Annotated in this window: 50 protein-coding genes (1 of these 50 running past the window's edge); 27 read left to right on the top strand and 23 right to left on the bottom strand. The window is 72.6% G+C overall.

Annotation, left to right across the window (positions count from 1 at the left end; translation table 11 throughout):
• Positions 1-516 precede the first annotated feature (516 nt).
• The gene (locus tag ACFYW3_RS24780; protein ID WP_351762974.1) at positions 517-1,299 is read left to right on the top strand and encodes a response regulator transcription factor; all 783 of its coding nucleotides are present in this window, start codon (positions 517-519) and stop codon (positions 1,297-1,299) included.
• A 152-nt stretch (positions 1,300-1,451) separates the two neighbouring features.
• Complete coding sequence (locus ACFYW3_RS24775; protein ID WP_351762971.1) at positions 1,452-2,102, top strand: ScbR family autoregulator-binding transcription factor; 651 nt, start codon at positions 1,452-1,454, stop codon at positions 2,100-2,102.
• On the opposite strand, the gene ACFYW3_RS24770 is transcribed toward ACFYW3_RS24775, so the two are convergent.
• Positions 2,093-2,818, bottom strand: coding sequence for a TetR family transcriptional regulator (locus tag ACFYW3_RS24770; protein WP_389387362.1), 726 nt, complete (start codon positions 2,816-2,818; stop codon positions 2,093-2,095). The genes ACFYW3_RS24775 and ACFYW3_RS24770 overlap by 10 nt on opposite strands.
• Before the next feature lie 284 nt (positions 2,819-3,102).
• Between ACFYW3_RS24770 and ACFYW3_RS24765 the strand changes: the two genes are divergently transcribed.
• On the top strand, positions 3,103-4,248 hold the full coding sequence (locus tag ACFYW3_RS24765) for a sensor histidine kinase (RefSeq protein WP_389387361.1): 1,146 nt from the start codon (positions 3,103-3,105) through the stop codon (positions 4,246-4,248).
• A gap of 134 nt (positions 4,249-4,382) precedes the next feature.
• Here the strand turns inward: ACFYW3_RS24765 and ACFYW3_RS24760 are convergent, their stop codons facing one another.
• Positions 4,383-5,060, bottom strand: a complete 678-nt coding sequence (locus ACFYW3_RS24760) for an SGNH/GDSL hydrolase family protein (RefSeq protein WP_389387360.1) — start codon at positions 5,058-5,060, stop codon at positions 4,383-4,385.
• 375 nt (positions 5,061-5,435) lie between these two features.
• Between ACFYW3_RS24760 and ACFYW3_RS24755 the strand changes: the two genes are divergently transcribed.
• On the top strand, positions 5,436-6,113 hold the full coding sequence (locus tag ACFYW3_RS24755; RefSeq protein WP_351762961.1) for a TetR family transcriptional regulator C-terminal domain-containing protein: 678 nt from the start codon (positions 5,436-5,438) through the stop codon (positions 6,111-6,113).
• Positions 6,114-6,225: 112 nt separating this feature from the next.
• On the opposite strand, the gene ACFYW3_RS24750 is transcribed toward ACFYW3_RS24755, so the two are convergent.
• From ACFYW3_RS24750 to ACFYW3_RS24740, 3 genes are all read right to left on the bottom strand, one after another.
• Entirely contained in the window at positions 6,226-7,680 is a 1,455-nt protein-coding gene (locus ACFYW3_RS24750) for an MFS transporter (protein ID WP_351762958.1), read from the bottom strand.
• A gap of 445 nt (positions 7,681-8,125) precedes the next feature.
• The gene (locus ACFYW3_RS24745; protein ID WP_389387359.1) at positions 8,126-8,413 is read right to left on the bottom strand and encodes a hypothetical protein; all 288 of its coding nucleotides are present in this window, start codon (positions 8,411-8,413) and stop codon (positions 8,126-8,128) included.
• Positions 8,410-8,649 (bottom strand): hypothetical protein, encoded by a 240-nt coding sequence (locus tag ACFYW3_RS24740; protein WP_351762952.1) that lies wholly within the window; start codon positions 8,647-8,649, stop codon positions 8,410-8,412. Before ACFYW3_RS24740 ends, ACFYW3_RS24745 begins: the two co-directional genes overlap by 4 nt.
• A 272-nt stretch (positions 8,650-8,921) precedes the next feature.
• On the opposite strand from ACFYW3_RS24740, the gene ACFYW3_RS24735 reads away from it, so the two are divergent.
• Both ACFYW3_RS24735 and ACFYW3_RS24730 read left to right on the top strand, forming a co-directional pair.
• A complete protein-coding gene (locus ACFYW3_RS24735) occupies positions 8,922-9,458 on the top strand; it encodes a hypothetical protein (RefSeq protein ID WP_389387358.1) in 537 nt (178 codons plus the stop codon).
• 44 nt (positions 9,459-9,502) lie between these two features.
• The gene (locus tag ACFYW3_RS24730) at positions 9,503-9,772 is read left to right on the top strand and encodes a hypothetical protein (protein WP_389387357.1); all 270 of its coding nucleotides are present in this window, start codon (positions 9,503-9,505) and stop codon (positions 9,770-9,772) included.
• A gap of 49 nt (positions 9,773-9,821) precedes the next feature.
• On the opposite strand, the gene rox is transcribed toward ACFYW3_RS24730, so the two are convergent.
• Together rox and ACFYW3_RS24720 are read right to left on the bottom strand one after the other, a co-directional pair.
• Positions 9,822-11,306 carry a rifampin monooxygenase gene (gene rox / locus ACFYW3_RS24725; RefSeq protein ID WP_389387427.1) on the bottom strand — a complete coding sequence of 495 codons (1,485 nt, stop codon included), beginning with the start codon at positions 11,304-11,306 and terminating at the stop codon, positions 9,822-9,824.
• 612 nt (positions 11,307-11,918) lie between these two features.
• Entirely contained in the window at positions 11,919-12,122 is a 204-nt protein-coding gene (locus ACFYW3_RS24720) for a hypothetical protein (RefSeq protein WP_351762945.1), read from the bottom strand.
• Between the two features lie 162 nt (positions 12,123-12,284).
• On the opposite strand from ACFYW3_RS24720, the gene ACFYW3_RS24715 reads away from it, so the two are divergent.
• Together ACFYW3_RS24715 and ACFYW3_RS24710 are read left to right on the top strand one after the other, a co-directional pair.
• Entirely contained in the window at positions 12,285-12,911 is a 627-nt protein-coding gene (locus ACFYW3_RS24715) for a histidine phosphatase family protein (RefSeq protein ID WP_351762942.1), read from the top strand.
• 13 nt (positions 12,912-12,924) lie between these two features.
• Positions 12,925-13,908: an endonuclease/exonuclease/phosphatase family protein gene (locus tag ACFYW3_RS24710; RefSeq protein WP_389387356.1), complete on the top strand. Its 984-nt coding sequence runs from the start codon at positions 12,925-12,927 to the stop codon at positions 13,906-13,908.
• A 59-nt stretch (positions 13,909-13,967) separates the two neighbouring features.
• Here ACFYW3_RS24710 and ACFYW3_RS24705 read toward each other — a convergent pair whose 3' ends face one another.
• Complete coding sequence (locus tag ACFYW3_RS24705) at positions 13,968-15,041, bottom strand: serine hydrolase domain-containing protein (RefSeq protein WP_351762983.1); 1,074 nt, start codon at positions 15,039-15,041, stop codon at positions 13,968-13,970.
• 219 nt (positions 15,042-15,260) lie between these two features.
• A complete protein-coding gene (locus ACFYW3_RS24700; RefSeq protein WP_389387355.1) occupies positions 15,261-15,932 on the bottom strand; it encodes a DUF4097 family beta strand repeat-containing protein in 672 nt (223 codons plus the stop codon).
• A 220-nt stretch (positions 15,933-16,152) separates the two neighbouring features.
• On the opposite strand from ACFYW3_RS24700, the gene ACFYW3_RS24695 reads away from it, so the two are divergent.
• Positions 16,153-16,887, top strand: a complete 735-nt coding sequence (locus tag ACFYW3_RS24695; RefSeq protein ID WP_389387354.1) for a helix-turn-helix domain-containing protein — start codon at positions 16,153-16,155, stop codon at positions 16,885-16,887.
• Positions 16,888-16,965: 78 nt separating this feature from the next.
• Here ACFYW3_RS24695 and ACFYW3_RS24690 read toward each other — a convergent pair whose 3' ends face one another.
• The 4 genes from ACFYW3_RS24690 to ACFYW3_RS24675 form a co-directional block, all read right to left on the bottom strand.
• Positions 16,966-18,231, bottom strand: coding sequence for a cation:proton antiporter (locus ACFYW3_RS24690; RefSeq protein WP_389387353.1), 1,266 nt, complete (start codon positions 18,229-18,231; stop codon positions 16,966-16,968).
• A gap of 107 nt (positions 18,232-18,338) precedes the next feature.
• A complete protein-coding gene (locus tag ACFYW3_RS24685; RefSeq protein ID WP_053680529.1) occupies positions 18,339-18,524 on the bottom strand; it encodes a hypothetical protein in 186 nt (61 codons plus the stop codon).
• Positions 18,525-18,567: 43 nt separating this feature from the next.
• Entirely contained in the window at positions 18,568-19,518 is a 951-nt protein-coding gene (locus tag ACFYW3_RS24680; RefSeq protein ID WP_389387352.1) for a class I SAM-dependent methyltransferase, read from the bottom strand.
• Entirely contained in the window at positions 19,515-20,858 is a 1,344-nt protein-coding gene (locus tag ACFYW3_RS24675; RefSeq protein ID WP_389387351.1) for a cytochrome P450, read from the bottom strand. The genes ACFYW3_RS24680 and ACFYW3_RS24675 overlap by 4 nt, the downstream gene beginning before the upstream one ends.
• Before the next feature lie 390 nt (positions 20,859-21,248).
• On the opposite strand from ACFYW3_RS24675, the gene ACFYW3_RS24670 reads away from it, so the two are divergent.
• The 10 genes from ACFYW3_RS24670 (at position 21,249) to ACFYW3_RS24625 (ending at position 31,183) form a co-directional block, all read left to right on the top strand.
• The gene (locus tag ACFYW3_RS24670; RefSeq protein WP_053680536.1) at positions 21,249-21,629 is read left to right on the top strand and encodes a hypothetical protein; all 381 of its coding nucleotides are present in this window, start codon (positions 21,249-21,251) and stop codon (positions 21,627-21,629) included.
• 39 nt (positions 21,630-21,668) lie between these two features.
• The gene (locus ACFYW3_RS24665) at positions 21,669-22,616 is read left to right on the top strand and encodes an ABC transporter ATP-binding protein (RefSeq protein ID WP_389387350.1); all 948 of its coding nucleotides are present in this window, start codon (positions 21,669-21,671) and stop codon (positions 22,614-22,616) included.
• Positions 22,613-23,518, top strand: a complete 906-nt coding sequence (locus ACFYW3_RS24660; protein ID WP_389387349.1) for an ABC transporter permease — start codon at positions 22,613-22,615, stop codon at positions 23,516-23,518. The genes ACFYW3_RS24665 and ACFYW3_RS24660 overlap by 4 nt, the downstream gene beginning before the upstream one ends.
• A gap of 72 nt (positions 23,519-23,590) precedes the next feature.
• Entirely contained in the window at positions 23,591-24,853 is a 1,263-nt protein-coding gene (locus ACFYW3_RS24655; protein WP_389387348.1) for a cytochrome P450, read from the top strand.
• Positions 24,846-26,099 carry a flavin monoamine oxidase family protein gene (locus ACFYW3_RS24650; protein WP_389387347.1) on the top strand — a complete coding sequence of 418 codons (1,254 nt, stop codon included), beginning with the start codon at positions 24,846-24,848 and terminating at the stop codon, positions 26,097-26,099. The genes ACFYW3_RS24655 and ACFYW3_RS24650 overlap by 8 nt, the downstream gene beginning before the upstream one ends.
• A complete protein-coding gene (locus tag ACFYW3_RS24645; protein ID WP_389387346.1) occupies positions 26,090-27,016 on the top strand; it encodes a Rieske 2Fe-2S domain-containing protein in 927 nt (308 codons plus the stop codon). Before ACFYW3_RS24650 ends, ACFYW3_RS24645 begins: the two co-directional genes overlap by 10 nt.
• Positions 27,013-27,921, top strand: a complete 909-nt coding sequence (locus ACFYW3_RS24640) for an alpha/beta fold hydrolase (protein ID WP_389387345.1) — start codon at positions 27,013-27,015, stop codon at positions 27,919-27,921. Before ACFYW3_RS24645 ends, ACFYW3_RS24640 begins: the two co-directional genes overlap by 4 nt.
• 96 nt (positions 27,922-28,017) lie before the next feature.
• Positions 28,018-28,893, top strand: coding sequence for a hypothetical protein (locus ACFYW3_RS24635; protein WP_351763106.1), 876 nt, complete (start codon positions 28,018-28,020; stop codon positions 28,891-28,893).
• Positions 28,839-29,507: a VOC family protein gene (locus ACFYW3_RS24630; RefSeq protein WP_389387344.1), complete on the top strand. Its 669-nt coding sequence runs from the start codon at positions 28,839-28,841 to the stop codon at positions 29,505-29,507. The genes ACFYW3_RS24635 and ACFYW3_RS24630 overlap by 55 nt, the downstream gene beginning before the upstream one ends.
• Before the next feature lie 257 nt (positions 29,508-29,764).
• Positions 29,765-31,183: an NAD(P)/FAD-dependent oxidoreductase gene (locus ACFYW3_RS24625; RefSeq protein WP_389387343.1), complete on the top strand. Its 1,419-nt coding sequence runs from the start codon at positions 29,765-29,767 to the stop codon at positions 31,181-31,183.
• Between the two features lie 155 nt (positions 31,184-31,338).
• On the opposite strand, the gene ACFYW3_RS24620 is transcribed toward ACFYW3_RS24625, so the two are convergent.
• Entirely contained in the window at positions 31,339-33,897 is a 2,559-nt protein-coding gene (locus tag ACFYW3_RS24620) for an AAA family ATPase (RefSeq protein WP_389387342.1), read from the bottom strand.
• Positions 33,898-34,173: 276 nt separating this feature from the next.
• On the opposite strand from ACFYW3_RS24620, the gene ACFYW3_RS24615 reads away from it, so the two are divergent.
• The 6 genes from ACFYW3_RS24615 to ACFYW3_RS24590 all read left to right on the top strand — a co-directional run bounded on the left by ACFYW3_RS24615 (position 34,174) and on the right by ACFYW3_RS24590 (position 44,878).
• Complete coding sequence (locus ACFYW3_RS24615; RefSeq protein ID WP_389387341.1) at positions 34,174-36,426, top strand: TOMM precursor leader peptide-binding protein; 2,253 nt, start codon at positions 34,174-34,176, stop codon at positions 36,424-36,426.
• Between the two features lie 286 nt (positions 36,427-36,712).
• Entirely contained in the window at positions 36,713-38,269 is a 1,557-nt protein-coding gene (locus ACFYW3_RS24610) for a SagB family peptide dehydrogenase (protein WP_389387340.1), read from the top strand.
• A gap of 23 nt (positions 38,270-38,292) precedes the next feature.
• Positions 38,293-39,105 (top strand): HlyD family efflux transporter periplasmic adaptor subunit, encoded by an 813-nt coding sequence (locus tag ACFYW3_RS24605; RefSeq protein ID WP_351755349.1) that lies wholly within the window; start codon positions 38,293-38,295, stop codon positions 39,103-39,105.
• Between the two features lie 57 nt (positions 39,106-39,162).
• Positions 39,163-41,490, top strand: a complete 2,328-nt coding sequence (locus ACFYW3_RS24600; RefSeq protein ID WP_389387339.1) for an NHLP family bacteriocin export ABC transporter peptidase/permease/ATPase subunit — start codon at positions 39,163-39,165, stop codon at positions 41,488-41,490.
• The gene (locus ACFYW3_RS24595) at positions 41,487-44,492 is read left to right on the top strand and encodes an NHLP bacteriocin export ABC transporter permease/ATPase subunit (protein ID WP_351755343.1); all 3,006 of its coding nucleotides are present in this window, start codon (positions 41,487-41,489) and stop codon (positions 44,490-44,492) included. The genes ACFYW3_RS24600 and ACFYW3_RS24595 overlap by 4 nt, the downstream gene beginning before the upstream one ends.
• 200 nt (positions 44,493-44,692) lie before the next feature.
• Positions 44,693-44,878 (top strand): hypothetical protein, encoded by a 186-nt coding sequence (locus tag ACFYW3_RS24590; protein ID WP_351755340.1) that lies wholly within the window; start codon positions 44,693-44,695, stop codon positions 44,876-44,878.
• 163 nt (positions 44,879-45,041) lie between these two features.
• On the opposite strand, the gene ACFYW3_RS24585 is transcribed toward ACFYW3_RS24590, so the two are convergent.
• From ACFYW3_RS24585 to ACFYW3_RS24560, 6 genes are all read right to left on the bottom strand, one after another.
• Positions 45,042-46,118: a saccharopine dehydrogenase gene (locus ACFYW3_RS24585; protein ID WP_389387338.1), complete on the bottom strand. Its 1,077-nt coding sequence runs from the start codon at positions 46,116-46,118 to the stop codon at positions 45,042-45,044.
• Positions 46,119-46,371: 253 nt separating this feature from the next.
• Positions 46,372-47,484 (bottom strand): cytochrome P450, encoded by a 1,113-nt coding sequence (locus tag ACFYW3_RS24580; RefSeq protein WP_389387337.1) that lies wholly within the window; start codon positions 47,482-47,484, stop codon positions 46,372-46,374.
• A gap of 1 nt (position 47,485) precedes the next feature.
• The gene (locus tag ACFYW3_RS24575; RefSeq protein ID WP_351755331.1) at positions 47,486-48,457 is read right to left on the bottom strand and encodes an isocitrate lyase/phosphoenolpyruvate mutase family protein; all 972 of its coding nucleotides are present in this window, start codon (positions 48,455-48,457) and stop codon (positions 47,486-47,488) included.
• A 177-nt stretch (positions 48,458-48,634) separates the two neighbouring features.
• Complete coding sequence (locus ACFYW3_RS24570; RefSeq protein ID WP_351755328.1) at positions 48,635-48,982, bottom strand: DoxX family protein; 348 nt, start codon at positions 48,980-48,982, stop codon at positions 48,635-48,637.
• A gap of 95 nt (positions 48,983-49,077) precedes the next feature.
• On the bottom strand, positions 49,078-49,998 hold the full coding sequence (locus ACFYW3_RS24565) for a DMT family transporter (RefSeq protein WP_351755326.1): 921 nt from the start codon (positions 49,996-49,998) through the stop codon (positions 49,078-49,080).
• 78 nt (positions 49,999-50,076) lie between these two features.
• Entirely contained in the window at positions 50,077-50,919 is an 843-nt protein-coding gene (locus ACFYW3_RS24560) for an alpha/beta fold hydrolase (protein WP_389387336.1), read from the bottom strand.
• A 168-nt stretch (positions 50,920-51,087) separates the two neighbouring features.
• Here ACFYW3_RS24560 and ACFYW3_RS24555 point away from each other — a divergent pair, with 168 nt between their 5' ends.
• Positions 51,088-51,495: a MarR family transcriptional regulator gene (locus ACFYW3_RS24555; protein ID WP_389387426.1), complete on the top strand. Its 408-nt coding sequence runs from the start codon at positions 51,088-51,090 to the stop codon at positions 51,493-51,495.
• Between the two features lie 148 nt (positions 51,496-51,643).
• Here the strand turns inward: ACFYW3_RS24555 and ACFYW3_RS24550 are convergent, their stop codons facing one another.
• From ACFYW3_RS24550 to gdhA, 3 genes are all read right to left on the bottom strand, one after another.
• Positions 51,644-52,516, bottom strand: a complete 873-nt coding sequence (locus ACFYW3_RS24550) for a thioesterase II family protein (RefSeq protein ID WP_389387335.1) — start codon at positions 52,514-52,516, stop codon at positions 51,644-51,646.
• An 80-nt stretch (positions 52,517-52,596) separates the two neighbouring features.
• Positions 52,597-53,955 (bottom strand): AMP-binding protein, encoded by a 1,359-nt coding sequence (locus ACFYW3_RS24545; RefSeq protein WP_351755319.1) that lies wholly within the window; start codon positions 53,953-53,955, stop codon positions 52,597-52,599.
• Positions 53,956-54,134: 179 nt separating this feature from the next.
• On the bottom strand, positions 54,135-55,490 hold the full coding sequence (gene gdhA, locus ACFYW3_RS24540; protein ID WP_351755316.1) for an NADP-specific glutamate dehydrogenase: 1,356 nt from the start codon (positions 55,488-55,490) through the stop codon (positions 54,135-54,137).
• Positions 55,491-55,642: 152 nt separating this feature from the next.
• Between gdhA and ACFYW3_RS24535 the strand changes: the two genes are divergently transcribed.
• Positions 55,643-55,831 carry the beginning of a DUF1772 domain-containing protein gene (locus ACFYW3_RS24535; protein ID WP_351755313.1) on the top strand. The gene runs 348 nt beyond the window's last position, so only the first 189 of its 537 coding nucleotides appear in the window; it begins with the start codon at positions 55,643-55,645; its stop codon lies off the right edge, out of view.

The raw sequence follows: 55,831 nt of genomic DNA, 5'->3' as shown, positions 1-55,831 counted from the left end.
GGTCGGCGAGCCAAACACCAGCAGCCACCCCCCGTGGCTGACGCTCTGTTGCGGCCTCAAGATACAGACAGGTCGGTTCGGTAGGTCAAGTAAAGGCTTGGTCTGCAAACCGCCCAAAGCCCGTGCAGGACACACCTTCTTCACCCCCCTCGCCCCCAGACTCTCGCAGAGCATTCCGGACGGAGGTGGATACGTCCTGACGTGCGCGTTTCGGCCACCCCACGACCGGCCAACCGGCTGGAAACACGGGCGGCCCAGCCTCGTTAAACATACAACGCTGCCCGATTTCCTAGGGGTTACGGAGAGGTGCACGGGAGGCCTTCGTTGACCCCTCAGACCCCGAAACACCTGCCGATACCAGTCAAAACCCGCTAACCAGAAGTCATTTGACGAAACGTCAAAGGCGACATCGAAGCGCGTGAGGCGCGTTGACAATCAGACAAGTCTGTTTGGTATCTTCGACAAGCGCGAGCATTCAGCAGGCCGTGATGCGACGCCGTGCCTCAGGAGGAACAGATGAACCGGCAGGCCTTAGAGCTACTCGAACCCCGCACAGAGCGGCATCACCCCTTGATCCACCAGCCGCACCGCCCCGCACCCGCTCCGCAGGCCGCCCCGGCCCTCGCCGAGCGCGCCCCCCTGCGCCTCCTGGTCGTGGAGAACGAGGCGCGCGCCGCCGACACGCTCGTCCAGGGCCTGCTCAGGCAGGGGTACCTGGCCGAGAGCGTGGCCACCGGCGGGGAGGCCCTGCAATCGCACCCGCGGGTCGACCTGGTCCTGCTCGACCTCGACCTGCCGGACCTGGACGGCCTGGAGGTCTGCCGGGGCATCCGGGCCGTCAGCGACACCCCGATCATCGCCGTCACCGCCCGCGGCAGCGAGCTGGACCGGGTACTGGGCCTCCAGGCCGGCTCCGACGACTACATGGTCAAGCCGTACGGATTCCGCGAACTCCTGGCCCGCATCGAGGCGGTGATGCGCCGGGCGCGGCCCCGGGAGACGACCGCCCGGGCCATCGACCACGGCCCCCTGCACATCGACGCGACGACCCGCGAGACCACCCTGCACGGGCGGCCGGTGGACCTCACCCTCAAGGAGTTCGACCTGCTGCACGCCCTGGCCTCACAGCCCGGCGCCGTTCTCTCCCGACGCCAGCTGATGACCCAGGTGTGGGAAGACGCCTGGTCGCACCGGGGTCGCACCATCGACACGCACGTCAGCAGCCTTCGCGGCAAGCTCGGTTCGAGCAACTGGATCATCACGGTCCGCGGAGTCGGCTTCCGCCTCGGGCACCCCTGACGCGTCCGGGCGGCCCCGGCCGGGGCTCCCGGGGGGCGCCTCGCCGGGGAGAGCCGTTCCGGTTCGACGGTGCCCGTTGCTCGTTCCTCGCCCGTCTGGCAATAGGATGCAGACAAGTCGGTTCGATATCCAGGCGAGTGCGAGGGTCCGGGATGGGACAGCAGGAACGCGGAACGCGGTCGCGGCGCTCGATTCTCGAGGCTGCGGCGCGGGTCTTCGACGTACGCGGATTCGACGCCGCGAGCACCAACGAGATCCTGGCGAGCACCGGGCTGACCAGAGGGGCGCTCTATCACCACTTCCCCTCGAAGGAGGCCATCGCCGTCGCCCTGATGGCCGCGCACAGCGAGGCGCTGGTGGTGCCGGAGCAACCGGTGAAGCTGCAGGCCATCATCGACCTGACGCTGGAGTTCGCCTGCCGGCTGCAGCGCGACCCCGTACTGCGCGCCAGCGTTCGGCTGGCGGTGGAGCAGACCTCCTTCCCCCGCCCTCCGATCACCCCCTACGAGCAGTCGAGCGCGGCCATCCTCGGTCTGCTCGAACAGGCCCGGGACCAGGGCGAGACGCTGCCGGGGCTGGACCTGCCGGAGGCGACGGACATCATCGTCGGGACGTTCACCGGCATGCAGGTGATGTCGCAGGTGTACACCGACCGGCGTGACCTCATCGAACGCGTCAGCACGCTGTGGCGGTTCCTGCTGCCCGGCATCGCCGGCGCGGGCATGATCGGCAGGCTGCGCGTCACTCCGCCGCCGGCTGCCGGATCAGATCCGGCGAGCCCGCGGATCCCCGCTCAGTCCTGACCCGCACCGCCCGCACTGCCCGCACCGCCCGTACTACCCGCGTCGTCCGCACCGCCCGTACCGTCCGCGCGGACGGCGCGGGCGGCGCGGGCGGAAGCGGGGGTGTCCACCTCCGCGGTGCCGGTCGCCTCCGCCCCGTCCCTCTCCTCGAACAGGGGCAGCACCATGGCCCAGATCCGCCGCGCCGTCCGCGGGTCCCACCACCGGACGTCGGTGTAGCCCAGCGATTCCAGACCCGCGGTCACCACGACGGCGAGGTCCGCCAGGTTTTCCGGACGCGCGTCGGACGATCCGCCCGTCCCGCTCGCACCACCGTCACGGGCCCCCTCCACGACCTTCGCGTGGACCCGGTCCAACAACTCGTCGCGCAACCACGGCGGTTCCTCGGAGCCTTCGGCACTCAACCGCATGCCCGCGCGCACCAACCGGTCCTCGCCCATCGCCGCGCCGAGGGCCGCGCTGAACCGGGCCGGGGCGCCGGCCGCGGAACCCTCGAAACTGTCCTCCGCCAGGGCGGCCGTCCGCGCGTGCGCCTGTGCGTACACCTCGGCCACCAACTCCGCGGTGGAGGAGAAGTGGTGGTACAGCGCGCCCCGGCTCACGCCCGCGATGCGACAGATGTTCACCAGGCCGGCGTCGGCGAGCCGGCCGTTCGCGATGAGCTCCGTCGCCGCCCGGACGAGGGCCTGGCGAGTCAGCTCTGACCGCTTCTGCATCGCGCTGTGCCTGCCTCTTCCTCGACGTGACCATTCAGAGGGGCAGAGCGCCCGGACCGGCGTCACCACCCAAGCGGAACAATACAACCCTGCCTGTTTCCACTGACACCCCCTAGGCGAATCACCCGGCTCATTCCACCAAGAATCCGTCAGTTTTAGAGCACAGAACCTGACTTGACGGATTTCCCGGCCACGACTTGCATTTCGTGAGGCCTTGACAATCAGACAGGTCTGTTTGTTATGTTCGGGCCGTCGTCAGCGGTCCCGAACGTCGAGGAGTTCCGATGCACAGTTCGACCGCCACCCTCGCGGGAAGCCGCTTCAGCGAGGCCCTGAACGAAGGACTGCTGCGCGCCGCCCCGCGTCTGAACCGACCGCGCACCGCGCAGGCGGTTGCGGTCTTACGCCGTGACCCGACCACGCCCGGGTCAGCGCACCCCGCGGGGACGGCCGCCCCGGTGCTGGCGGCCTGGGAGACCGAGGCCGTCCTGGAGCGGTTCGCGATCCGGCTGCCCTCCGTACTGGCGCCCGCCGAGGCGGATCTGCCCGAACTCCGCGCCACCTTGGAGTCGTTCGCCCGTACCGTCCTGTGGCGCGCGGGACATCCGGACCTCCCGGGAAGCGCCGAGGAGGCCGTCCCGCCCGCGGCCGCCGCACACCGGCTGGTCGGCGCCGCCTCGTTGCTCCTGGAGTGCGCCCTGCTGCACGTCATGGAGCACGGAGCGGCCCACACCGGCACCGGACTGCTGCGCGCGGTGGCCGTCGTACGGAGCCTCGGCGAGGCCATGTCCGGTGCGGGCGCGAACTTCTGGCAGGGCGACGGAGGCTGGAGCGACAGCCGCCGACTGGCCCGGCAGTTGCACGACGAGCTCGGCGGCGCACTCGCCGCGGCCCGCCGCAGCGTCACCCTGGCCGCGCGCGAGCCGGAGGCCGCCTCGTCCCATCTGGCCGCCGCGGAGAAGGCGTTGGACGAGGCCGGACAGGAGAACCGGGCCCTGGTCGACGGGTTGCGCAGGCGCTCGCGGCTGCCCGCGCTCCGTGAGGCCCTCGACTCCTTCCTCGCGGGCGCCCGACCCGCGGCGAGCGTGAGCGTGCGGGTGACGGGCGACGAGACGCTGCTCCCCGAGCGGTTCCGGCAGGAGCTGTTCCTGGTCCTGCGCGAGGCGCTGCGCAACGCCTTCGCGCATGCCGACGCCGATCGTGTCGAGGTGGGCGTGCGCACCACGCGCCGCTGGCTGTACGCCAAGGTGGAGGACTTCGGCCCCGGTTCGGGCCAGGGGGCCGAGGTGACGGCCGCGCCCGGGCCGGCGTACGGACTGTGCTCGATGACCGAGCGCGTGGAGGAGCTGGGTGGCCGGCTGCGGATCTCCGCCGGTGAACAGGGGGGCACGCTCGTGGAGATCCACCTGCCGCTGGCCCCCCGCGTCTGAGGGCTGTCCCGCAATCCCTGGTGGATCAGCGCACGGCGTCGGACGCGAAACCTCGGCGCCGCGCTCCCCGAAAGGGGTCTCTCGGGTCCCTCGGGCCTCTCGGGTCTCTCGGGTCCCTCGGGTGGGTCGTTCCCTCAGGCGCGCCCGGTCCGGCCGAGGACGTGGCTCAGGCCCTTGACCATCTCCGCCGCCATCACCGCCTGTCCCGAGGTGGAGAAGTGGATGCGGTCCTCGCTCAGCAGGTCGTCCCGGTCATTGACGGGGTGGTGCCACATGTCGACGACGACGGCCTCGTGCTCGGCGGCCAGGCCGCGGGTGATGTCGTTGATCCTGGCGACCCGCTCGCTCCAGTCCGGGAAGACGGGAATGACGTACGCCCTGCCCAGGGTGAACGTCGTCAACTGGGCGCCGGTCCCCGACGCCAGCTCGTACATGCGGCGCAGCTTCCGCTCGATCTCGGTGAAGTCCGGCGTGCGTCGCACGAGGTCGTTAGCGCCGCACGGCAGGTGCAGCAGGTCCGGTGCGAACTCGATCGCGTGGTCGATCTGCTTGTCGAGGGTCTGCGCGGTCGTCGCTCCGTCCTCGGCGATGTTCAGGTACGCCAGGTCCGGTCGCACACGGCGCAGGACGTCGGCGAGCCGGTCGGACCAGCCCTTGTCCACATAGCCGGGGCCGGCATCGCCGGTGCCCGCCGACAGGCTGTCCCCGATCACCGCGAACCGGTGCCACGGGGCGTCGAAAAGCAGCGCGGCGGCCTCTAACGGCTGCAGGCAGAAGGGGTCGGACTCCTCGGTGAGGCGCATCGAAGTCATGAGAAAAGAATACGGACGATCGTATGCAGAAACAAGGGTCGGCCGTCTCCTCGAACGCCACCCCGCCGCCCCCGCCTTCCACGCCGCCCACGCGGCGCCGGCGGTCCAGGGCCATGGGGAGCCCTGGACGCGCCCGGCAACCTGCCGTATACCGTGGCGGTCAACGTTCAGCCTCAATGCCCGCGTCGGACCCTGGTGACCACCCGGAGAGGCATCGCGGTCCCTGCCCGGTCGGCGACTCCCCGCCCCCGGGACATCACCCCATGGATCATGCGCCCCCAGGAGTTGACTCCTGCAGTCGCGGGCATCACGGACGAGCGGTCAGAACCACTTCTTGCCCGCACTTCGGCCGGTAAATGCTGTACGATCGACCGTATGGGTAGTGTAGAAGAGCCGGCCACCTCGTCTCCGACCGGCTCCGGGTCGCCTGCGCTCCTGCCCCAGGAACAGCCCGAGGTGACGGACAAGCGCCTCCTGCGGGGCGCCCGTACACGCAAGATCGTGCTCCGCCAGGCTGTCGACATCGCCTCGCTGGAGGGTCTCGGGAGTATCAGTTTCGGTCGTCTCGCGCTCGACACGGGACTGAGCAAAGCGGGCATCCAGACCCTGTTCAAGACAAAGGAAATCCTGCAACTCTCGGCCGTCGAGTTCGCGCGCGGGCTCTTCATCGACGCCGTCATCCGGCCGGCGAAGTCGGCGCCCCACGGTGTCGCCCGGCTGCGCGCCCTGCTCGACCATTGGATCGTCTACGCGGAGACCTCGCTTTTCGCCGGCGGGTGCTTCCGGGCCGCGAACCTCGCGGAGTTCGACAGCCACCCCGGTCCGGTCCGTGACGCGCTCTTCCGCGATCAGCGGGATTGGCTCGAAGTCATCGCGGTCGAATTGCGCCACGCGATGGAATCCGGCGAGATCGAGGAACTCGACGTGGAGCTCGCCGTCTTCCAGATCGACGCCCTGCTGTGTGCCGCGAACACCGCCTTCCAGAGCGGTGACGTGGAGGCGGTGGGCAAGGCCCGCCGCATCATCGAGGGTCTGCTCGTCCCTCCGCGCTGAACATTCGCCCCGCCCCTGGGGGCGCACGCCTCCCGCTCGACACACGCCGATGCGGCGGACCGATCGGTCCGCCGCATCGGCGTCGTCGCGTTCCCCTTCGACGGTCGGCGTGTCAGCCGCTCGACCGTGCCTTCTTGTTCGGCAGCAGGAAGACCAGTACGGCCGCCAGGACCGCGATGGCGAACGTGGTCAGCGAGGACATGGCGAACGCGTGCCCGGCGGCCTCCGTCCGCCCGTCGGTCTCGGGGCGGAACGAGTTGAAGAAGATCGCCCCGATCACGGCGACGCCCAGCGCGCCGCCGATCTGCTGGGCGGTCGACAGGACCCCGGACGCCATGCCCACGGTCTCCGGGGCGATCCTGCTCAAGACCGTGTTCAGCAGGGGCGTGATGAGCAGTCCGCCGCCGACGCTCTGCAGCATCAGGGTGGGGATGATCAGCCCCGGGGTCAGCCTCGGTCCGGAGAGCAGGACGATCGCGGTCGTTAGGTATCCGGAGGCGAGCACGACCGCTCCGATTTCCAGGACCCGCCCACCGTACTTCGGCACGAGCCGACCCGCGATCTTGCTGAAGACGAAGAAGGTCACCGCGGCCGGGGTGTAGACCAGGCCCGCGCCGAGCGCGGACATGCCGAGCCCTTCCTGCATCGCGATGGACAGCGCGAGGTAGTAGGAGGTCAGCAGCGCGTACACGGCCAGGACCAGGACGATCCCGAGCGAGAACGAGCGCTGCGCGAACAGGCTCAGCCTCACCAGCGGATCCCCGCCGCGCTTGTCGATGGCGCGTTCCAGGCTGACGAACAGACCGAGAGCCACGACACCGGCGACGAAACAGGCCCAGGTCCACCACGGCCAACCCGCCTCACGGCCCTGGATGAGCGGGAACGTGAGCAGCAGCAGGGCGGCGCTCAGGGCGAGCACGCCGGGGATGTCCAGCTTGCGGGTGCCCGTCGCGCGGGACTCCGGTACGTACTTCACCGCGCAGAGGATCGTGACGATGCCGATCGGCACGTTGACCCAGAACACCGACCGCCAGCCGGTCCCGAACAGGTCGGCGCCGATCAGCAGACCGCCGACGAGCTGCCCGCTCATGGTCGCCAGGCCGATCACGATGCCCAGGGTGCCGAAGACCCGGTGCCGCGCCTTCTCCGCGACGACGAGCGTGATGACCGCGAAGACCTGGGGCACCATCAGTGCCGCGCCCAGGCCCTGGACGATGCGGGCCCCGATGAGGGTACCGGGGTCCTGCGCCACGGCGCAGGCCAGCGACGCCAGGGTGAAGACCGCGGTGCCCGTGATGAAGATCCGCTTGCGTCCGTAGAGGTCGGCGAGCCGGCCGCCCGTGATCATCAGTACCGCGTAGCTGAGCTGGTAGCCCGCGAGGATCCACTGCAACTGGCCGACCGAGGCGCCCAGATCGGCCTGGATCGCGGGGCCCGCCACCACGACGATGAACGAGTCGAGGATCGCCATGAACAGGCCGACCATGACGACGGACACGGCGGGCCACGGCACTGCGGGAACGGCCTCCGGCTCCACCGCGACGGCTTCTGCTTTGGCATTCGTCACGAATGCGTCCCCTTCTCGTCTTTCCACTCCGCGCCGGACATCACGGCCCGGCGGGACGCGGTCGAGACCGCCCGGACCGATACCTGCGGGATGAGTGTACGCACGACCGTATTTTTACTTCAATCGTTAATCCGGGGCCCCAACGGCCTCCGGCGGCACCCCGTGCGCGCTGCGTTGGAAGACGTCGACGTGCGCGGCGATGCCTCGGGGTCGCCCGGGCCGGGCTGCCGGTCAGGGTGCGGGCCACCTCTCGGCGGGAGGGCAGCGGGGCGCGCCCGGCATCCGGCTCGGTGTCCGCACCGGCCTCCGCACCGGCCGCCGGCTCGGCGGTCGCAGGGGGAAGGGATGACCCCGGTGGCCGCGAGGGTCGGGAACGGACAGGCGGGTCGGCGGGTTCTACCGCGAAGAAGTGTCCGTGCCGCCCCGCTCCAGGCGCCCCACCCCGCTACATCGGGGGCGCCGACCAGACCTCGGGCCCTCCGCCGCGCCATTCCACGAACCCCGGGTCGGCGAGGTCGGCGTCCTGCGCGTCCTCCATTCCCGCGGCGGCCAGGAAGATCGCGATGTCCTCGTACCGGTAGGCGGTGCCCAGGCTCCGCCCGTCGCAGTGCACCCGGCGCCAGCCGCGGCGATCCGGCGGGTGCACGACCAGGCGCGGCGCGGCCGAGCCGCCCTCGTCGAACGGCTCGTTCGGATGCTCCGACCGATCGGGGCCCTGACAGGAGTCCCTCATGCCGCCGTCACCCAGCCGCGCGCTCTCGCCAACCGGCGGAGTTCCACCCTGCCGGCCGGAGAGCGGTTCGGTTCCGCCCAGTAGGCGTGCGCCTCGATCCTGCAGGACAGGACGATCAGGCGACGTCGCGGCACGGCCGTACCGGCCTCGGCGGGCTGCCGGGCCAGCTCCCGGTAGGTGCGGAGCCACTGGACCTGGAGTTCCACCAGGTCGTCGGGGAAGGGAGTGCATGCCATCCCCTAATTCAATCACGTGTTCGATTTCCGGCGCGAACCGCGCACCACGTGCCGCGCACCGCGCACCGCGCACCGCGTGCGACTCGACCTCACAGTCAGGCTGGGCACGTAGGCGGGTCGCCCCACGGCGGGCCACTCAGGGGGGCGTGCGCCCGGCACGCGATCGCGCCGACTTCGAGTGGCCCGCTTCGCGGCCTGCCCGCACCTTCGCCCGGCGGGCCGGTCAGCGGCACGGCCGGGCCCGACTTCATGTGGTCCCTTAGACTCCGCCGATGATCGAGATCCTCGAAAATCTGGACCTGCTGTCCCGGCCGAACCTCGACCTCGCCAGTGTCGAGGTGAACGGCATCGCCCTGGGGGCGCCCGCCACCACCGTTCCACGACAGCGCATTGTGGGCGGCCTGTCCTCCATCATCGCCCGATATCGCGGTGGGACCGACATCGAAAGCGAGTACTACGACGCCGAGGGACGAAGTCTGACGCTGGACCAAGTCATCGAGGACATCGTCCGTTCGGACGGATTCCTCTACGGCGCCGACGAGATCAACTACAAAGTACGCGCTGGAGCAGTGGTCGGCTTCGCGATCAGCGGCCCGCACCTTTCCCACTTCGCACACCTGACCTCGTACGAGGAGTTTCTGACTGTGTTCGGCCGGCCTGACCGAATACACGAAAATAGGGCGTACGGCGACCTCCTGAGCTACGAGACCTACTACTGGGGCGCCCGGAAGCATGTGACGTGGGACCCGTGGGAGGACCGGGTGAGCTTTGTCAACCTGGGCGATTTCGAGGGGAACAGCGGCCCCTGACCGGACAACTTGCCGCCGGTCACGAACGTACCGTCGTCCAGCAGGTGCAGCAGGTCGATGGCCGCCGGCTCGGCAACTTCGAAAAGGTACGAATGCGGGAAGGGGACGTGTTCGAGTTCGACGGGCGGTTCGTGCCCTTCGTCAACCAAGCGCCGATCGACGTCGTTCCGCACGAAGCGAATGAGGCAACCAACCAGGTCAGCTTCCTTGGTGGGGCCGAGATCCTGCCCGGTGAGGTAGGCCTTGGAGAACGAAATCAGGCGATCGGCGCACTGTCCCTGTCTCTGTACGAGCTGACGCACAAGGTCCTCTGACGGCTCGCCATCGGCGGCCCGGACCGTGTTCCAGGCGGCCGTCCTGCGCTCAGCCGGTCGTCGCGGCGCCGAACCACCGGGGCAGCGTGCCAAGCAGGTCACTCTGTTCGTCGCCGACCCACGCCACGTGGCCGTCCGGACGGAGCAGCACGGCGGGCACGTCCAGTTCCTCACAGGCGTCGACGACGTGGTCGATCCGGTCCGCCCAGCCTTCGGCGGAGAGCTGGCCGGTCCGGTCGAGCAGGAGCCCTCGGCCGTCGCGCATCAGCTCGTAGAGGCGGCGACCGCGCTTCAGCCCGACGTCCCGCATCCGCCGGCCGAGCAACTCGTGCCCCTCGCCGAGGTCGTAGCGGACGTCGACCGCGGTGATCATCCCGGTCACATACCGGTTCACCTCCTCGAAATCCATCAGCTTCGAGAACAGCCTGCGCACCGCGGTCGCCCCCGGATCGGCCCCGAGCAGGGTCATTTGCGCGCGGGTGTTGTCCAGTACGTCGGCGCCCACCGGATGCCGTTCGGCGTGGTAGCTGTCCAACAGACCTGCCGGCGCCCAGCCGTTGACGGTGGCGGCCAGCTTCCAGCCGAGGTTGAACGCGTCCTGCACGCCGAGGTTGAGTCCCTGCCCGCCGGTCGGCGGGTGGATGTGCGCCGCGTCGCCTGCGAGCAGCACCCGGCCCACCCGGTAGTGCTCGGCCTGCCGGGTGGCGTCGCCGAAGCGGGAGAGCCAACGCGGCGAGTGCGCCCCGAAGTCGGTGCCCGCGCAGGCCAGCATCCGCTCCTTGAACTCGTCGAGCGTGGGCGCGGTGGCCCGGTCCTCGGCCACCCCTTCGGCGGGCACCAGGACGCGGTACACCCCCTGGTTCCCGTCCACGTCCGGGATCGCGCCGAACCGCAGTTGCGTCCCGCGGACTTCCTCGACCACGGCGGCGATCGTCGCCGGATCCTCGGTCAGCTCCATGTCCCCCAGCAGCGTCTCGACCGTGGCGGGCTCGCCGGGGAAGCCGACGCCCAGCAGTTTGCGCACCGTGCTGCGGCCACCGTCGCAGCCGACGACGTGGCGCGAGCGCAGGTGCGTACCGTCCGCCAGTTCAACGGTCACCCCGTTCTCGTCCTGACTCAGCCCCACCAGTTCGCACCCTCGCCGGATCTCGGTACCGAGTTCGAGGGCGCGCTCGTCGAGGAGCCGTTCGGTGACGGGCTGCGGGGTGGCGAGGCCGTAGGGGTGAGCGGTGTCCAACCGGTCCGGCCACGGCTTGACGACCCCGCCGAAGAGCCCGCCCACCTGGAACTTCTCACTGACCGCGAGGAACCGGTCCAGCAGGCCCCGCTGGTCCATCAACTCGACGCTGCGCGCGTGCAGGCCACGGCCTCGGGACTGCCCGGTCGGCTCGGTCAACCGCTCCAGCACGACCACGCGCACGCCGGCCAACCGCAACTCGCAGGCCAGCGTCAAGCCGGTCGGTCCGCCACCGACCACGATCACGTCCACGTCCACGTCCACGTCCACGTCCACGTCCACGTCCACGTCCATCATCACCACGCCGCCCGTTCCACGATTCGATGTCGGCCGGTCGCCCCGCACGGTCCGGCGGCGGGGTGTGCGCTCCGCGAGACCCACACGTCGACGAGGCGTGCGGACGCGCACATCCGTGTTGTCCGTGTTGTCTGCGGATTCCGGCTTCGATCGGAGATTCTGCGGCACGACCGGTGCCTTGCCGCAAGGCCCCCTGTGCGCTATATCTTGAACATGGCAAGGAGTATCGACTCCTTGCCTTCGCTGTTTCCGGAGCCCGGGAAAGCAGCAGCCCGCGGCCCGGAACCCGGGTCCTCAGGACGCGCGGGACGTGTTCGCCGCGCCGGTCCGGGTCTCGCGGCTCCGCAGGACCGATGCGAGGACCGCCCTCTGGAACGGGGGCAGCGACGGTGCCACGCGGCGGCTCAGTTCCGACAACCGGCAAGACGTCTTCTTCTCAGTCATGCGCCGCGCCTACCCCGCGCGAAGCCTCCGACGCCCCGGCGGGGTGGAGTGGGGTCTCCCCCGCGGGGCTGCCGGTGAGGACCCGTGCCCGGACACACCGCACACACCTCGGCGGTTCACCCCGCGTCTGTCGTGGGGTGAACCGCCGAGGTGTTCGCGCGGGGCGCGTCAGCGTCTGCGGCCCCAACCCGACCGGCGGCCGGCGCCGCCGCCCGTGCGGGCGCTCGAACCGACGCCCCCGAAGTGCAGGGCCAGTACCGCCAGCCCCAACAGCATGATGTTGACCGATGACAGGACGTCATTCGTGTCGATACCCGCCGCGTTGATGACGAACGCGATGAAGAACAGTACCGCCGCAGCGATGGCCAGCATGGGGACCTCCCTCTCGAACAACCGTGCCGACCGTGTGCCCCGCATCCCCCGGCACACACCGCCCGGGAGGTCAGGAGCGCGGGACGGCCCAGGTGGAACCGCAGTGGCGGGGCGCGGCGTCCTCCACACATCCGGAAGATCATGAACATGAGGACCCCGCCCATGACCGCGACAGCCGCCGCCCGCTACCTCTACCTCGCCCGACACGCTGAGGCGTCGCCGGACGAGAGCGAGTTGACGGACACCGGTCGCCTACAGGCCTCGCTGCTGGGTGAACGGCTCGCGGGCGCCCCGCTCTCCGTCGTCCATCACGGCCCGCTGCCGAGGGCCGCGCGGACCGCCGCCCTGATCGGCGAGCGGCTCGACGGGGTCCCCGTACGGGAGTCGGACCTGGCCGGGGACTACGTCCCGTACCTGCCGCGGCGCGAGGAACTGCCGGCGGACTCGGCCGACGCGATGCTGGAGCGGCAGGCGGCCTTCCCCGCCGAGGAGCGGGAGGGGGGTCCGGAGCGGGCCCGGGCGGCGCTCGCGCGCTTCGCCCGCCCGGTGGCGGGCGACGAGCCCCGGCACGAGTTGGTCGTCACCCACGCCTTCCTGATCGGCTGGTTCGTACGGGCTGCCCTGGACGCGCCGAAGTGGCGGTGGATGGGACTGGGCCCCGCCCATGCCGCGCTGACGGTGATCCGGTACGCGCCGGACCGACCGGCGTCCGTGCTGCTCTACAACGACACGGGGCACCTGCCGGCGCGAGCCCGGTGGACGGGCTTCCCCGCCGAACTGCGGATCTGAGGGGCGGCGGAAGGTGGACCGCGCGCGCATCGAGGCGTCGCGTCTGATCGGCACCTCACCGGTGCTCACCGTGTCGGCGGTGCTGCTCGCCGCCCTGTTGACGCTGCACCGCCTCGTGCCCGACCTGCCGGGGCGGCCGGGGAGTCTGCTGGAGACGTTCCTGCCGTGGCTCGGGGTGTCGGTCCCGCTGCTGGTGGGGGCCGCGGTGCTGCGCCGGTCGGCCGTCGCCTCGTTCGCGGTGTTGTTGCCGGTCGCCGCCTGGCTCGCGCTGTTCGGCGCTCTGCCGCTGCCCGGTGCGGGCGGTGCGCCCGGCGCTCCCGGCGCTCCCGGTACGGACGACGGTCGTGCTCTCGTGGCCGTGCAGCACAACGTCGCCGACGACAACCCGGATCCGGCGGGCACGGCGAGGGCGCTGGCCGCGGCGGACGCGGACCTGATCGCTTTGGAGGAGCTGACACCGGCCGCGTTGCCCTCGTACGAGGCCGTCCTGGCCGCCGGGTATCCGGACCACACCGTCCACGGCACGGTCGGGCTCTGGTCGAGGTACCCGCTGGTGGACGTACGCCCCGTGGACATCAGGCCCACGGGGGTGGGGCCGGAATGGAACCGCGGGCTGCGCGCGACCGCCAGGACCCCGCGGGGGGACGTAGCCGTGTACGTGGCCCACCTGCCGTCCCTGCGGATCGGCGCCCACGGCTTCGGTTCGGCGCGACGGGACGAGAGCGCGGTGCGACTCGGCGCGGCGGTCGCGGCCGAGCCGTCGCGGCGGGTACTGCTGCTCGGGGACCTGAACGGCACGGTGGACGACCGGGGGCTGGCCCCGCTCACCTCGCGGCTGACGGCGCCGGGTTCGGGTTTCGCGTTCAGTTGGCCCGCGCGCTTCCCGCTGGCCCGGATCGACCAGGTCCTGGCCCGGGCGGCGACCGTCACCCGGGTCTGGTCGCTGCCACGGACCGGAAGCGACCACCTGCCCGTCGCCGCACGCGTCACGCTCTGACCCCGGAGTCCGACACACCCGCGCACCCGCGCGAGGCCTGCGAGGGTGCCGGGTCCTGTCTACCGAGCCGGGTCCGCCGGCTTCGCCTCGCCGGCGCCGAACACCTCCTTGACCAGCCTTTGCGTCGCCTGGTGGAACGGGGCTGCCATGGACAGCGCGGCGTCGTCGACGTAGTTCAGCGCGGCGGTCAGGGTCCTGCTGCCGTCGGGCGTGCTGTACATGAGGGCCGCGTGGCCCGCCATGCCGCCGTTGTGGGTGATGACGGTGCCGCCGCCTTCGCCCGTGTCCTGGACGAACACCCCCAGGCCGTAGCCGACCTTGGGATGCGGCGCGAACATCTCGGCCAGCAGCGGGGCCGGCAGGAGCTTGCCTCCCACGAGCGCGGAGATGAATGTGTGCAGGTCCCGGGTGGTCGAGATCATGTCTCCACCGGTGGAGATCCATGAGGGGTTCTGGCGGGTGACGTCGACCGTCTCCTGCCGGCCGGCGTCCTCGCAACGGTAGTAGGCGTGGGTGTGCGGCTCGGGAATCTCCGGGTCGGTTTCCGGCAGCACGGTCCCCGACAGCCCGAGCGGCCCCAGGATCAGGCGCCGCATCTCCTCGGCGAGCGAGCGGCCGGTGACCTTCTCGATCAGCAGCCTGGCCAGCACGTAGTTGGTGTTGGCGTAGCTCCAGTCCGTCCCCGGCTCGAAGCGCGCCGGCTTGGACAGGGCCAGCCGGACCAGCTCTTGCGGCCGGTAGGTCTTGAACCGGTTGTCCACCCACTCCCGGCCCGCGATCGTGGCGGGGATCCCCGCCACGAACGTCCCGTCGTCGTAGTACTCGCCGGTGAAGTTGAAGACCCCGCTGGTGTGTTGAAGCAGCATCCGCACCGTGATCCTGCGGTCCAGCCCGAACTCGGGCAGGTACTCGTCCGCCGGGGTGTCCAGCCCGATCCTGCCCTCGGCCACCAGTCGCAGCACCAGGGTCGCGGTGAAGGTCTTGGTGTTGCTGCCGATCCGGACGTGCCCGTCCGTCGGTGGCTTCGCGCTCTCGCCGAGCTTGCGCACCCCGGCGCTGCCGACCCACTCGCCCCGCTCATCGTGCACGCGCATCGTCACACCGGTGAAGCCGGACTCGACCATCTCCTCCATGATCTGGCTCAACTCGGGTCGATCCGAGAGGACTTGGTGGCCCTGGTGGCCCTGGTGGTCTTCGTGGTCCTGGTGGTCCTGGTGGCCCTGGTGGTCTTCGTGGCCCTGGTCGGTGGGGGTGAGGGACATGTGGTGTGCTCCTTGTGGACTGTCTCGATTGCCGACTGCCTCGATTGCCGGCTGGAGGACGTGATCGCCGAGCCCGGCGGGGTGGCCCGCTTACACGCTGCGGGCGGTGATGTCGCCGTGGGCGGTGGTCGCGTGGATGCTCAGACCGGCGGTGGCGCCTTCGGTGTTCAGAAGTGCGTTGTGGATCCGGCCGTGACCGGTGCCCGCGTCCAGGGAGGCGGAGACCCCGCGCGCCGCGCCGACCGTGATGTCGCCGGCCTCCGTGCGCAGGTCGACCGTGCCGCGTACGGCCTCGGTGATGCGCAGGTCGCCCTTGCGGGTGCTGATCTCCGCCGGGCCGCCGAGCCGGCCGACCGAGATGTCCCCGGCGAGGAGGGTGAGGCGGGCGCCCGCGGTCTCGTCGAGTTTGACCGTGCCCCGCGCGCCCTCGAAGGTCACCTCACCGAGGCGGCCCACGCCCCGGAACTCGACGGCGGCCGTCTTCGCCTCGACGTGGGAACCGGCGGGCACCTGGACCGTGACCTCGACGGAACCGGAAGCGCCGAGCACCTGGTTCCCCGCCTCCGGGACCGTGATCCGCAGGACCCCGTCGACGTACTCGACCGCGGTCCGCTCCGCCGCCTTCACATCACGACCCTTCGAGGCACTCACGGGGAGAACCTCGACGGCCGTGTCGGCGCGCTCGGCGGCGATGAACCGAACATGACCGGCGGGAACGTCCAGGACGACCGAGACCGGGGCGGGGGTGTCGAACTTCAGCATGGTGACTTCCTTCGCATCGTTGTTTCCGATGAGGGAAAAGCTACGTTGCGTTTGAGGATCGGGCAATCACTTCGTTGCACATGAGGCGCATCATTGCTGGTGAAGGCCGTTAATTCGTTGCATTGGCCTTAAAATCAATGCAACACACAAGCCCGTTTCGTTGCAATGGAATAAGAGTGAACGCTATGCTGGGGCATCACACACCACGAAGGAGACCGCGATGCCGGGAGGCAGACTCACCCAGCAGGAACGCCGGCAGATCGCACTGGGGGTGGCCGACGGGCTCGCCTACGCGGAGATCGCCAGGAGCCTCGACCGGCCGACCTCGACGATCACGCGTGAGGTGATGCGCAACGGCGGCCCCGCCGCCTACCGCGCCGACCTCGCCCACCGCGCCACCGAACAGCGCGCCCACCGACGCAAGCGCACCACGCCCCGGGATCCCGGCACGTCCCCGCAGGCGAACGGACGCGACACCGAGGCCGTCCGTGAGTACGAGGAGGTGTTCGCCACCGTCTTCATGCAGTCGGGCCTGCCCAAGATGACGGCCCGGGTGCTGGCCGCCCTCTACACCACCGACGCCGGCAGCCTCGGCGCCTCCGAACTCGCCGGGCGCCTCCAGGTCAGCCCGGCGACCGTCTCCAAGGCGATCGCGTTCCTCGACGATCAGGGCCTCATCCGCCGGGAACGCGACGAACGGCGCCGCGAGCGCTACATCGTCGACGACGACGTCCTCTACCAGTCGACGATGGCGAGCGCCCGCGCCACCGCCCACCTCCGCGATGTCGCCCGGCAGGGCGTCGACGTCCTCGGCCCCGGCACCCCGGCCGCGGCCCGCCTCGAGAACATCGCCCGCTTCGTCGACTTCATCTCCGAGAGCATCGCCCGCGCCGCGGACCAGGCCCGCGCTGTCCTCCACACCAAACCCGAACCGACATCGGAGAACGCCACCTGAGCCACGTGCGTATCGAGGCCGGTGACGGCAACGTGAAGGACCCGAAGGGAACCCGGCCAGGATGACGGTGGGTGGCGGTCAGCGGTTCGCGGTCGCGGGCCGTGGGGTGTCCGGTGCCGGGGCCGACGGGCCCGCGAGTTTCAGCAGCGGGCCGGTCATCAGGGTGGTGACCAGGGCGACGACGGTGAGTATCGCGAGCAGTGGACCATCGATGATGCCCGCCTCGTGGCCGATCTGGAGGACGACCAGCTCGGTCAGTCCGCGGGTGTTCAGCAGCACGCCCAGAGTGAACGACTCCCGCCAGGGCAGGCCCGCGTACCGCGCGGCCAGCCCCGCGCCGCCGATCTTTCCGAGGACGGCCACGGCCAGCAGGGCCGGCAGGACCAACCCCCCACCCGAGGAGAGTTCCAGGGCCGACAGATTCACTCCGAGCCCGAAGCCCAGGAAGAAGAAGGGCAGCAGTACGGTCTTGGACGTGGTGGCCAGCGGCTCGGCGGCGGCGACGGCGAACGGGTCGCCGGCCGGCCACACCAGGCCCACCAGGAACGCACCGATGAGTTGGTGCACGCCGAGGGCGGCGGTCAGCGCCGCGGAGGCGGCGATCGCGATGACGAGCAGGACCCGGAGGGTGGCGGGGTCGGTGGTCCCGCCCTTGCGCGCGAACCACCCGGCCGCCGCCCGGCGCACCGGCCCCAGGTAGACGGCGACCACGACCACCGCGACGAGCGCGCGTACGGCCGCGTCCCGGTGGTCCGAGCCCTGGGACAGCGCGACGATCGCCGAAAGCGCCAGCCAACTGCCGCCGTCACCGACGGCCGCGGCGAACAGGCTCAGCCGGCCGGGCCGGGTGCGGGAGAGGCCCAGATCCTCCAGCATGCGGGCCAGCACCGGGAACGCCGTGATGCTGATCGCGCATCCGATGAACAGGACGAAGACGGACTCCGGCAGGCCCGCGGGCGTGTAGCGGTCCGCGAGCGGCAGGGCGGCCAGGGCGCCACCGGCGAACGGGACCAACAGGGAGGCCTGGCTGACCAGCAGGCCCTGCCGGGCGGTGCCCCGCACCCGCATCGAGCAGAGCTCCTGCCCGGTGAAGAACATGAACACCGCCAGGCCGATCTGCGCGAGCCCGGAGAACATGGGCAGCACGGCCTGCGGGAACAGCCACACCATCGCCTCGGGGGCGAGCGCGCCCAGGAGCGAGGGGCCGAGGGCGATGCCCGCGACCACCTCGCCCATCACGCGCGGCTGGCCGACCCGGACGGCGAGGCCGCCCGCGACCCGCGACAGGGCGAGGACCACGGCCGCGCCGAGGAAGAAGTGGCCGACGGAGTCGAGAGCAAACATGCGGTTCCGTTCTGCCGGACCAGGCCGGTCCGGCCCTTCGCGGTGCGGCGGTGCCGGGTGCTGTCAGTGGCGGAGCCGGGTGCCGTCAGTGGCGGAGCCGGGTGCCGTCAGTGGCGGGGGCGGCGGCTGAGTGCCATGCCGGCGAACAGGAAGACCGCGCCCAGGACGCCGGCGATGACGGCCGCCGTGGTGTGGGCGGGCTGGTCGCCGGCGTGCAGGACGGCCGTCACGACGCCCATCACGCCGCTGATGTAGCAGAAGATCGTCAGGAAGATCTTGAGGCTCGGATTCATGGGGGGTGGGTCCAATCGGATAGGGGCGGTTGTTCGGGCCGGTTCAGTGGGGGGCGGTGCCCGTGGCGGTGAAGCCGAGCAGCATCACGTACGCGTCCGGGTCGGCGCGGAAGCGGTTCCAGCGGTCGGTGGCCAGCGCGAACTCGCCCAGGCTCACCACGCCGGCGGCCACGAGCGGCTGGAGACGGCCGGGGCCCAGGTGCGGGGCGAAGGCCTCGACGGGGTGGTCGTCATTGGTGGTGGCGAACGGGCGCAGGGCCACGTCCTCGTAGCCCGCGCCGCGCAGCAGCCGGGTCAGGCGGCGTCCGACGGTCCGGTCCCCGCCCGCCGAGGTCTGGGCCCGGGCCAGCTTGCCGTGGATCCCGGCCAGTTCGGGGTAGGCGGGCTCGGCCAGGCCCCAGCAGGAGGCGTCGACCTCGGTCACGGCGATCCGCCCGCCGGGTCGCAGCACGCGCAGCGCCTCGGCGAGCACGGCCCGCGGGTCGGCCAGGTGCTGGAGTACGTAGCGCAGCAGTACGAAGCCGGCCGAGTCGTCGGGGAGCGGCAGGGCCGCGCCGTCGGCCACGAGGAGTTCGGCTCCGCAGCCGGCGGCGTGGGCCAGCAGGTGGCCGTCGATGTCGACGGCGGTGTGGGCGAGGTCGGGCAGGGCGGCGCGCAGCCTGCGGGTGACCGCCCCGGAGCCGGCGCCGATCTCGACGAACGGGCCGGCGTGCGCGTCCAGGCCCGCCTCGCGCAGGATGCGCAGCTCGGCGCCGAACGACAGCTCGGCCTGGGCCTCCAGGCGGGCCAGTTCGCCGGTGAGCCCGCCGGCCGTGGTGGCGGCGGGGTCGTACGAGCCGCCGACCGGGCGGACGCCGGCGGATCCGGCCGCCCGGCCCGCCGGATCCGCCGGGGCCGGGACCGGGTCCGGGGCCGTGTCCGGGGCCGGGGCCGAGGTGGCCGACAGGCCCGACGGGCCCGACGGAGCGGAGGGCATCAGGGGGGACGTGGTCATCGGGGCCTCGCAGTCATCCGCATGCCGTGCTTGGGTCGCAGGGTCACCAGGGCTTCCGGCTCCACCGGGAAGCCCGGCTCCAGTTCGAGGCGGGTCCCGCGCATCAGGACGGCCAGCACCAGCGTGGCCTCGATCAGGGCCAGGTGTTGGCCGACGCAGATGCGCTCGCCCCCGCCGAAGGGCAGGTAGAGGTGGCTGGGCAGGTCGGCGTCCTCGAAGCGGTCGGGTACGTACGCGTCGGGCCGGTCCCAGTAGTCGGGGTGCCGGTGCAGCACCCACTGGCTGACGCACACCAGCGTCCCGGCGGGGATCTCGTAACCGCCGACGGTGTCGGGGCCCTTGGCGCGCCGGGAGATCAGCCACACCGGCGGGTAGAGGCGCATGGCCTCCTCGATGGCGCGCCGGCAGTGCACCAGGTCCGGCAGGTCGGCCGCGGTGGGCGTGCGGTCCCCGAGGACCGCGTCGAGCTCCGCCCGGACCTTCTCCGCCTCCTCCGGGTGCCGGTCGAGCAGGTACAGGGTCCACGTCAGGGCCTTGGCCGTGGTCTCGTGGCCCGCCATGACCAGGGTGAGCACCTGGTCGCGCAGTTCCTCGTCGTCCAGCTCGCCGATCATCGCGTCGAGCAGGGACGCGGACCCGTGCGCGGGGGGCTGCCCGCCGGCGACCGCCCGTCGGGAGGCGATGACGGTGCGGGCGATCAACTGGAGGAACATGCGCGCCTGTACGTATCCCTTGCGGCGCAGCGCCGTGTCCGCGGGGTCCGGGTCGGGGGTCGGTACGTAGTGCCCCATGAACCGGTTGGCGGCGTCGACGGCGCGCCCGAAGCCCTCGCCGGCCGCGCCCAGGTCCACGCCGAGTACGGCGCGGGTGAGGATCGCCAGGGTCAGCGAGGTCAGGTGGTGTTCGACGGGGAGGGCACTGCCGTCCCGGACGGCCGGCTGCCAGCGCGCCAGGAGCGCTTCGGTCTCCTCGGTGATGATGCTGTCGAAGGTGGCGACCTCGGTGCGCCGGAAGGCCGGGGCGCACTGCTTGCGCTGGCGGGCCCAGTCGGCTCCGTTGCTGGTCAGCAGCCCGTTTCCGAGAAGGGGCCGCAACATCGCGTCGTCGGGGGTGTCGGCCTTGGTGTAGTTGGCGGTGTTGTCCTTCAGTATGTGCCTGGCCAGCTCGGGCCGGTGCAGCATGACCACCCGCTCGCCGTCGCCGACATGGCTGGTGATGTCGCCGTGGCGACGGTTCATCTCGGTCACGAAGGCCAGCGGGTCGGCACGCATGAGTGCCATGTCCACAGGGGTGTCCGGCCCCGGTGGGACGGTGCCCGCCGGTGCGGTGGTGGCTGTCACGTGAACCTCCGTGGATGGCTTGATCCGATGTACGTACGCCCCCTACGCAAGCCGGCTCCGCGTTGCGTACCGGCTGTCGGTAATTCGGTAATCGCCGCGGGAATTACCCCGGTTGTGCTCACGCAGGGCGCCGTGTGGCGCCCTGCGTGAGAGCATTCCTACGCAGGCGGGGCAACCGAGCCTGCGGGCGCGGGTGGTTCGGCCACAGTAACTCCCGGAAAGAATAGGCTCAATGCTTATCGGGAGCGGCCGGATACTCATTGTCCGGGGGTCTTCGGATTACGTTTCCTTGCGTCTTGGCCGGGCGGTTGCCGCCGTGTGAATCTTGCTTCGTCGCCGGCTGGGCGGCCGCATCGAATCCGCAGCAATCGCAAGGAATGGAGAGTCCACATGGCACTCGACCCGCAGCAGCGCGCTGAGTTCGTGAACTCCTACACCCGGGTTCTCATCAGCGCCTGGTCCGACGAGGCGTTCTCCGCCAAGCTCTCCTCGGAGCCGCGGACCGCGCTCGCCGAAGCCGGCCTGGAGCTCCCGGCCGATGCCGAGGTCGTCATCGTCACCCAGGCCCCCGACGGCCACGAGCAGGGCAACCTGGACGTCCAGGTCGACCTGTGGGAGAGGGGCCTGGAGACCGGCCGCTACGAGTTCCACATCCCCGCGACCCCGACGGTCGACGCCGCCGAGCTCAGCGAGGGTGACCTGTCCGACGTCGCCGCCGGCGTGCTCGACGCCTGCAACTACTGCTGCTGCCCCTGCTGCTGCTGCACCTGACAGGTGCTCGCACCCATTCCCACTTCGCTGGAGCGTCCCATGCCCCCTGCGCCGACGGCACATCCCGTTTCCGTACGCGGACTTTCCAAGCGGTACGGTGACGTCCAAGCCGTTCGCGACATCAGCCTCGATATTCATCGTGGCGAAGTGTTCGCCCTGCTCGGGCCCAATGGCGCCGGAAAAACCACGACCGTCGACATTCTGACGGGAGTGCAGAGGCGCACCGGTGGAGACGTGCGGGTCCTCGGCCATGATCCGGCCGAGGACCCGCGGGAATGGCGGGCGAGAATAGGAGTGGTGCCCCAGACGGCGGGCTCCTATTCCGATCTGACCGTGAAAGAAGTCGTCACGCATTTCGCCGCCATGTATCCGGCCCCGCTGCCGGTCGGCGAGGTGCTGGGGATGGTGGGGCTCGGCTCCCTCCACTCCCGCCAGGCCTCCGCGTTGTCCGGCGGCCAACAACGCCGTCTGGACGTCGCGGTCGGCGTCGTCGGCGATCCCGAACTGATCTTCCTGGACGAGCCGACCACCGGCCTGGACCCGGTGGCCCGCCGTGAGGCGTGGGAGCTCGTCCGGTACTTCGCCGACCGCGGCCGTACGACCGTCCTGACCACGCACTACCTCGACGAGGCGGAGGAACTGGCCCAGCGGGCCGGCGTCGTGGTGGGCGGCCGGCTCGTCGAGTACGGGCCGCTGGCCTCGTTCGGCGGCCGTGACCGGACGCCCTCCACCGTCTCGTTCCGCCGCGGCGAAGCACTGGCCGGCGTCGCGCTGCCCGCGCTGCCGCCCGGCACCGAGGTGGTGCCGTCCGAACCGGGGACCGTGACGCTGCGCACCGCCGCGCCCTCGCACGCGCTGAGCCTGCTGCTGCCCTGGGCACGCGAGGCGGGCTCGCTGGAACTCGCGGACCTGCGCGTGCACCGGCCCACCCTCGAAGAGATCTACCTGAGTCTGATCGACAGGGAGAGCAGGGAGACCGCCGCATGACCGCGACCGCGCCCGAGACCAGTGCCGAGACGCCGGACTTATCCGGTGAAGGGGACCCCGACCGGCCGGCCGGAGCCGTGCCCGCGCGCCCTGCCGCGCGCGGCGCGCGAGGGTACGCGCGCGCCTGCGCGGCGCGTTCGTCGGTCGAACTGAAGGCGTTCTTCCGCAACAAGCAGTCCCTGGTGTTCACCCTGTTCTTCCCGGTGATCCTGCTCGTCGTCTTCGGCTCGATCTTCGAGGGGAAGGTCGAGGGCACCGACACGGACTTCCGCCAGGTGTTCATGGCCGGGGTGATCGCGGCGGGCGTCATGAGCACCTCGTTCTCCGGCCTGGCCATCAACGTGGCCATCGAGCGGGACACCGGCACCATCCGCCGCCTCGCCCTGACCCCGATGCCCAAGTCGGCGTACTTCGTGGGCAAGCTCGTGCGCGTGGTGGTCACCACCGTGCTGGAGACGATCCTGCTCATCGGCATCGCCGTGGCCGCGTTCGGGCTGCCCCTTCCGCAGACCGCCGAGCGGTGGAGCACCCTCGCGTGGTGCCTCGCGCTGGGCACCGCGGCCTGCGCGCTGGCCGGCACCGCCTACAGCGCGCTGATCCCCAACAGCCGTTCCGCCGCGGCCGTGGTGACGCCCGTCTTCATGGTCCTGCAGTTCATCTCGGGCGTGTTCTACCCGTTCGATCAACTGCCGGCGTGGATGCAGAACACCGCCGCCCTGTTCCCCGTGAAGTGGATGGCGCAGGGCTTCCGTTCGGTGTTCCTGCCGGACACCTTCACCGCCGTGGAGCCGGCCGGCTCCTGGGAACTGGGCCGGATCGCCCTGGTCCTGGCCCTGTGGGCGGTCGGCGGCCTGCTGGCGACCGGACTGACGTTCGACTGGCGCGGCCCGCGGGTGCGTTGAGCGGGCACCCGCGGGGACAGTGGCCGGGCGGGAGCCGGGCGAGAAAAGTGCCGTGATGAGGAGAACACGTACATGACCGAGGCTCCCGGGCTGCCCGCCCACCTGGCCCACCCCTTCAGCCCCGCCGGGCGGGTCGACCCGTACCCGGCGTACGCATGGCTGCGGGCTCGCGAACCCGTGCACCGCGACCCCGTGACCGGCATGTGGCTGGTCACCGGGCATGCCGACTGCGCGGCCCTCCTCAAGGACCCGGCGTTCTCCGCGGCCTCGGGGCAGCGCGAGCGGTCCCGGGACGACGACCTGCCGGTGTCCATGCTGACCACGGACGGCTTCGACCACACCCGGCTGCGCGCCCCGGGCGCCCTGCTGCTGGGCCCGGCCGCGCTGGCGTCCGTGGCCGACGCGATCGCCGCCGACGCCGACGCGCTCCTCGACCGGGCCGTGGAACGCGGCGAGCCCGTCGACGCCGTGGAGGAATTGGGCGCGCCGCTGGCCACCGCCGTGCTGGCACGGCTGTTCGGCCTGCCCGAAGACGGGCGGGAGGCCCTCTCCGCACTGGCCCGTGCCGCGTCCGTCAACCTCGATCCGCTCGCCCCGCCGCACGTCGCGCGCCTGGGCCGCGCCGCCATGGGCGAGCTGACCCGGTTCCTCGACGCCCACACCGACCGGGTAGACCCGCACTGCCCGCTGGGCCGGCTCGCCGCCGACACCCGGCTGACCCGGCAGGAGATGCTCGGCGTCCTCGGCCTGGCCGTCGTGGGGGGCTGGCAGCCGCTGGCCGAGGCCGTCGGCAACGCCCTGTACTGGCTGCTGCCGCGCCCCGAGGTGCGCGCCGCCCTGCGCTCCGCCGGGCAGGACGCGGCCGAGACGGCCGTCGACGAGCTGCTGCGCCTCGAAGCGCCGATCCCCTTCACCGCCCGCGTCACCGTCCACGACGCCGAGCTTCCCGGCGGGCGCGTCCCGGCCGGGCAGCGGGTCCTCGCGGTGCTCGCCGCCGCCAACCGGGACCCCGCCGTCTTCGCCGACCCCGACGGCCTGGTGTGGGACCGGCGGCCCAACCCGCACCTCGCCTTCGGCGGCGGCCCGCACTTCTGTCTGGCCGCCCGCCTGGTCAAGCAGTCCGGCGCGGTGCTGCTCGCCAGGATCGTCCGCCGCTTCCCCGAGGCCGTCATCGCCGGCCCGGACCCGCGCTGGGCGCCGTCCCTGATCCCGCGCCGCCTCACCGCCCTCCCCGTCGACCTGGGCCCGGACGTACGGGACACGGACGTACAGGATGCGGGCGTACGGGACACGGGCGTACGGGACACGGCCGGGCTGGAGGGCGCACATGCCTGAGGTGGTGGTGATCGGAGCCGGGGTCGCCGGGCTGGCCTGTGCCCAGCGTCTGGCGCGGGCCGGCGTCGACGCCCTCGTCCTGGAGGCCCGGCCCCGAATCGGCGGCCGCGTCCGCACCTTCCGCCCGGCCGACGGCGGCCCGGCACTCGAACTCGGCGCGCAGGTCGTACACGGCGACCGGAACCCGGCCCACACCGTCCTCGGCCCGCTGCCCGCCGCGCCCCGCCCGTCGGCGGCGTACGTCGTGACCGGGCGCGTCGCCCGCCCCATGGGCGTCCTCGCCCGCGGCGCGAACCCGCCGTGGCTGCTGGAGGGCAGGCTCGCCGGCTACGCCCCGGTCCCCGGCGGCCCCGACGGCGGGCTCAGCGTCGGCGGCTGGCTGGCGGCGACCGGCGCCGCGCCCGCCGAGGCGGCCACGGCCCGCGAGTGGCTGCGCCAGACCTGGGCCGCGGACCCCGACCGGCTCGACGCCGCCGGGGTGGCGGCCGCCGTGCGCCAGGACGGCGGCGGCCACGGTGAGTTCACCGTGCCCGGCGGTCTGGATCTGCTGCCCCACACCCTCGCCGAAGGGCTGGACGTGCGTACCGGCACCCCCGTCCACCGGATCGCGGCCGACCCCGAGGGCGGCGTGCGCATCGTCACCGCCGAGGGCGAACTCACCGCGGACCGGGCGGTCCTCGCCGTACCGCCCGCCGTGGTCGCCGGCGGCCTGCTCACCGTCGACGGGCTCGGCTCGGAGAAGACCGCCGCCGCGAGGGCGCTCGTACCCGGCGACGGCTTCTGCGCCGTGGTGACCCTGGCCGGCCCGGCTCCCGAAACGGCCGCCGTGTTCGACGCGGACGGCGTCGGCGGGTTCGTCTCCTGCCGGCAGGGCCGCCCCGAGGTGTTGATCGTCGCCAAGTCCGACGCGGCCGCGTGCGTCCGGGAGGCGGCGGGGTCCGCGGTCCACCTCGCCGGGCTGCTGGCCGTGGCGCTGCCGTGGACCAGGGGCGTGGGGGTCGTGGACGTCGAGACGGCCGACTGGGCCACCGACCCGTACAGCGGCGGGGCGTTCTGCGCGCCGGGACCCGGCACGGACCGGGCCGCCCGGGACTGGGCCCGTCCCCTGGACGGGCCGGGCGGGCGGCTGTTCTTCGCGGGGGAGGCCGCCGTGACCGGGCGGGCACTGCCGTGGCTGCAGGGCGCGTACGCCGATGGTCGGCGCGCCGCACAGGAAGTTCTGGAGGCGGGGAAGCGATGTCCTTGAACGTCCATTCGGGGTGGTACCTGGCCGCCTTCGCGTCCGAACTGGACGGCGAGGTGGTTCCGTTGGACATCGGCGGGCGCCGTCTGGTGGCCGTGCGCACGCAGGACCGCCTGCGCGTCCTCGACGCCGACTGCCCGCACCGCGGCGCCCACCTCGGCCACGGCGGCCGGGTGGAGGGCGGCTGCCTGGTGTGCCCCTTCCACGGGCGGCGCATCGGGCTGGGGCAGCCCTCGGGTGAGGGCCCCCGGCCCTGGGTGCGCGAGCACGAGGTCGTCGAGTGCGGCGACGCGGTCTTCGTGCGCCTCACCGACGGGCCGGACGACGACCGCGGGCTGCGCACCGTACTGAAGGAGCTGGCCGACTCGATGCCGCTGGTCAAGGCGGTGGAGCGGCCGGTGGCCGCGGCCGCGGACCTCATCGTCGAGAACGCCTTCGACACCGACCACTTCACGGCGCTGCACAAGGTCCACCGGATCCGCGGCATGAGGCATTCCACCGGTGTGCACGGCGAGTTGGTGATGGACGGGGAGTTCCCGATGTCGGCCTCGCCGTGGGCCGGCCGCGGTGCGGCGGCGCAGCCGTACGTTCCGCGCTTCCACGCGCGCGCGTACAGCCCCGGTGTCGTCGTCACCGAGTTCGGGCCCGCCGACGAGGTGCACGTCATCGTCACCGGCGCCGTGCCCGACGGGCGCGGGGGCTGTGTCGCCCGGGTCGCCGTCGGCGTGCGCGAGGGCCGCGAGAACCAGCTGCCCATGCTGGTCGCCGGCAGCGAGCGGGCCCTCGCCGAGGACATCACCGTCTGGGAGCACCTCAACCCGCGGGTGACGCCCCGCTACGACGCGGCCGACGCGGCCGTCGTCGCGTACCGGGAGTTCTGCGCGGGCTTCGCCGAACTCGGCGACGGGGAGGCATCGTGACGGAGCCCGGGACGGCGACCGACGCCGATCACCGTGGGGACCACACCGGCCGGTCCGGCGAAGGCGACGGCGACGGGCGCCACGTATCCCGCGAGCCGCTGCCCGGCGAGCGGGAGGGCACGTACGACGGGCTGCGCACCCTGACCTGCGGAAGCGGCCCCACCGTGCTGTGGGTGCACGGCTACACCATGGACGCCACCCTGTGGCGGCCCTTGTGGCGGTTGCTCCCCGGGCTGCGCCATGTCGGCGTGGACCTGCCGGGGCACGGCGGCTCCGAGGCGTTGCGCCCCGGGCTGACCATGCCGGAACTCGCCGCACGCGTCATGGGGCTGGCCCGTGAGCAGGAAGCCCGGCGGTGGGTGGGCCTGTCCTTCGGGTCGACCGTCGCGCTGGAGATGGCGCTCGCGTACCCGGACGAGGTCGACCGCCTCGTCGTGGGCGCGCCGACCCCGGCCGGCGGACCGCCCGACCCGGCGGCCCGCAAGCGGTACATCGAGATGCTGATGCTGCGCCGGATGCGCGGGGCGGAGGCGGCCGAGCTGTTGGCCGATCTGTGGATGGCGGCGCCGCCGGACATCTTCCGGGGCACCGAGGCCCATCCGGTGCTCCGCGCCGAGCTGCGGTCCGTCGTGGCCCGCCACTCCTGGGCCGAGTTGGACAGCGGGGCGATGGCGGGGCTCAGCGCGCACGTGCACTCCGGGGAGGACCTGGCGCGGATCAGGGCCTGTACGTTCGCACTGACCGGCAGCGCCGACATGCCCGTATTCCATGACAACGCCGCTTTGTTGTCCCGGGTGGTGCCCCGCTGTCGCGTCCATGTGGTTCCCGACGCGGGTCATTTGCCCTTTCTCGAACAGCCGTGGGCCGTGGCTCCGCTGCTGCGGGACCACCTGTTGGCCTGTTAGTCACTTAATGGGCCTGTCGGTGCCCGTATAAAGTGATCAAGGGAAGCAAATCGGGGGGCCGGGGACATGCCGATATTCACGCTTGAGTTCTTTGGGATGATCCTCCAAGTAATGGGGCTGGTGGAGGAGTCCGACCTCGCCTTTCACTTCGGGCGGCATCTGCTCGAGGAACGGGCGGAGTCGGTGCGGACCGCGGTGAGCCTGCATTTCGCCTCGCACACCGGCGTGGGCCAGGTGGGGCGTGAGGTGCGCGTACTCGATGGCGAGGGGCGTGTGCTACGCCGCTGGGCCTACCACGGCATAGGCGGAATCCCGCCAGTCCTGCCGCCCTTCGCCGTCCTGGAGCACCCGTACGCGGTCGTCCAGGCGGCCGTGCTGGCCAAGGGCGCCGGCGTGGTGGCGCTGGTCGGCGGCATCGGTTCGCCGCGGAACTGCGTGGCGCTCGCCCTGGGCGCACGCGGGTGGCGCATGGTTTCCGGCCAATACCTGGTCGTCGACCGCGTCACCGGGGAGACACTGCCCTACCAACTGCCCCTCGAACTGCGGGGCCCCGCCCTGGAGGCCGCCCGGGCCGCCGGCCTCACCGACGACCCCGGCAGCGACGTACGAACGGTCTGTTCGCCGCTGACGGGCCCGTCCGTCATGGTCCGCCCGGAGCGGCTGATCGCCACGGCGGACATCCGCGAACGGCTCGGCCCGGCCACGCTGGTCCGGCTCTGCAGCACGGGCGCGCAGCGGTCCCGGCTGGAGGACTGGAACTTCGCCGCCTCGGTGTGGCCCCCGGACGCCTCGGCGGACCCCGCCTTCGCGGCCACCCCCCGCATGCGCCTTCTGCTGCCCGAATCGGGCGCCGCCGAAGAGGCCGCCGACCTGCTCGACGGACGACTGACCGCGACCACCCCGAAGGGAACCGCGCCGTGCCCCGCCGCACCTCCTACGTTGACGGAACTCCTTGCTGGATCGACCACGTAGGCGTCGACCCCACCGGCGCCAAGGACTTCTACGCGGCCCTCTTCGGCTGGGAGTTCCGGCCCGAGGGCGGCCGGGGCTACCACCTGGTGCTGCTCGGCGGCGAGATCGTCGGCGGCCTCGGACCGAGCCCGGCCGGACCGCGCTTCGGCTCCGCGTGGACCGTGTACCTCGCGGCGAAGGACCTCGACGCCGCGGGGCGGCGGGCCGAGCGGCACGGCGCCCACCTGGTGGTGGCGGGCGTCCCGGCCGGCGGCAACGGCCGCCTCAGCCTCGCCGTCGACCCCCTGGGCGCGGCCTTCGGGCTGTGGCAGGGCGCCCACGACGAGGGCGTGGTGGTCGTCGACGAGGCCGGCGCGCTGACCGGCGCCGCCCTGCACACGCCGCGGCCGGGCGAGTCGGGCGACTTCTACAGGGAGGTGTGCGGCGCCCGGCCGGAGACCGAGAAGGCGGTGGAGGCGGCGGACGCGCGCTGGGTGCCGCGGTTCGGGGTGGCCGACACCGGTGCCTTCGAGGACCTCGCCCGCGCGGCGGGCGCCCGTGTCCTCGCCCCGGGACTGCTGAGCGATCCCTGGGGAGCGGTGTTCGGCGTGACGGACGGCTTCGGCACCGCCTGAGGGCGGCCCCGTGGAACCGGTCGCCCCCGGGACCGCCCCTCGCCGACCGCCCCTCACCGACCTCCGGTTACGCAGTCCGCCGGATACGTAATCCCTCGCTGCGCATCGCCTCGTGTTCATTCGCGCCGCTCGTCGTGCGAAGGTCGATTCGGCCGAAGAAATCCGATGCGAGACATCCGCTGTGAAGAATTCCCGCGCTCGCGCGTGACGCGTGGAATGCGGTGGAATTCCGTCGGGGAACGGGAAAGGCGAAAGCGATGGCATCCGAGATCGTGGTCATGGGTGGTGGGCCGGCCGGCTCCATTGCCGCGGCGCTGCTGGCCCGCCAGGGCGCGCGCGTGAGACTGCTGGAGCGTGCCCATTTCCCGCGCTACCACATCGGGGAATCCGTGGCGACGTCCTGCCGGTCCATCATCGAGTTGGCCGGGGCGCTGGAGAAGGTGGAAGAGCGCGGCTATCAGGTCAAGGAAGGCCTGCTGCTGCGCTGGGGCGCCGAGCGCGACTGGGTCGTCGACTGGCCCGAGATCTTCGGCACCGACGCCCAGACCTCCTGGCAGGTCGACCGCGCGGACTTCGACGAGGTCCTGCTGCGCCACGCCGCCTCCCAGGGCGTCGAGGTCATCGAGGGGGCCCAGGCCCGCAAGGTGCTCTTCGAGGGCGGCCGCGCGGCGGGCGTCGAGTGGACCCACGAGGGCCGGGAGCACACCACCCGCGCCGACCACGTGATCGACGCGACCGGCCGGGCGGGCCTGTTGTCGGTGCGCCACCTCGACAACCGCACACCCCACGACGTGTTCCGCAACGTGGCCGTCTGGGGCTACTACCAGGGCGGCACGCTGCTGCCGCGCACCCCCCGCGGCGGCATCAACGTCATCTCCGCCCCCGAGGGCTGGTACTGGGTCATCCCGCTCAAGGACGACGTGTACAGCGTCGGCTTCGTGACCCACCAGGACCACTTCCTCAAGCGCAAGCAGGGCCACGCGGCGGGCGCGGCGGGCATGGAGGCCCTGTTCCTGGACGCCGTACAGGAGTCGGAGACCGTGCGCGAGCTGGTGGCGGACGGCACGTTCCAGCACGACGTGCGCGTCGAGCAGGACTTCTCGTACACGGCGGACAGCTTCTGCGGGCCCGGATACTTCCTCGCCGGCGACTCCGCGTGCTTCCTGGACCCGCTGCTGTCGACCGGCGTCCACCTCGGCATGTACAGCGGCATGCTCGCCGCCGCGTCGATCACGGCGATCGACGCGGGCGAGGTGACCGAGGACGAGGCGCTGTCCTTCTACGAGGCGCTCTACCGCAACGCGTACGCCCGCATGTTCTCGATGGTGGCCGGGTTCTACGAGCAGTACCGCGGCAAGTCCACGTACTTCTGGCTTGCGCAGCGCCTCGCCCGCGGCCGCCACCCCGAGCTGATGGCCCGCCGGGAGAGCCCGGACCCGATGCGCTCCGCGCCGGACAGCGAGGCGTTCGCGGCGCTCACCGCCGGGGTCCTGGACCTCGACGACGCGCGGCGGGCGGGTGGCGCCGGTCCGCTGCCCGCCGACGTCCTGGCCGACCGGATGTCCGGGCGGCACGACATCGGCGGCCACGACACGGCGACGGGGCTGTACCTGACGACCACTCCCCGGCTGGGCATAGGCCGGGCCGGCCGGTCCGCGGAGGCGGCGCGCGCCTGACCTCCGGGCCCGACCCGGGGCCGGGCACGGTGGGCGGGCACGGGGCCGGGCACGGTGGGCGGGCACGGTGGGCGGGCACGGGGCCGGGCACGGTGGGCGGGCACGGTGGGCGGGCACGGTGGGCGGGGCCCGGCGGCTCCGCCCACCGCCCTTTGTCACACCGGCAGTTCCTCGCCGATCGCGCCCGCCAGCTCGTGCCGGCTGTGGATGCCGAGCTTGCGGTAGATGCGGCCCAGATGGGTGTCGACGGTGCGCTTGCTGAGGAACAGCTTCTCCGCGACCTCCAGGCTGGAGCTGCCCCGCACCACCAGCTCGGCCACCCGCTGTTCCGCCGGGCTCAGCAGGGTGCGCTCGCGCCCCGGCCGGGGCCGCGGCCGGGACCCCGGATCGAGCGCCGGCTGGGGCGGCGACACCGGGCCCCGCTGCCGGGGCGCGCCGTCCAGGATCGTGACCGAGGCGGACTCCTCGCCCAGGGCCCGGTACGAGGCGGCCGCCTGGGCCCGCCAGGTCACGCAGCCGGGGTGGGTGATGCCGCGCAGCGCGAGCCGGTGGCCGCAGTCGAGGAACAGGCGTACGGCGGTGGTGTGGTCGCCGAGGGCCGCGGCGACCGTGCCGTGTGCCTGGAGGGTCAGCGCCTTGATGAACGGGTGGGCGTCCCCGGCCGCCGGTTCGTCGCTCAGCAGGACGGCCGCTTCGGCGGCCCGGCCCAGGCCCACGAGGGCGCGGGCCGCGGCCGCGGCGGCCGCGCCGGCCAGGGCGGGGGCGTTCAGCCGGCGGGCGAGGTGCAGCGCCGCCTCGGCGTCGGTGTGCGCGTCGGTGTGCTCGTACCGGCGGAGGCGGACCTCGCCGCGTACGAGGTGGGCGAGCAGGGTGGTGGCGAGGTCGTCCGACGCGCGCGACATGCTGATCAGCCGGTCGGCGAGGGCCGCGGCCCCGTCGAGGTCGCCGGTCCAGGTCAGGGCCAGGGCCGCGCCCATCGGGCCGGCCGCCGACCCGGGCGCCGTCCCCTCCGGCGCGTCGGCCGGGCCGGCCGCGACCCGCAGGGCCATCCGGCGCGCGGTGCCGAGCCGGCCGCCGGCGGCGGCGGCCGCGGCGAGCGCCCCGGCGAAGACGTGCGCGGCCGGGTCCCCGGGGTCGGCGGCGGCGAGTCGGGCCGCCCGGCGCAGACCGGAGCGGTGCCCGGTGAGCAGGGTCTGGGCGGTCAGCCGCAGCAGGTGTTCGCGCGGCGGTGCGGGCAGTGCCGCCAGTTCGCCGCAGACCCGGACGAACGGCCGGGCGCCTTCGACCCGGGAGACGAGCGCGGGGGAGGCGAGTCGGGCCAGGGCCTCGGCGCGCCGGACCGGACCCAGCGGGCTGTCGGCCGCGGCCGCGGCCTGTCGGGCGCAGGCGTCGAGATCTCGGTGGAGTTCGACGGCGCCGAGCCGCACCGTCAGGTCAAGAAACGTTTCTTCACGTTCCCGGGCCTCCTTCGCCGCGCTCTCGTCGCCGTCCGCCCCGGGCACGCCGCGCTGCTCCAGCAGGGTGAGCGCGCGCCGCAGGTAGCGGGCGGCGGACTCGCGGTCGCCGACCCCGGAGGCCTGGATGCCCGCGCCGCGCAGCACGTCGATCCCCCAGTCGCAGCCCGCCAGGATCAGTTGGTCCGCGGTCTGCCGGGCCGGGGCGCCGAGCCGTGCCAGTACGGCCGCGGCGCGCCCGTGCAGCAGCAGCCGCTCGTGCGCCGACACCCGGGCGAGGACCGCGGGCCGGACCGCCGTGTGCGTGAAGCGGCCGGGCGCCCCGGCTTCCAGGAGCCCGGCCCGTACGAGCGTTTCGCGGGCCTGCTGGTCGTGCACCTCGCCGTGCTTGGAGAGCGCGGCGCACACGGCCGGGTCGGTGTCGGGGCCCAGGACGGCCAGTTGTGTGAGCAGTTCGCTCGCGCACGGGTCGTCCTCGCCGAGCCAGGCCAGCACGGTCTCCGAGAGGGCCTGCGCCCCGATCGGCAGCACCTGCTCGGGGTCGGGCGAGCCGGGCGGCACGTGGGTGCGCCGCAGCCTGGTCACCAGGTCGTGCAGCACGAGCGGGTTTCCGTGCGCGAGGGTGTGGCAGAGCGCTGCCAGTTCCTGGTCGACGGGGCTGTCGAAGGCGCGGTCGACCAGCTCGGTCGTACAGGTCGGACACAGCGGTTCCGGCCACAGCCGCAGCAGGTACGGCAGCGGGCCGAGTTGCTCCGCCACCTGTGCCGCGGCCGAGGCGGGCAGCGTGGCCACCATCAGCACCGGCAGGTCGTCGAGCCGCCGGGCGATGTAGGAGAACCAGCGCAGCGAGTGCGGGTCGGCGTTGGTCAGGTCGTCGACGAGGATGGCCACCGGCCGGTCGACGGCGAGGGAGCGGGTGGTCCGCAGGAGGCCCAGCAGGGCCTCGTGGGTGGGACCGGCTTCCCCGAGCCCGGGTCCGGGCGTGCCGTGGCCGCCGGCGCCGCCGAGGACGGGGTCGAACAGCTGACTCACCATGCTGTAGGGGAACTGGCTCTCGCTCGGATGGCAGCGCGCCCGCAGAACCAGGGTTTTGGGGGGTAGCAGCCGGGGCACCGCGTTCAGCAGCGCGGACTTCCCGATTCCGTGTGGCCCGTGAATGGTGGCCACGGTCGGGCGCCCCAGGGCGAGTTCACCGACGGCACCCTGAAAGAGGCCCATCTCACGCTCACGGTGGTACAGATCCCCGTTGGGTGAATGCATGGGGTCAATGTTTCATTCCGGAGGGTGCAGATCAAGCCAAACGCCAGTCTGAGCAGTGCAGTTGGATCAGGTTCTCGTATAGAGACCGGATGGTCGAATTCCGCGCGAGTCGCCTCGCGCCCCGCGCGTGTCGCCGATACGTATGAAACACCTTCGGGCTACGTATTCGAAGGCCTTCCTGCGTATCAGGTGAAGCATTTACCCGGGGTCGGCCCCGTGTTTGGGTTGCCGGTGTGATGCCACGTCAGGGCTGATCGCGAGAACCGAGGGGGACAGATGGAAAAGCCGCGCCTCAAGGCCCATTTCCACGTCGAGGTGGTGGAGGGCGAGCGGGTCTTCCTCTACGCGGAGGGCCAGGACTACCTGGTGCCCGGCAAGGCGGCCGCGGCCGTGCTGCCGCACCTGGACGGCCGCAAGACCGTCATGGAGATCGTGCAGGCCCTCGCCGGCGCGCTGCCCATCCCCACCGTACTCGCGGCACTCACCCGCTTCGGCGCCGCCGGGCACCTGGCCGAGGGCCGGCCCGACCTGCCGGAGGCCACCCTCGCGTACTGGGACGCCCTGGGCATCGACCCCGCCCGCACCCTCGACACCGCGCCCGTCACGGTCTCGGCGGCCGCGGGCGTCGACCCCGAGCCGGTCCTCGCTGCGCTGCGCGCGCTCGGACTGGCCGCCCGCACCGGCGACTTCGACACCGTGCCCGAAGAGGGCATCTCCGTCGTCCTCGTCGACGACTACCTCGACCCGGTCCTCGAAGCCCGCAACGAGCGCCAGTTGGCGGCGGCCAAACCGTGGCTGCTGGCCCGCACCGGCGGCATCGCGCCCTGGATCGGCCCGTTCCTCGACCCGGACCACACCGGCTGCTGGACCTGTCTGGCCCAGCGCCTGGCCGGCAACCGCCAGTTGGAGCGCTACCTGGCCGGCAAGCGCGGCGACTCCGTGCCCCGCCACCCGTCCCGCGCGGGCATCCCCGCCGGACCGCTGGCCGCCGCGGGCCTGATCGCCGCCGAGGCCGCCCGGATCGCCGCCACCGGCGAACCCGGCGCCCTGTGCGGGCAGATGGTCACCCTCGACCTCGCCACCCTCACCACCGACCGGCACCCGCTGATCCGCCAGCCCCAGTGCCGTTCCTGCGGCGACCCGACCCTGGTCAGCCGGCGCAGCCCCAAGATCGCCCTGACCTCCGGCGACGCCAGCCACACCAGTGACGGCGGCTACCGCGTCAACAGCCCCGAGGCCACCCTCGCCCGCCTGGAGCGGCACATCAGCCCGCACCTCGGCGCCATCACCAAACTGGTCTCGCACACGCCCGAGTCCAACACGCTGACCTACAGCTACGCCGCGGGCCACAACTTCGCGATGGTCAACGACAGCATGGACCTGCTGCGCCGCAACCTGCGCGGCCAGAGCGGCGGCAAGGGCCGCTCCGAGATCCAGGCCAAGGTGAGCGCCGTCTGCGAGGCCATCGAGCGCTACGCCGGCGTCTGGCGCGGCGACGAGGCCGTGCGGCGCGCCGCCTACCGCGACCTCGACGCCGACACGGTCGTCCACCCCCGCAGCCTGCTGCACTTCTCCGAGGCGCAGATCGCCGGCCGCGACACCTGGAACCAGGACCCCGCCAACCGCCTGCACAAGGTGCCGGACCGGTTCCCCGAGGACATCGCGATCGACTGGACCAGCGGCTGGTCCCTCACCCACGACGAAGAGCGCCTGATCCCGGCCGCCTACTCCTGGTACGGTCACCCGGACCTCCAGGACCACTTCTTCTGCATCGCCGATTCCAACGGCACCGCCGCCGGCAACTCCCTCGAAGAGGCGATCCTCCAGGGCCTGTGCGAGCTGACCGAGCGCGACGCCGTCGCCGTGTGGTGGTACAACCGGCTGCGCCTCCCGGCCTTCGACATGGACTCGCTCGAAGACCCGTACGTGGAGCAGCTGCGCACCTACTACGACGCCATGGACCGCGACCTGTGGATGATGGACCTCACCACCGACCTCGGCATGCCGGTGTACGTGGCCGCTTCGCGCCGCCGCCACAGCGTCGAGGACATCATGGTCGGCTTCGGCGCCCACCCGGACCCGCGCGTCGCCGCCTTCCGGGCGCTCACCGAACTCAACCAGTTCCTGCCGATGATCGAGACCCGCGACGCCGACGGGAACACCTCCTACCTCGTCGGTGACCTGGAGACCCTGACCTGGCTGAAGACGGCCACCGTCGCCGCGGAGCCCTGGCTGCTGCCCGACCCGGAGCTGCCGGCCACCAAGGTCGGCCCACAGGCCGGGTTCGACCTCGCCGCCCGCATCCGCGAGCAGGTCGAGCGCATCGCGGAGGCCGGCTCCGAGGTCATCGTCGTCGACCAGACGCGCCCCGACCTGGAGCTCAACGTCGTCAAGGTGATCGCCCCGGGCCTGCGCCACTTCTGGCGGCGGCTGGGCCCCGGCCGGCTCTACGAGGCTCCGGTCCGCATGGGCCGCCTCGCGGAGCCGACCGCCGAGGCCGACCTGAACACCTGGAACGTCTTCTTCTGAGCCGCTGAGTGGCTGAGCCGCTGAGTGGCTGAGCCGCTGAGTGGCCGAGTGGCCGAGTGGCCGAGGCGCCGAGCCGCTGAGTGGCCGAGGCTCCGAGCCGCGAGCCCGCACCGCGCGAGCACGGGCCCGCCGAGCACGGCCCCCCGCCGAGCACGGCCCCCCGCGAGTACGGCCCTGCCGGGCGCGGTCCCCGCGGGGACCGTGCCGCCCGGGGCCGGCTCCTGATCATCCGTCACACCCGCGGGCCGGGGCACGCTCCGGCCCGCGCCTCATCAGGGCTGGAGCCATGACCAGTACGACCACACTCCCGGGCGAGGCGCCGGCCTCCGCGGCGTCCGGCACGTACACCCTGACCAGCCGACTGCCCCGGGGCGGCGCCTTCCAGGACGGACAGCTCACCACCCGCTTCGGCGCCGTGCGCCTGGGCGCCCTCACCCCGGGCGCCGAGGCCGCGCTGCGCGCCCTCGGCGAGGACGACCACGACGAGACCGCGATCGGCGCGCTCATCGTGGCCCACGACGGCGAAATGGGCCTGCTGCGCTGGCACATGCTGCGCTCCAGGCTCGAAGCCGCGGGCCTGCTGGAGCATGCGGTGGCCGGGCCGGACGGCGCTCCCGTCGCCCGCCTGGTGGCCGTCGGCCGCGGCGCCACCACCCTCAAGCCCGCCCCGAGCGGCCCCGTACGGCTGAGCCGGCACGCCCTGCTGTCACCCGCCGAGGGCACGCTCGCGCTGCGCGCCCCCGGCAGCCCGTTGGCCGTGGAACTGGGCGCCGGCGCCACCGCGCTGCTCCCGCTGCTGACCACCTGGACGGAAGAGGTCCCGGCGCCGCTGGTGCGGCTGCTCGCCACCGCCGGCGCGCTGGCCCCCGGCGGCCCCGACGCCGACCCGCAGGCCGAGGAGCGCGGCAGCGTCCAGTGGGACCCGCTCGACCTCGCCTTCCACACCCGCACCCGTGTCCCGGCCTCCGCGCCCGGCTACGGCGGCACCTACCGGCACGCCGACCGTTTCGGCCCCGAACCGGTCGCGGCCCCCGCCGCCGACGGTCCGCGCGTGGCACTGCCCGTGCCCGACCTCGAAGCGATCGCCGCCCGGGACCTGACCCTCACCGAGGCCATCGAGCGGCGCACCTCCACCCGCGCGCACGACCCCGAGCACCCGCTGACGCTGAACCAGCTCGCCGAGCTGCTCTACCGCACCGTCCGCATCCGCGGCACGTTCACCGGAAGCGACGGCCAGGAACTCGCCGACCGCCCGCTGCCCAGCGGCGGAGCCGTGCACGAGCTGGAGGTCTACCCGCTGGTCACGCGCTGCGAGGGGCTGGAGCCGGGGCTGTACCGGTACGCGCCCGACCGGCACGAGCTGGAGTTGGTCGGCGCGCCGGGCCCGGCCACCGCGACCCTGGTCAAGGAGGCCCGCGGCGGCACGATGATGGACGGGGACCCGCAGGTCGTGCTGCTGGTCGCCGCCCGCTTCGGCCGCGTGATGTGGAAGTACGAGACGGTCGCCTACCCGCTGATCCTCAAGCACGTCGGCGTGCTCTACCAGACCGTCTACCTGGTGGCCACCGCGATGGGCCTGGCCGTGTGCGGACTGGGTGGCGGCGACACCGGCGCGTTCGCGGCGGCCACCGGCCGGGACCCGCTGTTGGAGGGCACCGTCGGCGAACTCGTCCTGGGCAGCCGCCCGGCCGGGCCGGCCGCCACGCGTACGCCCGCAGCCGCCGCCGCCACCGCCACCGGAGCCACCGCCACCGGAGCCTCCGCCGCCGCGGCCCCGACCGCGGCCCCGGCCCCGGCCCCGGCCGCCGAGTACGCCACCGAGCCCGCCACAGCGGGCCTCTGACCCGGCAAGGGGGGAACACCACCATGAAGTTCCGCTACCAGGCGCTGCAGCGCAAGCGGGAGCCGGACGAGCTCGACGCCGCCGTCATGCTCGCGGCCCCGCGCGGCTGGATCGCCGTCTTCGTCGTGCTCATCGTGATGGTCGGGGCCTGTGTGTGGGCGGTGCTCGCCCGGCTCGACGTCACCGTCGACGCCCCGGGCGTCCTGACGCACCCCGGCGGCACCAGCCAGGTCCAGAGCCCGTACACCGGCATGGCACGGGATCTGCTGGTCCGCCCCGCCGACGAGGTCCGCGCCGGGCAGCCCGTCGCCCGCCTCGCCGACCAGGCCGGCGAGATCCACACGATCACCAGCCCGTTCGCCGGCAAGGTCATCAGCGCCACGCTCACCACCGGCCAGTTCGTCCCGGCCGGCGCCACCGTCGCCACCGTCGAGCGCACCGACCTCCCCGGCGACCGCCTCGTCGCCCTCGTCTTCGTGCCCGCCGACCGAGCCGCCCGACTGGTGCCCGGCCGCCCCGTCGACCTGAACGTGTCGACCGCGCCCCCGGCCGTGTACGGCCTGCTGCGCGGCACGGTCACCCGTGTCGACCCGTACCCGCTGACCCGCGAGGGCCTCGCGGCGATCGCCGGCGGCGAACTGGCGGCCCAGAGCTTCGAGCAGGACCAGGCGCCGCGCCTGGTCACCGTCGACCTGATCGCCGAATCGGGCTCCGCCTCCGGCTACGCCTGGAGCTCCGCCAAACCTCCGCCCATCCGGCTCAGCTCCCAGACCTCCGTGTCCGCCTCCATAGAGCTGCGCACCCAGTCGCCGTTCGACCTGGTGCTGGGGCGCTGAGCGGCGCCGACGCCGCTGACGCCGAGACATCCGACGCCAAGTGAGGAAACGGCAGCCATGAGCGACACGAAAACCCGACCCCCCGTGGCCGCCTCCCGCCGGGACGCCCGCCGTACCAAGCGCACCGCGGCCCGGGGCCGCCGCTGGGCCCGGCGCCGCGCGCACCGGGTGCCCACCGTCCTGCAGATGGAATCGGTGGAGTGCGGCGCGGCCAGTCTGTCGATGATCCTCGCCCACTACGGGCGCCACGTCCCGCTGGAGGAGCTGCGCGCCCTGTGCGGCGTCTCCCGGGACGGCGCCCGCGCGAGTTCCGTGCTGGCCGCGGCCCGCTCGTTCGGGCTCGTCGCCAAGGGCTTCCAGGCGGAGACCGACCAGTTGGAGGAGAAGCTCCGCAGCGGGCCCGTCATCATCTTCTGGGCGTTCCAGCACTTCATGGTGGTCGAGGGCATCACCACCCGGTTCGGACGCACCCAGGTCGCCGTCAACGACCCGGCGAGCGGCCCCCGCCTGATGGAGTGGTCCATGTTCGACTCCGGGTACACCGGCGTCGTCCTCACCTTCGAACGCGGCCCCGACTTCACGCCCGGAGGCCGCCGCAGCAGCACCGCCGCCGCCCTCCTGGACCGGCGCCTGCCGTCCGGGCGCGCGCTGCCCCTGGTCCTGCTGGCCAGCCTGCTGCTGGTGGTGCCGGGCATCGTCGGCGCCGCCTACTCGCGGGTCTTCCTCGACCGGGTGCTCACCTCGGACTCACCCACGGCCGTGCTGCCACTGATCCTGGCGATGTCCGTCACCGCGCTGATGGTCTTCGTCCTCACCTCCGTGCAGCAGCACTACCTGCTGCGCATGGAGATCCGTACCGGACTGGTGGCGTCGGCGCGCTTCTTCCGCCATCTGCTGCGGCTGCCCATCGAGTTCTTCCTGCAGCGCCGCCCGGCCGAGGTCGCCCGACGCGTCGCGAGCAACGACACCGTCGCCATGATCCTCTCGCGCGACGTCGCCGCCACCACCATCAACATCGCGCTCGTCGTCTTCTACGGCGGCCTGATGGTCCGCTACGACGTCCTGCTCGGCCTGCTGGGCCTGGCCACCGCCGCCTTCAACGTGCTGGTCCTGCAACTGGTCTCGCGCTCCCGCAAGGACGCCGTGGACGCGCTGCGCGCCGACCGCGGCAACCTGATCGGCACCACCTTCGCGACCCTGTCCACCATCGAGTCCGTCAAGGCGACCGGCGCCGAGCCCGACGCCTTCACCCGATGGGCCGGCTTCCTCGCCAAGGTCACCACCGCCCAACAGCGGCTCGGACAGACCACCGCGGTACTGACGGTCCTGCCGCCCCTGCTGGCCGTCGTCAACATCGGCGTCATGCTGCTCGTCGGCGGCCTGCGGGTGGCCGACGGCACCCTCAGCGTCGGTATCCTCGTCACCTTCCAGACCCTGCTGGCGGCCCTCAGCCGCCCCGTCACCCAGCTCACCAACCTGGGCAGCCGGCTCCAGGAGATGAACGCCGACCTCAAGCGCATCCACGACGTGGAGAAGTACCCGCAGGCCCGAGGCTTCCAGCCCGGCGCACCCGGGAAGGACGGCCCGACGGACGACGCCCCCGCCGTCCGGCCCGGGCGAATCGGCGGACCGACGAACCGGCTCGACGGCGAACTCACCCTGGACGACGTCACCTTCGGCTACGGCCCACTCTCCGACCCCGTCGTCACCTCACTCACGCTCACCGTCACCCCCGGTTCCCGCACCGCGCTCGTCGGCGGCTCCGGCAGCGGCAAGTCCACCGTGGGCCGGCTCGTGACCGGCCTGTACGAGCCGCGCTCGGGGCAGATCCTCATCAGCGGACAGCCCCGCGAGGAGATCCCCCGTACCGTCCTCGCCGCCTCCATGGCCTACGTCGACCAGGACGTCGCGCTCTTCGCCGGCACGGTCCGCGACAACCTGACCCTGTGGGACGACACCGTGCCCGACGAGGTCGTCCTCGCCGCCCTCCAGGACGCCGCCGTCTTCGACGAGGTCATGTCCCGGCCCGGCGGCATCAACGCCAAGGTGTGCGAACAGGGCAGCAACTTCAGCGGCGGCCAGCGCCAGCGCCTGGAACTCGCCCGCGCGCTCGCCGCCCGCCCCACCCTGCTCGTCCTCGACGAGGCCACCAGCGCACTCGACCCGGCCACCGAGCGCACCGTCATGGACAACCTGCGCCGTCGCGGCTGCGCCTGCCTGATCATCGCCCACCGGCTTTCGACCGTGCGCGACGCCGACGAGATCATCGTGCTCGACCGGGGCGTCATCGCCGAACGCGGCACGCACGACGAACTGCTGACCGCCCAGGGCCGCTACGCCGCCCTGTTCGACTCCAGCCGCTCCGAGGAGAAGGACACCCTGTGAGCACTTCCCCCGCCGCAGGCTCCCCCGCGGCCGCCCCCGCCCGGACCGTCTGCCTGGACGACCCCGCGACCCTGCTGTACGTGGAATCCGGCGCGGCCGACCTGTTCGCCGTGGACCGCGGACCGGACGGCGGCGACGGCGAGGAGCACGGCCGGCGCTACTTCCTGTGCCGCGCCGAGGCCGGCATGCTCGTGGTGTGCGGCACCGGCGGCGAGAGCCGCCACACCGTCATCGCCCGGCCCGTGCTCGATGCCCGGCTCACCCGGCTGCCGCTGTCCGTCCTCGACCAGATCCGTCAGGGCCGGGCCACGCTGCCCCGGTCGGCGGGCGACGGTCCCGCCGCGCTCGACCACGCCCGGCTCCTCGCCGGCCTCACCGCCGGGCTCACCGCCCTCGCCGACGCGCTGCCCGGCGCCCTCGCGCCCCGCCAGTTCACGTCCCTGAGCACCACCGACGGCACCGAACTCGACAAGGGCGACGTGGCCCGCTCCGTCGACGGGGTGCAGTTCGTCCGCGTGGAGTCCGGCCTCCTCGACCCGGGCGACCCGGCCACCGAGGGCGCCGCCGCGGACCTCGACGGGGAGGAGGACACCAGTGCGCTGGAGCCCGTCGGCCCCGGCGCCGAGCTGGTCCTGACCGAGCAGGACTGGGTCCGGGCCCGCGGCGCCGCCCGCCTCACCACCGCCTCCCTCCTCTCCGTCTACCGGGAGGGCCGGCTGACGGACGCGCTGACCGAGCACTCCGCCCGGCTGCGTACCACCGTCGACCACCGCATCGCCGTCCAGCGGGCCCGTGAGCGCGCCGAACTCGCCGCGCGCCGCGCCCAGGACGGCAAGGTCCTGTCGTCCGCCGTCCGCACCTTCGACGCGGTCCTGCACGACACCGGCACGCGTCTGAAGCTCGCGGACGTCGCCGACGACGAGCCGATGCTCGCCGCGGTCCGGCTGGTCGCCTCCCGGCAGGGCTTCACGGTCCGCCCCCCGGTCCGAAGCCCCGGCCCGGGCCGCCGCAGCGCCGCCGAAGACCTGCGGGCCATCGCCCTCGCCTCCGGCTTCCGCACCCGAGGCATCCGGCTGGAGGACCGCTGGTGGACCCGCGACGTGGGGCCGGTGCTCGGCTACCACGTCACGGGCCGACCCGTCGCGCTGCTGCCGCTGGGCCACGGCTACGTCCTCGTCGACGACGGCCGGGTCCGCGTGCTCAACGCCGAGACGGCCGCCCGGCTGCGCCCCGCCGCCGTCGTGCTGTACCGGCCGCTGCCCGCGGCCGTGCGCGATGTCCCCAGCCTGCTGAGGTTCGGCCTCTCGCCCTCCCTGGGGCACGGCCGGGACCTGGTCCGGCTCGCGCTGACCGGCGCACTCGTCGCCCTGGTCGGTCTGATCATCCCGGTCATGACCGGCAAGGTGCTCGGCGAGTTCGTGGCGGACGCCAACCGGAACCTGATCGTGCAGGGATCCCTGGTCGTCATCGGCTCGGGTCTGGTGACCGCCGCGCTGTCCGTCGTACAGAACTTCGCCGTCCTACGGCTGGAGAGCCGCACCGGCGCCGCCATGCAGGCCGGGCTGTGGAACCGGCTGCTGTCCCTGCCGGCCGCGTTCTTCACCCGCTACTCGACCGGCGAGCTGGGCACCACCGTGCTCGGTGTCACCGCCGCCCAGGAACTGCTTTCCGGGATGCTCACCACGGCCACGCTGGCCCTGCTGACCGGCCTCGCCAACCTGGCCCTCGTCTTCTGGTACGACCTGACCCTGGCCCTGGTCGCCGCCGGTCTCACGGCCGTCGGCGTGCTGTTCGCCGCGGCGGCCGGGCGGCTCCAACTGCGTTGGGCACGCCGCGAGTACACGCACGAACAGGCGATGTCCGCGATGGTCTTCCAGATGCTCACCGCCATGCCGAAGCTGCGGGTGGCCGCCGCCGAGGAGCGGGCCTTCGCCGAGTGGACCCGGCTGGCCGCCCGCGGCCACGCCCTGTCCGCCCGCGTCCGCCGGGTGCAGAACAGCGTGACGACGTTCAACGCAGGCTTCCCGTTGGTGTGTTCGGCGGTCGTCTTCGGGGTGACCGCGGGCCCCCTGCACGGGGAGGTCCCGCTCGCCACCTTCCTGCCGTTCTTCGCGGCCTTCAACCTGCTGCTCTCGGCGGGCCTGCAGTTCACCGCCTCCGCCGTGACCGCCGTCGGCACCGTTCCGATGCTGGAGCGGCTGAAGCCCATCCTCGAAGCGGAACCGGAGAACGACGGCACCAAGGTCGACCCCGGCGACCTGTCCGGGCGGATCGCCGTCTCGCACCTGTCGTTCCGCTACGGCCAGGACGGCCCGCTCGTCCTCGACGACGTCAGCCTCACCGTGCTGCCGGGTGAGTTCATCGCCGTCGTCGGCGCTTCCGGCAGCGGCAAGTCCACTCTGCTGCGGCTGCTGCTCGGCTTCGAGACCCCCATGTCCGGCAGCCTGCTGTACGACGGCCAGGACCTCGCCGAGCTGGATGTCTCCGCGGTTCGCCGGCAGTGCGGAGTGGTGCTGCAGAACGGCGCGCTCCAGGCCGGCGACATCCTCGCCAACATCGTCGGCTCCGGCGGCCACACCCTCGACGACGCCTGGGCGGCCGCCGAGATGACGGGCCTGGCCGACGACATCCGGGCCATGCCGATGAGCATGAACACCGTGCTCTCCGAGGGCACCAACACCCTCTCCGGCGGCCAGCGCCAGCGCCTCATGATCGCCCGCGCCCTGGTGGCCCGGCCGCGCCTGGTCTTCTTCGACGAGGCGACCAGTGCCCTCGACAATCCCACGCAGGGACTGGTGGCCGAGAGCACGCGCCGCTTGAACGCCACCCGGATCGTCATCGCGCACCGGCTGTCCACCGTGGTCGACGCGGACCGCATCGTGGTCATGGACCGGGGCCGGGTCGTCCAGCAGGGCACGTACGAGGAGCTGATGGCGGACGCGGACGGACTCTTCGCCCGGCTGGCGGGACCACAGATGTCCGATGCAACGAACAGGCCTTGAGGGAAAGCAATGTGACGGAATGTGAGTTCTGGTGGCGGTGGCGGCCGGGAGGTGCGACGCTCCCCTCGCCCGACAGCTCACGGCATCCGCCGTCGGGTGAGATGATCCTTCCGCAACGCTGCACCCCAAGACCAACCCGCCCGCCGCGCACATGGCGTGCGGACGGGTACGACCGATCCACCGAGTAGGGGGACCCACCCATGTCACAAGGTCCGAAGACAGCCGTCACCAACCTGAACGTACTGCTGCCCGTGGCGTACGCGCTGGCCGTCGTCGTCACCGCGAGCTTCGTCTCCGGCACTGCCGCCACCGCCGTCGCCGTGGGCGGCGGGGTGCTGCTGGGCCTCTGGTTCGCCTTCGGCCGCCGCCGCGCCACCCGCGGCTGACACGGCTGACACGGCCGGCACGGCCGGCACGGCTGACGGGCGCATTTCAGGATCCGCACCCCTTTCGGCTTCCGGGGTGCGGGTGGCGGCCGGGGGCCGGTCGCGGCCCGCGGTGGATCGCCGTCCGGCGTGCCTCCGCCCCGGGGCACGCCGGCGGGACACGTCAGCGAGCGGGAAGGTCGTCCTGGGTGCGGATCGCCGTCTCGAAGGTGTCCAGGGCGCGGGCCCACACCCCGTCCCAGTCCGCCAGGCGCCGCAACTGCGGGGCGAGTTCGGCGGAGAAGGCGACGGTGGCCTCGCCGGGCAGGAGTGAGGGCAGGTTGTCGATGGCGATCAGGTCGAGCGGGGCGCCGCCCGCGGTGAGGGCGCGTACCGGCTCCTCCCAGGTGGTGGTCTCGTCGTACACCGGCAGCACGTTGCAGTCGGAGGTGACGTCGCAGGTGACGTCGGAGACGAGGGAGAGGAGCCGGCCCGGGTCGTCCAGGTCGCCCTTGGTGAGGAACGGCGGGACCGGAGTGGTGGTGAGAACGGTGTTGACCATCAGGTCGTGGCCGAGGAGCGCGGCACGGTCGATCTCGCGGGTCTCGGCGAGGTCCCAGCGGGTCGGCTCGATGCCGGCGGTGGTCAACGCGTCGCAGGCCCCGCGTCCGCTGCGGCCGAGCGCGCCGATCACCAGTGCGGTGCCGTCCGTGCCGGTACCGGGGGCTCCCGCGCCGGAGGCCAGCAGCGCGTCGAGGGCGGGGCGGTCGGTCGGCCGCAGGGGCGCGCTGAGCAGGCCGCGGCGGTGCAGGACGGCGAGGGCCGCTCCGACGTACCCGGCCCAGTAGCCGAACGCCGCGACACGGCGGCCGGCCTCGTCGATGAGGTACTCCATGTCGAGCAGGGCGCCGCCGCCGGCGGTGAAGCGGCCGAGCAACTCGGTCGCGCCGGCCTGGCCCTTGTAGGCGTGGCCGAAGTAGATGTGCCGGTGACGCAGGACCGGGGCGCCGGGGCCGGCGGGAAGTTCCTTCAGGCCGAGGACGTAGGCGTCGTCGGGGGCCGTGAGCCAGGAATCGGTGGGCGCGGTGTCGCAACCGGCGGCGGCGTAGTCGGCGAGGGGGAACACGCGCTGTTCCGAGGCCTCGACGGTGATCCGGAGGCCGGCCCGGACGAGCTGTGCGGCGTCGGAGGGGGTGAGGGGGGCGCGGCGTTCGGTGGGGCGGGACTCGTGCCGCATCCAGAGGTGCGGGGTCTTCGACATGAGGGGTCATTCCTGTCTGGGGGCGTGCGGTTGGCAGACGCCCGGCCGTGGTGCGTGCCGGGCGGTACGGTCCCCATCGGTGCCGCCGGCGCCACCGCTGTCACTGGTGTCTCCGGTGCCGCCTGTCCCCCGTCCCGGCCCGGCCTGCGGTGCCCGTGACGCGCCACCCGGTCGGATCCGTCCCCGCCGGCGAATCGGCCCCGGCCGCTTCGGTGTTCGGGGTGCGGGATCCGGGGCGGGCCCCGTGAGCGGGTCAGAGGTGCGGGATGCGGGCATTGGCCAGGGGGCGGTAGGTCGGGGTGTCCGTGGACGACAAGCCTGCCGTGCGGAGTTCCGTCACGATGGCGGCGGCGAGGGCCGAGGCGAGGGCTTCACCCGGGCAGCGGTGGGACGACGCACCGAAGGTGAAGATCATCGGATTCACTCTTCCGGGTGATAGCTCGTGTGGATCCGGGTTGACGGCCGGGTCACGGTTCGCGGCGGCGAGGAGGACCAGGATCTGCTGCCCGCTCTCCACCGCACGGCCGCCGTGGACGAAGGGCGCGGCGGCGAAACGGCGGGTGTTCTGGATCGGCGCGTCGTATCGGACCACCTCCCGCACCAGCGCCCCGATGTCGGAGCCGTCCGCTCCCCGGGCCAGGGCCACCAGGGTGTTGCCCACCAGTCCGGCGGTGGCGTCGTAGGTCTGGGACAGGAACCCGACGGCATTGGACAGCAATGGCGCCAAGTGTGGCCAGGACGCCCGGTCGGCGGCGCGGACCAATTCCCCGAGGAGCCCGTCGTTCTCGCCGCCGAGGCCGGGCCGCAGCAGTTCGCGGACCCGGCCGGCCGCTACGGCGGCGGCCCGCTGTTGCGCGGGGGTCGCGGAGGCCGGTATGCACTGGACGAAGGCGGCGATCGAGCGGGCCGCCTCCCGGTCCGCGCCGTCCGTCAGGCCGGCCAACGCGGCCACGACCCGGGCCGGGACCTCGAACATCAGCTCGTCCCAGGGGACTTCGCCGCCGGCTTCCAGTGCCTCCCGGGTGAACCGGGCGGCCAGTCGGGCCGCGTGCGCGGTGTCGGCTCGGGCCAGCGCGTCGACCACCACCGTCTTCAGGCGGCCCTGCACCGTGCCGTCCGTCATGCGGACCAGGTCCGCGAAGACCTCGCCCGCCGGGGTCGCGACGATCCCCCGCGGGACCGGCTCGCCCGGCGGTCGTACCCGCAGCGCGCCGCTGCCCAGTACGGCGTGCACGGCGGCGGCGTCGGCGGCGACCCAGGCCCCGATCTCCTCGTCGTGGGCGAACGGGCGTTCGGCCACCAGGTGGGCGTAGTACGGGTAGGGGTCGGGCAGTCGGACCGCGTCGATCGGCGTGGTGGCGGTCACCTCACGCTCCCCGGCCGGGCGCGGGGGCGGAATGCGGGGCAACGGAGTCCCGGGCGGCGAGAGTCGGACCATCGGGGGCGGGGGCGTCGGGACCCGGGGCATCGGGAGCCGGGGCGTCGGGACCCGGGGGTGTGGCCCGGGCCAGGAGCGCGTTGGCCTCGGCGTACGGGATGGCGTCCGCTCCGAAGTCGAACGTGCCGGCTTCGGCGATCTCCCGGGCGGCCCGGGTGAACGCGCCGAGGGCCGCGCGGGACAGGGCGGAGCCGGTGCTGATCCGGCGGACGCCGAGGGCTCCGAGTTCGGCGACGGACAGCTTGAGGGCGCCGCCCATGAGGACGTTCACGGGCCGGTCCACGGCGGAGCAGACGGCACGGATCGCTTCGGCGTCGGGCAGGGCCGGGGCGTAGAGGACGTCGGCGCCGGCTGCCTCGTAAGCCTGGAGGCGGCGGATCGTGTCGTCGAGGTCGGGGCGGCCCTGGAAGAAGTTCTCGGCGCGGGCGGTGACGGTGAAGGGGAAGTCCAGTTCCTTTGCCGCCTCCACGGCGGCCGCCACCCGTTCCACCGCCTCGTCGAGCGGTCGCACGGGATTCTCGTCGCGGCCCGTGGAATCCTCGATGGAGCCGCCGACGAGGCCGGCGGCCGCGGCGAGGCGGATGGTCTCGGCGATCTCCTCGGGCCGCTCCCCGAAGCCGCTCTCCAGGTCGGCGGTGACTGGCAGGCCACTGGCCTCGACGATCACGGCCGCGTTGGCGAGGAGTTCGGCGCGGCTGACCTGGTTCGTGCCGTCGGGGCGGCCGAGGCTGTGGGCCAGGCCGGCGCCGGTGGTGGCGAGTGCCGCGAAGCCGAGGCCCGCCAGGATGCGCGCGGTGCCCGCGTCCCAAGGGTTGGGGACGACGAAGGGCCGGCCGGTGGCGTGCAGGTCCCGGAAGGCGACGGCGCGCGCGTGACGGGTGGCTGCGGTGGTGCGGTTCATGGGTCCCTCGCGTGGTGTACGTCGTCCGGTGGTCGGGTCGGTCGGGTCGGTCGGGTCGGTCGGGTCGGTCGGGTCGGTCGGGTCGGTCGGGTCGGTCGGGTCGGTCGGGTCGGTCGGGTCGGTCCAACGTAGCGACCAGCCCGGGGAGTTGCTCCCCGGATTGCTCCCGCGCGTCGCTCAGAGCGCGAAGCCGAGGGCGAAGGCGCCGACGACCGGGGCCATGTAGATGACCGGGAAGGGGATGTGCGCGTACGAACGGGCCTTGACCACGGTGATGACGGCGCCGAGGTAGTACAGCACCAGGCCGACGCCGGCCGCGATGCCGACCACGGGCAGGAAGATCCCGACGACGAGGCCGATCGCGCCCAGGGCCTTGGCCGCGCCGAGGGGCGTCCACCAGGTCTGGGGCACGCGGTACTCGTTCATGGCTTCGACGACCCACTTGGCCCGCGAGAGCAGCGAGTAGCCCGAGAACCCCGACATGGCGGCGGCGAGGACGGCGACGATGGTGGCGGCGGTGTTCATCAGGAAGCTCCTTCTCAGGTGGTCGCCCTTGCGGCGACCTCACCCCCTTGACCCGCCGCGTGCCACAGGTGTGACAGGTCTCGGGAAAAAAGTTCTCACTTCGTCGAGGGCGCGCCCCCGGGGAGCGGTTCGACCCGCCGCCTGCGGGACACGGCCACGCCGGCCAGGCAGATCGCGCCGCCCAGCAGGGTCAGCCACCCGGGGACCTCGTCGAGGGCGATCCAGGCGATGAACACCACGACGGCCGGCACCGCGTACGTGGTCGCGCCCATCTTTCCGGCGGTGGTCCGCGAGAGGGCGTACGTCCACGTGGTGAAGGCCAGCGCGGTCGGGAAGAGCCCCAGGTAGACCATGTTGAGGGTGGCGGAGAGCGGGGCATCGGGCAGTTGGTCGATGAGCTGCCCGACGAACGGCAGGGTCACGGCGGTACCGATGAAGCAGCCGTACGTCGTCACTTGTAGCGGGGTCGCGTGGGCCAGGGCCGGCTTCTGCAGGACCACTCCGGCCCCGTAGGTGAGGGCGGCCAGCAGGCAGAGCAGTACGCCGGTGAGGGAGGAGGAGCCGCCGTTGGAGGTGGACACTCCCACCACGACCGCGCCCACGAAGGAGACGGCCATCCCCGCCAACAGCATCGGGGGGAACCCCTCCTTCAGCATCCAGCCGCTGAGCAGGGCGATCACGATCGGGCCGATGTTCACGATCATCGCTGCGGTGCCGGCGTCGACGCCCTGCTCGCCCCAGTTCAGCGCGACCATGTACAGCCCGAACCACAGCACTCCGGATCCCACGATCCCGGGCCAGGCCTGGCGCGGGGGTGGCGGCACCCGTTTGACGATCAGTACGAGGCCGAGCGCGATCGAGGCGGTGAGGAGCCGCCCGAGGGCCAGCGCCCCGGGTCCGAAGTACTCGGCCGACGCGCGGATGGAGACGAATGCGGACGCCCAGAGCACGACGGTGATTCCCGCCGCGATGAGAGCACGATGATCTGGTCCGGTATCCCCGGCCGTGTGGTCCATACGAGCAAAGTACCGACGGGTCGAAGACAAAGCCCAGGCCATTTCCGGGGCTGCGGCGGGGGCTCCGCCCGCTCCCGCTCAGGAACGGTGGGCGGGGGCGGTGAGCAGGCTCCGCAGGCGGGCCGCGTAGGCACGGGGGCGGGTGGTGTTGCCGTTGTGGCCGCCCGGGAAGGTGCATATCGCGGTGTCCAGGAGGTCCGCCAGGGCGGTCGCGCACCGGTGGTCGAAGACCGATGCCGAGGTGGTCGCCCCGATGGCCGGGACGATCCGGGTCGTGGTGCGGGCGAGCGCGGCGAGGTCGAGGGTGTCCTCGATGATCGCCGAGAAGTCGTGCTCGACGAAGTAGTCGAAGTTGGCGCGGCGTCGGTCGTCCAGGGGCTCGGGGGTCACATTCGGTTCGACCTCCTGGCGGGTCGGGTCGATGCCCAGGACCCGGGCGATCTCGGGGAGCGCGACCTCGAGCCCGGCCGAACGGTAGATGTCCCTGAGCCCGGCCAACTCCGCCTCGTGGTCGGCGCGGTCAGCGGCCGGCAACAGGCGCGGGGCGACCGGCTCGTGGGCGATGAGGGTGCCCACTTGGCCCGGGTGTCGGGCGGCCAGGTGGAGGCCGATGGTCGCGCCGAGGCTGCAACCCAACATCAGGGCGGGTTCGTCGCCGACGGTGGTCAGCAGCCGGTGCACGTCCTCGGCGTGCTCGGCCAGGGTCGTCGTCCGGCCGGGCTCGTCGAGCCGACTGCGGGAGAGGCCCCGGCGGTCGTAGGTCAGGACGGTGAAGGCGTCATCGAGGTGCGACACCAGGTCCACGGTGCGGTCGGCGTCCCCCTCACCGCTCTGGGAGATCAACAACAGCGGCCCGGAGCCACGGAGTTGGTAGTGAAGGGTGCAGCCGGGAACCGCGAGGGTGGCCTTCAGGGTGGACATGGTGACTCCTCTGCGTCGATCGACACGGACCTTCGTCCGCTGCTCTGCGATCAGCCTAATCCATCGAATCCGATACATCAAGAGAGATGCATTCTTCTCGATACATCTGCGCTGATGTACCGTGGTCCTGTGGATGGAATCGAACTGTTCCTGCTGGGCCGGGCCTTGATGAAGCTCGGCGAGGAAGCCCTGCCCGAGCCCCCGGGCGGATCCGGTCAGTACGCCGGCAGCACCCGCTCGGTGGTGATCGTGGCGGGGGACATCGCCGCGCATCCGGACACCACCGTCGGCGAGACCGCGCTGCGGACGGGCCTGCCGCAGAGCCAGGTATCGGGTGCCGTGGCCCGGCTGCGCGAGGTGGGATCGGTGGAGACCGCGCCCGATCCGGCCGACCGCCGGCGCACGCTCGTACGCCAGTCCCCCGAGGTCTCCGCGCGCGTGGCCACCGTACGGGCCGCCGGCGTCTCCAAGGTCGAGGAAGCCCTCGCCCGGGCGCTCGGCGAGGCGGAGGCACAGCGGCTGCCGGCGGTCACCGAGGCCCTGGAGGTACTGGCCCGACACCTGGTGCGCCCCTGAGGAAGCCGTCGGCGCCGCCTCACGCCCCGGCGCCCGACGCACCCGGCCGGCGCCGCCTCACCCGCCGGCCCGCCTCACGCCCCGTCGGCCCGACGCACCAAGCCGGCGCCACCTCACCCGCCGCCGCCACCTCACCCGCCGGCCCGCCTCACTCCGAGGGCGCCACCTCACCCCGCAGGCGCGGACCGCCCGCCAGGGTCGCGAACGCCGCCAGGTCCTCGGTGATCGCCCGGGACACCGCGTCCCGCTGCTCGTTCAGGTAGAAGTGCCCGCCGGGGAAACTCCGGAAGGTGAAGGCCCCCGAGGTCAACTCCCGCCAGGCCATGGCCTCGGACACGCCGACCCGAGGGTCGGACTCACCCGTCAACACGCTCATCGGGGTACGCAGCACCGGTCCGGGCACGTGTCGATGGGTCTCGACGGCGTGATAGTCGCCGCGCAACGTCGGCAGGATCAGCTCGCGGAATTCCGGATCGGCCAGGAGTCTGGCGTCGGTGCCCGCGAGTTCGCTCACCAGGGCGATCAGCGCGTCGTCGTCCCGCGGGGCGACGCCCTCGGAGCGCTCGATCAGCGGTGAGCGGCGTCCGGACAGGATCAGACCGCGCGGGGCCGTGCCCGCGTGCTCCAGGCGGCGCGCCAACTCGTAGGCGATGAGGGCGCCCATGCTGTGTCCGAACAGCACCAACGGCCGGTCCCGCCACGGCGTCAGCGCCTCCCGCAGCCCGTCGACCATCGCGTCGATGCTGCCCGGAACCGGCTCGCCGATGCGCTCCTGGCGCCCGGGGTACTGGGCGACGAGCACCTCGGCACGCGAGGCCTGGGCCGCGGAGAACGGGTGGTAGTAGGCGGCGCCGCCGCCCGCGTGCGGAAGGAACACGAGGGTCGGCGCGGAACCGGAAGCCGGCTCGGGGTGGAAACGGCGCAGCCAGGGCGAACCGGTCCTGCGGTCGAAGCCCGGAGAGACGACCACATCGGGACCGGACGCGGGGCCGGGACCGGACGTGGGAACGGGACCAGGCATGGCAACAGGACCGGGCGTGGGACCAGGACCGGACGTGGCACCGGGACCGGACGTGGGGAAGGGAGTGGGAGGGGGAGTCGTCATCGCCGGCCCTCCGAGTCGTTCGTCAGCAGCAGCTTCTTCTGGGGCTTGCCCATGGCGTTGCGCGGGATGGCGGTCACGAAGCGGACCTCGCGGGGGCGTTTGTGGACCGACAGGTGCGCGGCGACGAAGTCGGTGAGTTCCGTGCCGGTGACGCCTTGCGCGACGACGAAGGCCACGATCCGTTGGCCGAGGTCCGCGTCCGGCAGACCGACCACGGCCGCCTCGCTGACCCGGGGATGGTCGAGGAGTGCGTTCTCGATCTCGCCCGCGCCGATGCGGTACCCGCCGGACTTGATCAGGTCGATGGAGGCCCGGCCCACGATGCGGTGGACCCCGTCGCTCTCGTCGACGGCGGCGATGTCGCCGGTGCGGAACCATCCGTCCTCGGTGTACGCGGCCGCCGTCGCCTCGGGGCGGCCGAGGTAACCGGAGAACAGCGTCGGCCCGGTGAGCTGGAGTTCCCCGATCTCGGCGCCCGGTTCGGCGGCGATACGGGTGCGGACGCCGCGCAGCGGGGTACCGACCGTGCCGGGGCGGACCTCTCCCCCGGCCCGGCCGCTGAGGGTGATCAGGGTCTCGGTCATTCCGTAGCGCTCCACCGGGCGCAGGCCGGTCAAGGCCTCCAGGTCCCGGAAGACCGGCGCGGGCAGGGCGGCGCTGCCGGAGACGAGGAGCCGGGCGCGGGAGAGCGCGGCGGCCTCGGCCGGGGAACCGGCGATCCGGGACCAGACGGTGGGAACGCCGAAGTAGAGGCTGCCGGCGGCCTGCGCGTACGCCTCGGGGGTGGGGCGGCCGGTGTGCACGAGCCGGCTGCCGGTGCGCAGGGCGCCGAGGACCCCGAGGACGAGTCCGTGTACGTGGAAGAGGGGCAGGCCGTGTACGAGGGTGTCCTCGGCGGTCCACTGCCAGGCTTCGGCGAGGGCGTCGAGGTCGGCGGCGATCGCGGCCGAGGTGAGGACGACGCCCTTGGGGGGACCGGTGGTACCGGACGTGTACAGGATCAGGGCGGGGTCGGTCGGTCCGGCCGCGGGCGTGGCGGGGGCGTCGGCGCGGCGGGTGTAGTCCACGTCGAGGAGCGCGGCGCCGGAGTCCCGGAGGATGTGTTCGCGTTCGGCGGGGCCGGCGTCCGGGGGCAGTGGTACGAGGGGCACCCCGGCGAGCAGCGCGCCCACGGTGGCGGCGACGGTCTCCAGGGAGGCGGTGGCGGTCACCGCGACGGCCGGTGCGCCGCCCGTGGTGATGTCGCGGGCCACGGCGGAGGCCGCTCCCAGCAGTTCCTCGTAGGAGGAGGTGCGGCCGGCGACGGTGAGGGCGTCGGGACGGTCTCCGTACACGCCGTCCAGTGTGGTGAGCACGCGGCAGCTCCCTGGTGATCCGATGGATGATGGCAGGGTCAGGCTACGGGCCCGATCGCCGGGCGGTGGCGAGGGGTTGCGTGTGTGAGGGGTTGCGTGCGTGTGTGAGGGGCTCGCGCCGTCGCGGCCCCTGAGGGAGCCGCGACGGCGCGGTGCGGTGCGGCGCACCGCGGGTGGGCTCAGATCACGCCCTGGGCCAGCATCGCGTCGGCGACCCGCTCGAAGCCGGCGATGTTCGCTCCGGTCACGTAGTCGCCGGGGGCGCCGTACCGTTCGGCCGTTGCGTGGGCGACGGCGTGGATCGAGCGCATGATGCCCGCCAGTTCGTCCTCGACGCGCTCCGCGCTCCAGGACACCCGGCCGGCGTTCTGCGCCATCTCCAGGGCGCTCACCGCGACTCCGCCCGCGTTCGCGGCCTTGCCGGGGCCGAAGGCCACGCCCGCCTGCTGGAGGACGCGCACGCCCTCCGGGGTGGTGGGCATGTTGGCGCCCTCGGAGACGGCTTGGACGCCGCCGCGCACCAGGGTCAGCGCGTCGGCCTCCGTCAGTTCGTTCTGGGTCGCCGACGGGAAGGCGACGTCCGCCGGGACCTCCCAGACCCGGCCGCCGGGTACGAAACGGGCCGAGGCGCCGCGCCGCTGGGCGTACTCGCTGACCCGGCCGCGTTCGACCTCCTTGATCTGGCGCAGCAGCTCCAGGTCGATGCCCTTCTCGTCGACGACGTAGCCCTGCGAGTCGGAGGCGGTGACGGGGTTGGCGCCGAGCTGCCGGAGCTTCTCGATCGTGTACAGGGCGACGTTGCCGGAGCCGGAGACCACGGCGGTCAGGCCGTCCAGGGAGGCGCCCCTCACGGCGAGCATCTCGGCGGCGAACAGCACGCTGCCGTATCCGGTGGCCTCGGGGCGGATCAGGGAACCGCCCCATCCCTTGCCCTTGCCGGTGAGCACGCCGGCTTCCCAACGGTTGGTGATGCGCCGGTACTGGCCGAACAGGAAGCCGATCTCGCGGCCACCGACGCCGATGTCACCGGCGGGGACGTCGGTGTGCTCGCCGATGTGGCGGTGGAGTTCGGTCATGAAGGACTGGCAGAAGCGCATGACCTCGGCGTCGGACTTGCCGTGCGGGTCGAAGTCGCTGCCGCCCTTGCCGCCGCCGATGCCGAGACCGGTGAGGGCGTTCTTGAAGACCTGCTCGAAGCCGAGGAACTTCACCACGCCGATGTCCACCGACGGGTGGAAGCGCAGGCCGCCCTTGTACGGGCCCAGTGCGCTGTTGAACTCCACCCGGTAGCCGCGGTTGACGTGGACGCGGCCCCGGTCGTCCTGCCACGGCACGCGGAAGAGGATCTGCCGCTCGGGTTCGGTCAGCCGCTCGACCAGAGCCACCGCCGGGTCGGCGTACTCGGGCCGGGCGGCGAACACCGGGGCCAGGGTGTCCAGTACTTCGCGTACGGCCTGGTGGAACTCGGGCTGGGCGGGATTGCGGCGCTCGATGTCGGCCCGGAGCGCGTCCAGCCTGTCCTTGTGGTCCTTCACGAAAGTGATCCTCTCGGGAGTCTCAGGTGGCCGTGCGGGGCCGGGAGCCGGAGCGTACCCCGCCTCCGGACGAGGTCAGGCAGGGGTTGAGCTGATCGGACAAGTCCTCGGACTCGAAGGAATTCCCTGGGGCACGGTGTGAGGTGGACCGTATGATCGGCCGCACATCGGACGAGCCACACGACCGGGGGGCCTGCGTGGAAGCGGTACGGTACGCGTCGCTGATCGCGGCGACGATCACGGTGGGGCTGATGAGCGGTCTCTTCTACGGGTTCTCCGTGTCCGTCATGCCGGCCCTCAAGCGGGGCGACGATCGGATCGTCATCGAGGTCATGCAACGC

Source organism: Streptomyces sp. NPDC002602 (assembly GCF_042889445.1).
GTDB lineage: Bacteria > Actinomycetota > Actinomycetes > Streptomycetales > Streptomycetaceae > Streptomyces.
The sequence above is the reverse complement of the archived record's forward strand: the minus strand, read 5'-3'. Positions and strand labels throughout refer to the sequence as shown.

What these genes read in the sequence shown, in the direction of transcription:
- ACFYW3_RS24645 (WP_389387346.1), top strand. Translation starts at nt 26,090, where the DNA reads ATGTCCTTGAACGTCCATTCGGGGTGGTACCTGGCCGCCTTCGCGTCC.
- ACFYW3_RS24720 (WP_351762945.1), bottom strand. Translation starts at nt 12,122, where the DNA reads ATGCTGGCCATCGCTGCGGCGGTACTGTTCTTCATCGCGTTCGTCATC.
- ACFYW3_RS24575 (WP_351755331.1), bottom strand. Translation starts at nt 48,457, where the DNA reads ATGAACCGCACCACCGCAGCCACCCGTCACGCGCGCGCCGTCGCCTTC.
- ACFYW3_RS24625 (WP_389387343.1), top strand. Translation starts at nt 29,765, where the DNA reads ATGGCATCCGAGATCGTGGTCATGGGTGGTGGGCCGGCCGGCTCCATT.
- ACFYW3_RS24555 (WP_389387426.1), top strand. Translation starts at nt 51,088, where the DNA reads ATGAAGCTCGGCGAGGAAGCCCTGCCCGAGCCCCCGGGCGGATCCGGT.
- ACFYW3_RS24610 (WP_389387340.1), top strand. Translation starts at nt 36,713, where the DNA reads ATGACCAGTACGACCACACTCCCGGGCGAGGCGCCGGCCTCCGCGGCG.
- rox (WP_389387427.1), bottom strand. Translation starts at nt 11,306, where the DNA reads ATGATGGACGTGGACGTGGACGTGGACGTGGACGTGGACGTGGACGTG.
- ACFYW3_RS24665 (WP_389387350.1), top strand. Translation starts at nt 21,669, where the DNA reads ATGCCCCCTGCGCCGACGGCACATCCCGTTTCCGTACGCGGACTTTCC.
- ACFYW3_RS24715 (WP_351762942.1), top strand. Translation starts at nt 12,285, where the DNA reads ATGACCGCGACAGCCGCCGCCCGCTACCTCTACCTCGCCCGACACGCT.
- ACFYW3_RS24755 (WP_351762961.1), top strand. Translation starts at nt 5,436, where the DNA reads ATGGGTAGTGTAGAAGAGCCGGCCACCTCGTCTCCGACCGGCTCCGGG.
- ACFYW3_RS24655 (WP_389387348.1), top strand. Translation starts at nt 23,591, where the DNA reads ATGACCGAGGCTCCCGGGCTGCCCGCCCACCTGGCCCACCCCTTCAGC.
- ACFYW3_RS24670 (WP_053680536.1), top strand. Translation starts at nt 21,249, where the DNA reads ATGGCACTCGACCCGCAGCAGCGCGCTGAGTTCGTGAACTCCTACACC.
- ACFYW3_RS24780 (WP_351762974.1), top strand. Translation starts at nt 517, where the DNA reads ATGAACCGGCAGGCCTTAGAGCTACTCGAACCCCGCACAGAGCGGCAT.
- ACFYW3_RS24605 (WP_351755349.1), top strand. Translation starts at nt 38,293, where the DNA reads ATGAAGTTCCGCTACCAGGCGCTGCAGCGCAAGCGGGAGCCGGACGAG.
- ACFYW3_RS24570 (WP_351755328.1), bottom strand. Translation starts at nt 48,982, where the DNA reads ATGAACACCGCCGCCACCATCGTCGCCGTCCTCGCCGCCGCCATGTCG.
- ACFYW3_RS24735 (WP_389387358.1), top strand. Translation starts at nt 8,922, where the DNA reads ATGATCGAGATCCTCGAAAATCTGGACCTGCTGTCCCGGCCGAACCTC.
- ACFYW3_RS24760 (WP_389387360.1), bottom strand. Translation starts at nt 5,060, where the DNA reads ATGACTTCGATGCGCCTCACCGAGGAGTCCGACCCCTTCTGCCTGCAG.
- ACFYW3_RS24680 (WP_389387352.1), bottom strand. Translation starts at nt 19,518, where the DNA reads ATGACCACGTCCCCCCTGATGCCCTCCGCTCCGTCGGGCCCGTCGGGC.
- ACFYW3_RS24565 (WP_351755326.1), bottom strand. Translation starts at nt 49,998, where the DNA reads ATGGACCACACGGCCGGGGATACCGGACCAGATCATCGTGCTCTCATC.
- ACFYW3_RS24690 (WP_389387353.1), bottom strand. Translation starts at nt 18,231, where the DNA reads ATGTTTGCTCTCGACTCCGTCGGCCACTTCTTCCTCGGCGCGGCCGTG.
- ACFYW3_RS24775 (WP_351762971.1), top strand. Translation starts at nt 1,452, where the DNA reads ATGGGACAGCAGGAACGCGGAACGCGGTCGCGGCGCTCGATTCTCGAG.
- ACFYW3_RS24685 (WP_053680529.1), bottom strand. Translation starts at nt 18,524, where the DNA reads ATGAATCCGAGCCTCAAGATCTTCCTGACGATCTTCTGCTACATCAGC.
- ACFYW3_RS24600 (WP_389387339.1), top strand. Translation starts at nt 39,163, where the DNA reads ATGAGCGACACGAAAACCCGACCCCCCGTGGCCGCCTCCCGCCGGGAC.
- ACFYW3_RS24550 (WP_389387335.1), bottom strand. Translation starts at nt 52,516, where the DNA reads ATGCCTGGTCCCGTTCCCACGTCCGGTCCCGGCCCCGCGTCCGGTCCC.
- ACFYW3_RS24695 (WP_389387354.1), top strand. Translation starts at nt 16,153, where the DNA reads ATGCCGGGAGGCAGACTCACCCAGCAGGAACGCCGGCAGATCGCACTG.
- ACFYW3_RS24770 (WP_389387362.1), bottom strand. Translation starts at nt 2,818, where the DNA reads ATGCAGAAGCGGTCAGAGCTGACTCGCCAGGCCCTCGTCCGGGCGGCG.
- ACFYW3_RS24705 (WP_351762983.1), bottom strand. Translation starts at nt 15,041, where the DNA reads ATGGAGGAGATGGTCGAGTCCGGCTTCACCGGTGTGACGATGCGCGTG.
- ACFYW3_RS24745 (WP_389387359.1), bottom strand. Translation starts at nt 8,413, where the DNA reads ATGAGGGACTCCTGTCAGGGCCCCGATCGGTCGGAGCATCCGAACGAG.
- ACFYW3_RS24740 (WP_351762952.1), bottom strand. Translation starts at nt 8,649, where the DNA reads ATGGCATGCACTCCCTTCCCCGACGACCTGGTGGAACTCCAGGTCCAG.
- ACFYW3_RS24635 (WP_351763106.1), top strand. Translation starts at nt 28,018, where the DNA reads ATGATCCTCCAAGTAATGGGGCTGGTGGAGGAGTCCGACCTCGCCTTT.
- ACFYW3_RS24700 (WP_389387355.1), bottom strand. Translation starts at nt 15,932, where the DNA reads ATGCTGAAGTTCGACACCCCCGCCCCGGTCTCGGTCGTCCTGGACGTT.
- ACFYW3_RS24660 (WP_389387349.1), top strand. Translation starts at nt 22,613, where the DNA reads ATGACCGCGACCGCGCCCGAGACCAGTGCCGAGACGCCGGACTTATCC.
- ACFYW3_RS24585 (WP_389387338.1), bottom strand. Translation starts at nt 46,118, where the DNA reads ATGTCGAAGACCCCGCACCTCTGGATGCGGCACGAGTCCCGCCCCACC.
- ACFYW3_RS24590 (WP_351755340.1), top strand. Translation starts at nt 44,693, where the DNA reads ATGTCACAAGGTCCGAAGACAGCCGTCACCAACCTGAACGTACTGCTG.
- ACFYW3_RS24650 (WP_389387347.1), top strand. Translation starts at nt 24,846, where the DNA reads ATGCCTGAGGTGGTGGTGATCGGAGCCGGGGTCGCCGGGCTGGCCTGT.
- ACFYW3_RS24765 (WP_389387361.1), top strand. Translation starts at nt 3,103, where the DNA reads ATGCACAGTTCGACCGCCACCCTCGCGGGAAGCCGCTTCAGCGAGGCC.
- ACFYW3_RS24620 (WP_389387342.1), bottom strand. Translation starts at nt 33,897, where the DNA reads ATGCATTCACCCAACGGGGATCTGTACCACCGTGAGCGTGAGATGGGC.
- ACFYW3_RS24615 (WP_389387341.1), top strand. Translation starts at nt 34,174, where the DNA reads ATGGAAAAGCCGCGCCTCAAGGCCCATTTCCACGTCGAGGTGGTGGAG.
- ACFYW3_RS24560 (WP_389387336.1), bottom strand. Translation starts at nt 50,919, where the DNA reads ATGTCCACCCTGAAGGCCACCCTCGCGGTTCCCGGCTGCACCCTTCAC.